The sequence below is a fragment of the Desulfopila aestuarii DSM 18488 genome, assembly GCF_900143695.1.
Classification (GTDB): domain Bacteria; phylum Desulfobacterota; class Desulfobulbia; order Desulfobulbales; family Desulfocapsaceae; genus Desulfopila; species Desulfopila aestuarii.
Window position 1 is genome coordinate 57,672 of record NZ_FRFE01000018.1, and the last position, 57,671, is coordinate 115,342.

Here is a 57,671-nt window from a genome sequence, read left to right on the forward strand (position 1 = left end):
GGCATTTTGCCTTGCGATTCTGGTCTGTCCGCCTTCATCATTTTCCGAAGCTCCCGCCACCTCTGAACAGGCAGCTGCAGTAGAGCAGCCCGCCGCCAAGGAACCAAACGGTCCGGCAGAAATCCTCGCTTCGCTTTTAGAACTGCGGAAGAATCTTAAGGAGCAGATGCAGCTGTCGAAAAAGAAGCTTGAAGCAAGTAAGTCGGACGCCGAAAAAGAGTCTCTTGAAAAGGAAATTTCGCAGCTCGATAAGCAACTCTCTGAGAACAGTAATGATTTCGAGCGGATTGCCACAGGTATTGAGCCGGCCCTCTTTGCTGAGAAGAAGCCCGAGGTGTTCAGCTGGAAAGAGGAAGTAGCAAGTCTTGTTGAACCGGCGATCAAAGAGCTCAAGCGTTTTACTATCCGGGCGAGGCAGAAGACCAATCTCAAAGATAAGATAGCGGAACTGGAACAGCTGTCCGCAGCAGCCAACCAGGGTGTCGCTCACCTTGAGGAGGTGAGCGTTCAGAGTAAGAACAAACAGGTAGTTAAAGAGGTTAAAGGTCTGGAGCCGGAATGGCAGAATATTCAGAAGCGGCTTGCTAACAAACTGGAGTTGGCTCAGCGGGAACTGGCTCAGCTGGAAGACCAGGAAGTTTCGCTGGTTGAAAGCTCCAGCCAGTCGGTCCGCAATTTTTTTCGTGACCGTGGCCGTTATCTGATTATGGCACTCCTCACTTTTGTTGCCATTCTCCTTGGTTTCCGACTGCTCTATCGCCTGATTGTCAGAATTTCAGTCCGGCTTACCGGCCAGCAGGAGGAGCGTTCGTTTAAAATACGGCTCCTCTATATCATCTTCCAGGTTCTGTCGGTCGTCCTGGCAGTGATTGGGCTCTTTTTTGTCCTCTATCTGGCGGAAGACTGGTTCCTGCTCAGTATGGCCATCGTTTTCTTTCTGGGTCTTGCCTGGACCATTCGTCAGGGTGTGCCACGTTTGTGGCAGGAGGGACGGCTCATGTTGAATGTCGGTGCTGTCCGGGAAAATGAGCGGATAATGATGTACGGATTGCCGTGGCAAGTGACTACCATCAATGTGTTCTGCAAACTGGTGAACCCTTCGCTGGACACTGAGCTGCGGGTGCCGATCGAAAACCTGATCGGTCTGACGTCACGGCCCTTTGATCCCGATGAGGCCTGGTTCCCATGCCGCAAAGGCGATTGGGTCGAAGTGAACGGCGGTTCCCGGGCCAAGGTGGTGAGCCTGTCCCACGAGCAGGTCGAGCTGGTCGAGCGGGGTGGCAGACGTATCTTCTATCCCACCGAGGCTTTTCTGCAGGCCTGTCCAGCCAACCTGTCACGCAATTTCCGGATGAAAGTTCCATTTGGCATAAGTTACGGTTTGCAGGATAAAGCGACTGATGAAATTCCGAGGATATTGAAAAGCTATCTGGAAAAGCGCATGGAAGAAGAAGGCTATTCGAAGAAGTGCCTCAACCTTCTGGTGGAGTTCATGCAGGCCAATTCCTCATCGCTCGATCTGCTGGTCATTGCCGATTTTGATGGTGATGTTGCCGATATCTGCAAACGGATTGAGCGGGCCATCCAGAAATGGTGTGTTGAGTGTTGCACGCAAAACGATTGGGAGATACCTTTCCCGCAGCTTACAGTCCATAAGGCAGAGGGGTAAAGCGCATCTTTTATGAGAAATGCGGGCCAAAGGGTGTTGCGGTCAACTGAACCTCGATCAACTCGTCCTGTTTATAGGAGGATCTGTCGGCAGCGATAACCATGTAGCAGGATGGCGGCTCGTGTTTACCCGCCATTCTCACCAGGCAGCGTCCGTCACTGTAGGAGAGGATCCCGCCGCGCAGTTGCATGATTCCTGGCCGGCGAATGGTGATGGGCTGGCTGAGACAGGCACTGATGATCATGGGATATAACGTTCCGACGCCCTGTATCTGCAGGAGTGCCGGGCCGACGACGGCGTTCATCAGGGCATGCACAGCGGTGGGTGGGCCGGGAAGCCCGAAAAAGAGTTTCTCACCGAGAAGGCCGCAGAGCGAGTTCTTGCCCGGAGTAAGATCGAGGTGGTTATAGATCACCTCACCGCCGGCTTCGAGAAACGCCTGTTCGATGAGATCATATTTGCCGGGCCCCATACCGCCGGTGCTGATAACAAGATCGCATTCTGTCGCCCGCAGTTCAGCAAATGTCTGGGCCAGGGCGGCGTGTGTATCGTGTATCGTCCCGAGAAACCTTGGCTCACCACCAAAGCGGCGGACAAGTCCGGCGAGGAGATGCTGGTTTGAGGAAATTTTCTGGCCGGGCAAAGGCACACTTCCGATTTCAACCAGTTCGCTGCCGGTGCAGAAAAAACCGACCCGGGGGCGGCGGAATACTTCTATTTCATTGAGACCCGTTGTGGCCAGCAGACCGATATGCTCTGGCTGCAGAACTGTCCCGGCCGCGACCACGAGATCTCCTACAGCCATTTCGCTGCCCTCTTCCTCAATATGCGTTCGCAGATTCCCAAGCGCATGTGCCGGAATGCGAACCATGTCATTGTCTTTACTACACTCTTCCTGCGGGATGACCCGGTTGCCAGCCTTTGGCACCATCGCCCCTGTCATGATGCGTATGGCCTGGCCCGGCAGTATGACAGTTTCAGTCACATTGCCTGCCTGAATTATGCCGGTTATCGGGAAAATCTGGTCTGAACCTGCCTCACCTATCCCTGATGCCACCAGATAACCATCACGGAGTGATTGCCGGAATGCGGGCTGGGGCAACAGTGCAGTGAGGTCGGTGGCGGTTACCCGTCCCAGAGCTGTGGTGAGCGGAACCACCTCCCGCTTCATCACCATTATCAGTTGGGAAATTTTCCGCATGCAGGCGGGGTGATCCATAATCATGTCGGTATTATCTGGTATGGCTTGTTGTTTTTTCAAGCTCGTTTCCTTACTCAAGTAGAGAGAATCTGTTCTTGCATGCAGCATACACCACAATCTGACCGTGAGGCAGAAGAATTTGCATACTTTTTTGGACAAGATAGCGAATGTGTGATAAATGTTCCTGTTAGGAAAAGGGTTGGTGCCGCACATGGCGTCGAGACAGATTCTTTCCCTGTTTCTGCTCTTCTGGGATGGAGAGCGGTTTTTATTATTTCAGCAGATTGTTCCACAATATCGGGGTCAACGTGATGATGTCTTTTGTGGACAACCTTCCCATGGCTTAACCTCCTATACCCTTGTCTGGTGATCTATGAAGAAATCGTTTCATACTGTTTCGTGTATCGTTTCATGTCTATTGATTCTCTGTAGCGGGGGATTGCCCTGTACAGTCCAGGCCGAGACTCAACTGCCAGTTGCCTTAAGTGCTGCGGATGTCTTGTCGGAGGAACTATTGAAAGGCAACAACTACACAATCGTTGATCCGGTGCGCAATGACGGCCTGATCAACACATACAGCCTTTCCACCAGCTATGGCCCGATCATGGTGGAAAGTACGGCGCAGCTCATGATGCGTCTTGGTGAATTGAAGGCCATGCAGGCCATGGAAGAGGTGGATCGCAAGGGGATTTTTGGCGATGCCGTGATCAAGGGTGTCAAAGCGCCAGTGCAGACGGTTGTGGAGCTGGTGCAGGAGCCGGTGGAAACTAGCAAGAACATCGTCAAGGGTGCCGGCCGATTCTTCAGCAATATCGGAGCGTCTATCGTGAGTGATGATCCCAGTCAGGATAACGCCCTGAAGGTTGCCCTTGGTTATGATGTGGCCAAACGGCAGTTTGCCTTCGAGTTTGGGATTGATCCGTATACCAGTTACGAACCGGTGGTCAAGGAGTTGGGTGAGATCGCCCGCGCCGCCACCGCGGGAGGACTCACCCCGAAAGCGGTATTGGTCATGGTGGATACTGACTTGGCCATGGGGTTGAGAATTTCAGGGACCGCCAAAGGGCTGAAAGAACTGGTCCGGGACAAATCTCCGGCGGAGCTCAGTAAAATTAATCAGCAGAAGCTCCAGAAGATGGGAGTTGCGGCAAATCAGATTGATGCTTTCATGAGCAATTACAATTTCAACCCACAGGAAAAAACCTTACTGGTCGGTGAGCTGGATACCATGAAAGGCGTGAATGATAGAGAAATTTTCCTGACCGTTGCCAGTTCGGCCACCGAGCGGACGGTAGCCGTCTACTACCGGATTGTGGCCCAAATGATGGCCGGTTATCACGCCAATATCGCTCCGGTTGAACGGATTGTTGCCATTGACGGTACCTTGCATATTCTGACCACAGGCGGCACCGTGGCCCTCATTGCGCCAGTTGATTATGTGTTTCGGACCGCCAAACTTGAAAAGAAAATCGATAAGCTCAACGAGGGAATTGCTGCTCTGGAAGTAAAAGGTGGCAAGGAAGTGTGGATTAGCGGCAAAATCGATGGTGAAGCACTGTCGATGCTGACGGAACGGGGCTGGATCGTGAAAGAAAATTGCAGCGAGGTGCTGATCAAATAAACGGGAACGGTAGATTATCCAATAAAGAGCAATAAAAGGAGTTGATAAGAGATGAATAGAAAACAGAGAGCATTGCTGGCAGGCGCGGGGGCGCTGCTGATGGCGCAGTTTGTTCCGGCTGTCCAGGCTGAGGCCAAACAGGTAACGGTTGATGCCAAAATGTTAGAGCAGTTGCAGCAACTGGTTATGGATCAGCAGAAGCAGCTGGACAAGCTGCAGCAACAGGTGGACCAGTTCCAGCAGACAGCGGTGGCGGCCCAGACCCAGGCCCAGGAGGCCAAAACGGTGGCGGAAGAGGTGAAAACCTCGAGCCAGGCCGCGAAGACGGTTGTTTCGGGATCGGAGCGGGTGAAACTTGCTGTTTCCGGACAGGTTAACAGGGCGGTGAATGTTGCGGATGACGGTGATCAAACGGATGCGTATTTTGTCGACAATGGGGCCTCCAACAGCCGTATCCGCTTTGTTGGCACTGGTGCCATGAGCGAGGATCTGACTCTTGGTACTAACCTGGAGATTGCACTTGCGCCAAATCTCTCTGGTGATGTGAGTCAGAGTAAACAGGAATCGGGTGATTTTTTCGAAGAACGTGTTGCCGAACTTTATCTGCAGAGTAAACAATATGGAAAAGTTTCTTTAGGTAAAGGGAGTACTCCCTCCGACGGTACCGCTGAGGTGGATCTTTCCGGCACAGATGTCATCCAGTATGCAAGCTATGCGGATATTGCTGGGGGATTACTTTTTCGTGAGTCATCAACAAATATGCTGACCGGTGTCAAGGTCTCCAATGCCTTCAACGATTTTGACGGCCTGAGCAGAAAGAGTCGGTTACGTTACGATTCCCCCTTGTTTTACGGTTTTGGTGTTGCCGGTTCAGTTATCAGCGACAGTCGGTGGGATACTGCACTACGTTGGAGTGGTTCCGGGTATGGCTTCAAGGCTGGTGCTGCGGCAGCGGTGGCCTATGTCAATGAAAGCAATGCCGATTATCAGTATGATGGGTCTCTATCGCTACTCCACGAGGAGACCGGGCTGAACTTGACGTTCTCAGCCGGTACCAAAGATGCTGACAACGGTGATGATCCGTATAGCATCTATACCAAACTCGGCTGGCAGACCCAGTTCTGCCCCCTTGGTAAGACTTCATTTGGGCTTGATTACGGTTACGGCGAAAATATCTCGGCGAGCGGTGACGAGGGTGACTCGTTTGGTTTTGCTATGGTACAGACGATTGCCGAGTACGGTACCGAGCTGTATTTCCAGTTCCGCCAGTATTCGCTTGATCGTGATAGTATGTATGCCGATGTCGATGACATCAACGTTGGAACCATCGGTGCGAGGGTGAAATTCTGATGAACGCTGCCAGGTTGTATAACTGCTGCGGACGTAGGATGTTTGCGGTCCTGGTCGTGTTGCTTTGTCTTGCTGCCAGCGGTTGCTCGGGTATCACTCCGGATGGAGAAATACGCAATAACCGTGAAGAAGGCCCGGAAAAGGGAATTTTCAGTGGATCGGCTGGCGAGTTTGTTCTGCTCGGACCGGCGAAAATAGAGCCACCTGCTGAAAAAGAAACGCAGGCGGAGGCGCCTCAATAACAGCAGCGCCGTGCCGGACCATCTTGATAGGATATGGTCCGGCGCGGTGCTGTTTTTCTTTTCTGTCCAGCTATATTCTTTTTTTCCTAAGAAGATACCGGAAATTTCATGTGATGCTATTATTGTAGAAAAAGAATTTCGTGGTGGCAGCCGAGGTACCGGCAATGCGTTTTCTGGTTTCGCCTGTAAAGGACTATTGTGTCAGCTATATCAACGAAAAAACAACAACAATCTAAATCGTTGTTCAAGCGCATCGCGCTATGGTTGGTTGTGGCTACGGCGGTGCTGTCGCTGTTGGTGGTTGTTGCCGGACTGTTGGCTGAAAAGTTTATCAACAATCCGGATGTAAAGAGAAAGATCCAGCAGAAAGCCGCTGCTGCTGGTGGTATTACTCTCGATTACCAGAATATCGGTATCGGCTATTATCCCCTGCCGGTTATCGAACTACACGGACTCACTTTCACATTACCTGAGAACGTTCATGGGCAGGCGGATTCGGTTCGTATCCTTCCAGATATTGCTGGGCTGTTTTCCGGCAGTTTGCCGGCGGGCAGGATTGAACTAGTGCGGCCTGATATCTCGGTAACCCTGCAAGACCCCAAGGCAATAACCCCGTCCACAGATAGGACTGCACAGGAAAAAAACACGTCGGGACCATTGGCCGGGTTAAGTATTGCAGGCTCCAAGTTGGTGATCAGTGATGGCCGATTTACTGTGCAGAAGGGGGACGGCAAGCTCGAAGGGGATGGCGTCGCGCTGACCTTGAAGTTGTCGTTGGGTCGTGAGCAAACCGCCACGGTTGACCTCGCAACCACGCTGACCCGACTAACAATTGAAAAGGGCAGCCAGCGCCAGAGCCTTGAAAAAATCGGTCTTACCGGTTCGGGTACAATCCAGGGTAGCATCATGGCCATCCGTTTGGAAGAGCTGACAATGGCCCGCCCTGCTCTTGGGCTGTCCGGCAGCGTTGACCAGACCGATAAGGGTGTTCGTCTGGATATTGTTGGTCAAAACATTGATGTGGATGCCACTCGGGCCGCGGCTCTGGGCATCGCCGGAAAGACTACACCCATCCCCGAGATATTTACCTACCTGACCGGCGGCACGGTTCTGCAGATCCACTATGTGGCTAATTCGGTGAACTTCGGCGGTCTGGGAGATTACGCCAGCTTCCACCTTGACGGGCAATTGCGCGGGGGCAAGGTCGCCGTGCCGGAAATCGGTCTTGAACTGAGCGAGGTGGAAGGTGAGGTACAACTTGTTGACGGCGTGCTGCGAGGTGACAAGCTGTCGGCCCGTCTTGGCAAGACTGCCGGTCATTCAGGTACATTGGCCATAGGCCTTGCGGAAAACGATGATCTCTTCCAGTTGGAGCTCATGCTGGATGCCGATCTGGCCGAGGGTAAGACTATTCTCAAGCGGGTGGTGGACAATCCCAATTATACCCGGGAACTTGACCGCATCACCATGTTGGAAGGCAATAGCATTGGTAAATTGACTCTGGGAGACAGCTTTTCGAACCTCAGCGTGGCAGTGGAGGATTCCGATCTCAACCTCAAATTTTCCCATGAGGGGTTACCCTATCCAGTTTCCATCAAAAGCGGCAGGGCGGGTATGGTAAAAGACAGGGTGACGTTGGACGAGCTGAATGGCACCCTCGGCGGTTCAGTCTTTTCAGGACTTTCCGGCATGCTTGACTGGCAGAAACTGTTGTCGCTTGATGTGCATGTCAAAGAGTCGCAACTGGTACTGGATGAACTGTTTTCCTGGTTGAAGAAAATGGAAGGGTTGAAATCCCAGTTGACGGCGGTGACGTCTGTAACTGGTAAGGTGGGCCTCAATGATGCGCATTTCAAAGGGGCGATCGACCAATCCAACACCTGGAAGTACGGAGCAACCGGGGATATTGCAGATGTTATTCTGGTTACGCCTGCTTTCCCTGACAAAATCACAATACCCCAGAGCATATTTACGCTTGATGACCAGAGCCTCACCTTGCAGAAGACAAACGTGTTGGCACTGGATGGCAAGCTGCAACTGCAGGGAACGCTTCGGGATTGGAGTGCAGTTAACCTGGGTCTGGACGGCACCCTGGGGCCTGAAAGCGTTGCCTGGCTCCAGTCGATGCTCTCTGTTCCGGAAAAGTATGCTGTTCGCACGCCGATTTCCCTTTCCGACGCGCGACTTGTTTGGACAAAGAATGACGCAAGCGGGTTTGTCGGCAATGTCTCCTTTGGCACCGGACCGTTGCTGACCATTGCCGTGAACGATGGAAAAAAAGGGTTGAACGTTGAACAATTAAAAATACAAGGTATCGGAACTGATCTGGCCGAGCTGAAGTTCGTCCGCAACCAGAATGGAATTGATGCCGGTTTCAAGGGGACGCTCGGTCAAAAGACTTTGGATGCAATATTTGTGCATCCGGTTGCCGGCAAGGGGCTTCTTGATGGTGATATCGGGGTGAAGATTCCTGCGGCAAAAAATAGCATGCCCACGGCTCAGGGGCGCCTGAAAGGCTCGGAGTTACTGTTGCCGCTAACCGGTGATGATGTACTTGGGATCGGCAAGATTACGCTTGAGGCTGAAGGTTCAAAATTACAGACGGAGATAGACGACCTGCTCTGGAAGGAGTATCTCTTCAAGCGGGTAACGGGAACCGTCGACGTTCAGCGGGACAAAATTAGCGCAAACGTTGAGCGGACAGAACTGTGCGGTATTCCAGTCACAGGAAGGGGCAGTTATGGAGATGACAATCTTGAACTTGTCGTAGAGGTGAATGGTAAAAATTTAAATGTTACAACAACCTACGCCTGTTTGACTCGGGGAAAGGTAAAGATGACTGGCACCATGGCCACCAAAGGACGAATAACGACCAGTGGAACAGTCAAAAAACTGATAAGAAACCTGAAAGGGCCGCTTGAGATTACCTTTGCCAACGGCGTTATCCAAGAGGGACGGATGGCTGCTGCTATTCTTGAGGTGCTGAACGTCACCGAAGTGGTTAGGGGACGGCTGCCCAAGCTTTCCACAAGCGGTTTATCCTGCCACACGATCAAAATAGTGGGGAAATTCGGGGAGGGAAAACTCCATCTCGACGAGATCCACATGGATGGCGAGACTCTTGATCTTGCAGGCAGCGGCTTTATTGACTTAGAACAGAGTACCCTGCATGTCGAGTTGCTCGCAGCACCATTTAAAACGGTGGACTCGGTGATTAAATATATCCCAGGAGTCAACTATTTAATGGGGGGAAGCCTTGTGGCGATTCCCTTGAGTATTACTGGCAGCCTAGAGAATCCCAAGGTCGTTGTCATGTCCGCATCCTCAGTCAGCAAGAGTCTTTTGAATCTTGGGGCGAGATCCCTTAATCTGCCTTTTAAATTGCTGGAGTCGATTCTTCCCGGTCGTAAATAGGTTGCTGGTAGAAGCAAACAAGTTGGGTGTTGATTGCTGCTAGCACTATCTCCCTATTGCCCGCTTTTTTTCGCGACGAGCGATCATAAAACGTAAAAGACTTTGAGAGATCCCGTAGACAATTCCAGCTGCAACGATGCCGACAATGGTACTGCCGATACATAGTGGGATGATGATTTCGCGCCCGAGGCTTAAAACCGATTCAAACTGGTCCAGTAAATCCCACATTTCCAGTTTAAGCAGATTGAGAGCGAGCTGCTCGAAGGTTGTGTACACTTCCTTGACTGGTGGTCCGGACCAGAAGAAGGTACCAACCAGATAGTTAAAGGCGTAGATGGGAGCCATCGTCGCGGCGTTGGTGATCCAGACCATGAGAACCGCCGCCGGTCGATTGAGATTTAAAAGGGTTGCCAGGAAGATAGCTATACCGATCTGCAGACCGATAGTGGGGGTGAAGGCGAGAAATGTCCCCAGGGCGAAACCACCGGAAATTGCCCGGGGAGACTTTCTCAAAAGTACCATCCATTTGAAAACAGAGCGGAAGGGAATGACCATTTCTTGTCCATGTGTAGAACGTTTAGAAGACAACTGCCTGAAACCTGGCTGCCAGGCCCGGTAAAAAAATAACGGCAATTGGGAACGTGGACGGTGCCCTGTTTGCCATCCGCACAGGATAATTCAGTTACGCATGAAAAGCCAGCAAGACCGGTTGGATTATACAGTGGGCAGGTAGTGATGGTTGTTTTGCTATGGACAAGATAAATCGTTATATCCGGAAACAATTTGTGATAAGAGGCAAGAAGGGCATTGACGAAATAACCAGGCAGGATATACACTTTTCATATCAATAATCCGTTTGGATACTCAATGCTGTTTTCCCTTTTGTCTGTGGCCGTCCGGCCTGTACTCTATGCCCAGAAACAACCTGATTGCTCTTTGCGCATTTGTCGTTTGCCTTACTGTTTTTTTGTTTCCTGCTTTCGGCGGTTCAATATTGGAAGCTGCTGAACCATCTGTAGTGATGCCTACCGTACAGGTCGGTGTTGAGGATTTTGACAAAATCCCTGAGCAACTGACACCTGCAGAAGAGGCAGAGATTGACCGCATGGTTCTCCCACTGCCGAAAAATTGGACAGGGGACTTTGATGGAATTCGGCAACGTAACTATTTGAGAATATTAGTTCCGTACAGCAAGACATTCTACCGGGTTGATCGTGGCATTCAGCAGGGTATCGACTACGATTATGGGAAAGCTCTCGAAACCTGGCTCAAAAAGAAATATCCGCCAAAGGTAAAGAGCCAACCTTTTTTTGTGGCATTTATTCCGGTGCAGCGTGACCAACTCCTTCCGGATCTTATCGCCGGCAAGGGTGATATAGCCATGGGGGGGCTCACTGTTACCGATCAGCGGCTGGCCCTAGTGGACTTCACCACACCTTTTGCCGATGGGGTGAGGGAGGCTTTGGTGACGGTGCCGGGTTTCCCTGAGGTAACGAATCTTGAGGGTCTAGCGGGAAAAGAGATTATGGTCAGGGGCTCAAGCAGTTATTACGAGCATCTGACCGCGATCAACGAGCATCTTGAGGCGCAGAGGTTGCCGTCAATCTCCATCATAAAAGCGGATGAGTGGCTGGAGTCGGAGGACTTGTTGGAGATGGTCAACGCTGGGCTCATCCGGGCCACGGTGGTCGACCGCTATCTTGTACAGATCTGGGCTCCACTTTTCACCGAGATGCAGGTTAACGATTCCGTGTATATCAACAAGGGTGGTGATCTCGCTTGGGCCATTCGCAAAAATAGCCCGCAATTGAAGAGCGTGCTGGCTGACTTCATGAAAGAGCACAGGGTCGGCACTACCTTTGGCAATATTATGGTTAAACGTCACGTCCGGGACAACAAGAGGATCCTTAACGCTACCTCTGAGGAGGAGCTGTTGAAATTTAGAAAGCTGGTAGATCTTTTCAGGCAGCATGGGATCAACTATAATTTCGATTACCTGATGCTGGTTGCCCAGGGCTATCAGGAATCTATGCTGAACCAGAAAGCCCGAAGTCACCGGGGGGCTGTGGGAATCATGCAGTTGCTGCCTGCCACTGCAGCTGACCCGGCGATAAATATCCGGGACATCGACAAGGATGCCGGGAAAAATATCGAGGCTGGTGCCAAGTACCTGCGTCTGCTCACCGATAAATATCTCAACGATGCACAACTGGATCCAGTCAACAAAACGTTGATGGCCTTTGCTGCCTATAACGCAGGACCGGGGAATCTGCGCAAGTTTCGTCGTCTTGCTGAAAAATCTGGTAACAACCCCAACATCTGGTTCCAAAATGTCGAGTATGCTGCAGCCCGTATCGTTGGCGAGGAGACTGTAAAATATGTGGCCAATATTTATAAGTACTATGTGGCCTACAAGCTTGCTTTACAGATGCGGGAATCCCGGAATGGTCAGGTGGAGCAGGGTCATTAGACGCAGGAGCCTTAGATACAAGCGACGAGAATGGCAGTTGACAATTTTCTCAAAGTCGAGCATTCTTCGATCAACCACAACAACATCTTAACGACAATATTATCGCATGACGATCTCAACCTCCCCCATTCTCCTGCCTGTCTGGCGCAACACCAACTGGCGTTGCTGGCGCAGCTGGCGTGGATATGGCGACGGAGGTCGAATGTAGCGGAGTTCCTTTTTTTTTAGGTGATTTAAGGCCCATACAGACCGACTTCAGGTCTGTATGGGCCTTTTTTTGTGTATTTGTTTCGGGCCCCGGATCTGGATAGAGAGGTCAAAACCCATGTTTCAGGAGAGCAAAAATGCAACAATTGCTGAGAGAACTCTATACCGGTTCCACCGCCTTTTCCATTATTCAGAAGCAGGACAGCGATGAAATTCTCATTCTTGTCGGTGAGAGCATGCGCTGCCGTCAAATTGAAGAAATCCCGAGAAGCAAAGCCCCTACGGATGGAGAATGCATCTACGATACCATCAGTGTGGTGCCATTCTGCCAGATACGAGAGCGGGGGTATACCGCACGGGATGATGGTGAAGAAATTTTAACCATCCGGGTTAACTATCAAGAGGAGGTGGATGCTAAAACCTTCATGCAAATGTTGCCTCAGGAGAAGATAAACCTCGCTGAGGAAATAGCCTACGATTCGACTGAAGAAGAATACGCCTCTATCATCCGCGATATCGTGGAAAAGGAGATCGGCAACGGTGAAGGCGCCAACTTCGTTGTGCCTCGAAACGCCTCGGGACAAATTGAGGATTTCTCAGTGGCGAAAGCAATGACGATCTTTCGTTCGCTCCTTGAAAACGACTACGGCACCTATTGGAAGTTTATCTTTTACGACACTTCACGTTTTTTCATCGGTTCGACCCCGGAACGTCATCTGCTGGTCCAGGGGGGGCGGGTGAAGATGAACCCTATCAGCGGCACTTTCCGGAAGGATCGCAACTGGGCTTCGCAAAAAGCGTTTAAGGCGGATCTGCTGAAATTTCTCATCGATCAAAAGGAGATAAATGAACTCTTCATGGTGGTGGATGAGGAGTTGAAGATGATGGCCAGGATGTGCGACCGGGGTGGGGCTATCGTCGGGCCGCTTTTAAAAGAGATGTCACGGCTTATCCACTCGGAGTACCTGCTGGCCGGTGAAAGCGACAAGGATATCTTCGAACTCTTTACCGATTCGATGTATGCGGCTACGGTGGTGGGCAGCCCGGTGGAGAACGCATGCAATATCATCGCCAAATATTCCAGCAGCTCACGACGATATTACGGCAGCGCCATGATGCTGATCGGCAGAGATGAAGGAGGTCATGATTTTCTCGATTCCCCTATCACCATCAGGACTGCCGAGATCGATACGACAGGGAAAATGTATGTTAGCGTTGGCGCCACTCTGGTGAAGGATTCGGTGCCGGAGGAAGAGGTGGCCGAGACCCGGGCCAAGGGGGCAGCTATTTTCGCCTCGATCCTCCAGCCAGAAAGACGAGATGTCACCCCGCCAATGTTGACACGGCTCTACAATGACGACGAAATCATCGAAACAATGGTGCAACGCAACCAGAATCTTTCGAATTTCTGGTTTTTCAAGCAGGAAAGCGGCGGTATCGTCCAGGGCGGCCAGCCGCTGAGTATCACCATCATCCATAACGAGGATGATTTTGTCTATATGCTCCGTCATATGTTCACATGCATGGGTATTGCCACCACGGTAGTCCGCTATGATGAATATGATCTTGAGCGGGACAGCGGTGATATAACCCTGCTTGGTCCGGGCCCCGGCAATCCCAATGAGGCAGATGTCCCCAAAATTGCCACCAACATGAAAATTGCAGATGAACTGTTGAGGCGTCAGAAAAAAGCACTCTTTATCTGCCTTGGCCATCAGATCCTTTGTAAAAATCTTGGCTTTGAGGTTCGGCGCAAGGCCCTGCCGCTGCAGGGTTCACAACTCAGAGTCAATCTCTTCGGGCGAGAGGAGTTGGTGGGCTTTTACAACACCTTTGCCCCTCAGGCGGCGGACATCCTGCCAGAATTGGAAAAGGCAATCCTGCCGGAACTTGGCGAACTGATCGGGGTACGGGGCAGCCATTTTGTCGGCTACCAGTTTCATCCCGAATCGCTGCTCACCAAGAACGGCTACACTATCCTGCAGGAGACGGTGCGGTATTTGCTCGCTGCTGAGACGTCAGGACAATAGTCTCAATGTGGCGGCCAGCGTAAACAAATATCGGCCGAGACAGGTTACTGGGCGCTTTTCAGCCACTCGGCAAAGCGCTCTTTGACCCCCCGTGAGAGGATGCGGTCGAACGTTATGGGATCGTAGAGATAGAGGCAGTGACGGATCATGGTGTAGGGGCTAAAGGATTTGTCGGGGTTGTCGGCCAGAAACTGATCCCGGTATTCCCGTACGCTTTTCAGGTTGTCGATTAAGCACTTGTGGAGGTCTGATTTCTGGAAATCATGATTGAGTTTTAAAATATCGTGAACAAAGCCGTCCACCTTGTAATCCTGAAAGTCGAAATCGCGGAAGAAATGATCAGCGATTCGAAGGAAATTAAAGGCGTTGATGGTCTTGGCACTCGCCACCAGCCAGCGTTTGTCCTGCTTGTCGAGTGCTTCGGCGAGCGAATCGCTGATGGGCAGTTCGGTCTCCATCTCGATCAGCTCGGTGGTGGCGTTCCTTATCTCCTTGAACTCCCGGTCGGCAAGTTCGAACAGTGCTGAAAGGATATTGATGCGTCGCTTGAGGTCGTTGGGGATCGACTTTTTGTATTTTATCTTGTGGTCCAGCATGCTCCAGGCATCCTGGATAACTGTCCTGATCTGCACTTCAAAGGTAAGGTCGGCATACGGCTGGTATTTTGCCAGGGAGGCCATATTTGCTCCCAGGGCCAGATCCATGTGCAACCCCTTATAGCCGAACGAGTCTTCGGTTGACTCCACAGAAGAAATCCGGTCGGTGATGTCAAGTATGTGAAAGTGCTGCTGCAGCATCTCGGAGAGCTGGGGAATCTGGTCCTCATAGAGGCAGACGATGCGGATGCCGATCAGATCGGAGATGAAATCCTTGATTTCATAAGGATGCTCCGCCGCCTCCAGCTGGTTCTGGTATTTACGGTGAAACTTCTTGATGCATTCTTCCCGATCTTTGACCCGCCCTTCGATCTTGGTCACTTCGCCGGGGTCAAAACGTTTGATCAGGTTGCTGATCAAACGTATATAGGCGCTTTTGGCGTCGACCAGATGTTTGAGACTGGCGTCGTAATATTGTCGGAAGGCGATCTTTTCCTGTTCGAAATCAAGAGATGCCATGATGGTCCTATTCTATTGGCTTGAGTGTGGGACTTGTTGCCGTGTTTCGGACCCACTATTGCAAAGGTTGCGAGGGGAGTCAAGGAAACATTTCACCACGCAGGTGGATGAGATATGCGTGAAAATAGTACCGACAGGTACTTTTCCCGTCGGATAGATCGCACTGCATCAGGGCGTTATGCTGGATGAGTTAGAGAGAACAACATGAGGTGAGAGGGGTGACTCTGGTGAAGTATTGCCGCAGAGTGACAACCATCGTGCAAGAACCACCCCGGGTCTTGATAAGTGTTACATTAACCCCACAGATTTCCAGAAAGATTCAATGTTCAACGCTTTTATCAGGTAGCTTTCCCATTGTTCATCTGAGGTGTTGGTACCATATTTCTTGTTGTACTCTTCCTTGATAATTTCTTTCATACGGTTGCTGGTAAGTCGCCATTCTATGGCCAGATCGTAACGTTGTTCAGGGGTCATCTCTCTCTCCAGGTGTTGGTTTCGTAAAAAACAACGAGAATCAACAGTTCAGCTAAGTAATGTATGTTTTTGACTGGTCCGTTCGGTACCTTGTCAGCATGAGCACATATCAATATCAGTATGTTATCCAGATATACTTTGCTGTTCTTACAAAAACCTTAAAGGAGCTGTTAAAACGGGAGGAATTTTTCAATACGCACTATTGTCGAGTGGTTACCAGAGCCTTTCGGGCAAGCGTTTGTCCTAGGAAAAAAGGTTGTGGTCAAACGCCATACGCACAACATGCGGGTGCATATTTTGCACAAGTGCTTGGGATGATGCGCAAAAAAAATTACTGGAGTGTTGCAAAGAGTGTGAAGGTGTGAGAGTATGTAAACGTCTGTTGCAAGGAGAACTGGTCGGTATATTATCAAAATAATATAGTATTTTCTGTTTTTGTTGTTGTCGTTTTAGGCCCTTCGTGGCAAGCGCCATGATTGTCGGGTTGTGCAGGATTGATTCATCTTGGGTGAATGGAATCCCGTAGTGGGATGGATCGGGCCTGTTGGAGTGAACGAATCATACATATGGATGGGAAATGAGCTCGAAACAGGCGCTTGCCAGCATACAGAACTTTGATATAGAAAATATTTTCAATTCAATCTCCGATTATGTGTCGGTTCATGACCGGGACTTTCGTATTGTCAGGGTCAACAGCGCCCTCTGCGCCTTTCTTGGTCGGAGAGAAGAGGAGCTGATCGGCAACCTCTGTTACTCGGTTTTCCACAATCGTGAAAGCAACTGGCCTAATTGTCCCCAGGTGCGTTTGTGCAAAGAGATCCGACCGGTGACGGAACTGGTGGACGATGAACATATCGGTATGCCTCTGCTCGTGACCTGTTCGCCTGTTCACGATGAAAATGGCGAGCTGCTCGGGGTGGTGCATATTGCCAGAAACGTCACCCAAGAACAGCAGCAGATGCATGAGGCTGATGAAACCATTGCAGAACTGAGAAGAACTCTTTCCTGGCTGAAAGGCCTCGACGGGATTCTCACTATCTGTTCATCCTGCAAGAACATTCGCAACCAGGACGGCGATTGGGAGCGGATAGAAAAGTTCATGACCGATAATGCGGGTGTACTTTTTAGCCATGGTATGTGCCCAGGTTGTTTCCGCAAACTCTTTCCCGGGGTTTCGTTGCGTAATTGACGTTTGGTTCTGGCCAGGGCTTCTGAGGATTGTATCGCCGATGTAAGCCGGCCATTCGCTTCTATAATTCCTGTTATCATTTTCCCTACATTCCCGGTATAGTAAGAGGACGATTTTCCAATTCTCCTAACTACTATACGGTCCGAGCCCATCATGGTCCTCAGAATTCCATCATTTCTGCAACCACGCACACTGCAGCAGCGAAACATGCTTTTTCTGATTTTGCCGACGCTGCTGGTGTTGCTGGTCATGGGCGTAAGCAGTCTGCTCCTGGTCCGCAAGGCCCTGCTTTCGCAGTGGGAGCAAACCGCCATCGCCAGGATGCAGACGGCAGCCCATGAGGTGGATATGCGGCTGCTTCGTCCCAAGCGGTTGCTGATGCTTTTTCAGGAGCAGGCAGGCGAAAAGTTCAATCGTAATCTCTCACAATTCCTTCTCGATCAATTGAATAACATAGAAGGGGTGGTGCAGGTGGACATGGTCTGGAATGATGAAACCGGTAGTCCCGGCTCTACTCTTGCCGCCAGTCCGTCGCAGATGGGCCATATGGGTGGTCGAATTTTTCGTAAGATGAAACCGCTTGAGGTGACACCACCGGTATATGATGCGGATTTCAACGGTCAGACTGTTTCCCTCGTGAGTGAATTCAAGGATGCGGACGATCGAAATATTGGGCATATCGAGGTGAAGATATCCTTTTTTGACCTGGTAGATACCATGGTTAAGGCCTCCTGGTGGCAGAGCAATCGGGCCTATCTGGTGGACCAGCGCGGCAATGTCCTCACCCGTACCGCTCCCACGGTCCAGGGAGTACCCCAGACAGTGGGTGAATCTTTCGGTGTTGATAATGAAATAGAGGAAAAAACGCTTGCGGCCCTGCAGGAAAAGGATTTCGGCACGGTGTTCGGCGTTGGCATGCCGCCTGTTGAAGTGAGCGGTTTTTACCGGTTGCATGAAGCGCCATGGACCATGGTGGTGATCGCACCGGGCAAGGTCGCATTTCAGCAGTTATTACAATTTAGAAACTACTATTTCACCACTATAGGACTCGGCATTATCATCGCCCTCCTGCTTATCCGAACGGCATCGAGCGGCACGGCCCGGGCTATTAGGGGGGTATCGGCGGCAGCCCGTGAGTTGGCCTGTGGCAATTTCGGTAAGCCATTGGTCGAAGACCGTCTCGATGAAGTAGGTGAATTGACCCGAAACTTCAATATCATGACTCAGCATCTGCAGGAGCGGCTACAGCTCCAGCAGGCGATGAGCGTTGCTCGGGAAGTGCAGCAGAACCTGCTGCCGCAGTCGAGCTACCGTGTAGACGGCCTTGATGTCAGCGGCTGTAGTATCTATTCGGAGGAAACAGGTGGGGATTATTTCGATCTCCTGCCAGATCGGCGTGATTCTCACCGGCTCAGTGTGGTGATTGGCGATGTGGTGGGGCACGGCATAGGAGCGGCGTTGCTCATGGCATCGATCAGGGCTATTGTGCGCTGTCGGACCTCCCTTCCCGGTAATCCGGTTGAGGTGATCGGTGACGTGAATGAAATCCTTTGTCGGGATACCGAACAATCGGGTGCTTTTGTTTCCTTGTTCTATCTGGTTATCGACACTGTCAGTGGTGAGCTGCACTGGGTGCGGTGTGGCCATGATCCGGCGATAGTGTATGATATGGATACGCACCAGTTTTCGGAACTTCATGGCGAGGGGTTGGTGTTGGGTTTTGACAACGACTGGCGGTTTAAAGAAAACAGCATGGATATCGATGGTCGCCGGCTGGCTATTTTGTTGGGTAGTGACGGGGTGTGGGAGACTGAGAATAGCGAGGGAGAAAGTTTTGGAAAAGAGCGGGTTCGCAACCTCCTTGCTGAAAACAGCCATCGGAGTGCCGAAGATATTATACGTTCCATAACTGAGGCGGTGGATGCATTCCGTGGTGGTCTGAATCAAGTGGATGATGTGACCCTTGTAGTGGTCAAAACTGATGATGGTCGTATTCCACAATGACAGGGATGTCCAGACAGGATGACAAAGTGAAGACGCAAAAGGCGAGTGCTGTTACCGATAAGTCCTTGTTCTACTGGGTTATCAACGGCAATGTGGGGCTGCAGTTGTTGATGCTCGTGCTGATTGTAGTGGTGGTCGCTGCCCGGGTTGTGCCGCTTGAGATGCAGAAGCGGATCATCAACGAATCGATTGCCCTTCGACAGTTTGACAATCTCATCAATTATAGCCTGATCTACATTTCCTCGGTGGCCTTGTCCAGCGGCCTGAAATTGGCCATCAACTATCTGCAGACCATCGTCGGTGAGCGGGCCATGCTGGCGATGCGTCGGGAGCTGTATCGTCACATTCTCACCCTGCCGCTCTCCTTTTTTCGCAAGACCCAGCCGGGTATGGTGGTGTCGTCCCTGGTTACTGAACTGAGTACTGCTGGAACTTTTGCCGGCATGGCCATTACCGCCCCGTTGACCAACGTTCTGACTCTGCTGTCCTTTGCCGGATATCTGCTCTGGTTAAACCCGATGCTGGCTCTGGCCACGCTCACCATCTATCCGGTGATCGTTTTTTTGCTGCCCTGGTTACAAAAGAAAACCAACAGAGCCAACTCTTCCAGGGTTGATCTGTCACGCGAGCTTTCCAGTCAGATCGCTGAATCGATTACCGGTATCCAGGAGGTGCAGGTACATGGTGCCTATCCCCGGGAAAACAGTAAATTCGGTCGGATAGCCGATGTGTTACAGACAGTTCGGGTACGCTGGAGTTTTCTCAAATTCAGCATGAAGACTGCCAACAACTTTTTTGTCAGTCTTGGTCCCTTTGTGGTGTTTCTGTTCGGCGGCTATCTGATCATGCAGGGCGAGCTCGAACTGGGTGCTATGGTGGCCTTTTTGTCCGCCCAGGAAAAACTCTACGACCCGTGGAAGGAACTGATCGACTATTACCAGGTCTATCAAGACGCGAGGGTCCGCTACTATCGGACCATGGATCAGTTCTCGGTTGAGCCCGATTTTGATCCAGAAGAGGTAACTGATCAGAACGACAAGTTAAACGGTAGAATTGAAGTGAAGGATTTGCTCTTTGAAACGAGTGAAGGAGTCCGACTATTGCAAGGGGTGAACTTTCTTCTGGAGCCGGGAATGCACCTGGCGGTGGTGGGCTTTTCCGGCAGCGGCAAGTCAACCCTGGTCCAGTGTATTGCCCGGATGCACCGCTACACCGGCGGCTCTATCACTATCGACGACCAGGAGCTGGAGACGTTGACCAAAAAGGAGATCGTCGCCAACATCGGTTATATCTCCCAGAATCCCTTTGTCTTTACCGGTACGATTAGGGAAAACCTCATCTATGCTGAGCAGGCCATGCATGAGATTGGCAGGCCGGTCGGGAAGGATCAGCTCTATCTCGAACCGAAGCTTGATCGACTGATTTTCGCCCTGCAGCAGGCGGGGCTTTTCGTCGATGTGATGCGCTTTGGCCTGGAGAGCAGCCTCAAGCAGGACGATAGCGAGATGATCGCGAAAATTATCCGTATCCGCGAAAAATTTCGGGAGAATTTTGGCAGGCGGTTGGCCAGCTATGTGGAATTCTATCAGCAGGATCACTTTCTCTACTACTCGACCATTGCCGACAATATTCTCTTTGGCTCTTCCGTTGATCGCCAGCTCAGCATCGACAACCTGACGGAGCACCGCGACTTTTTTTCATTTCTTGAATATGCCGGGCTCTTGAAGACGCTACTGGAGCTGGGGGTGGAGCAGGCCCGCCAGACCATCGATATCCTCGCCGGATTCGATGATGTCGACATGTTCTATTCCTTCAGTCCTGTTCCAGCCGGTGGCCTTGAAGAGTGTAAGAACCTGCTTGAGCGACTGAAGCGTACCGGAAACCGGCTTGAAGGTCTTTTGGGCCCCGACCAGGTTTATCTGCTGAAGCTGGCATTGGGATTTATTCCGGGTGTGCACAAGACCGCAAGCCTCACATCCGAGCTTGAAGCCGGAATACTGGCGGGACGGGCCGCCTGGGTTCGCTGGTGCGACGAGCATTATCCGGGACGTTTCAATCATTATCAGGAGAGCGAATACATCTATGGTCAAACGATCCTGAACAATATCTTTTTCGGAAGAATTCGCACCAGCCTGGGCCACGCTCAGGAAAAAATCAACCAGGCGATCATTCAGCTGCTGATTGAAGAGGATATTCTGGAGGAGATCGCCGGTATCGGCATGGAGTTTCAGGTGGGCTCAATGGGAGACAGGCTTTCCGGCGGGCAACGGCAGAAACTGGCTATTGCCCGGGTGCTGTTAAAGCAGCCGCGCATCGTCATCATGGATGAGGCGACGTCCGCTTTAGATAATAAATCACAGGCTCGTATCCAGCGGCTGGTAGAGACGCGCTGGAAGGGAAAACGCACGGTTATTTCCGTGGTGCATCGCCTGGATGCCATCCGGAACTACGATCGAGTGGCGGTTATGAAGGCCGGCAAAATTATTGAATTCGGCGGCTATGGCCAACTGATGGAGAAAAAGGGGGTGCTTTATGAGCTGGTCTCAGGAAAACGGTAACAGACCCGTGCCAGAGCTGCAGCAAAATCTGGAGATCTTAAAAGAGGTGCCTTTTTTTGAGGGATTTCCTCCTGAAGTGATGAAACTACTTGCCTATCTTTCGGTCCGTGGCGACTATGAAGAAGGAGACATACTGTTTGAAACAGGCGATGATCCGGGAATTGCCTTTGCCGTGGTCACAGGTGAGCTTGCGGTTTACCGGGAAGGCAACAAGGGCGAGGAGCGGTTGAGGAGCTATAATCAGGGAGAGTTTCTCGGGACTTTCTCTCTGATTGGGCCCATGCCGTCGCTTTTTACCATGAAGGCGACGACCACCACCCGGCTGCTCATCGTCAACCGAGAACAGTTCAGTAAGGTAATGGACCAGCATAAAGAGTTGGGGCCGTTGCTACGAAAGGCCATCCTCAAGCAGCTCAGGCGCTGGGAGCAGGCCAATATCGAGGAGCTTGAGAGCTGTTGTCTGCAAAAAGTTGGCGTAACACTCTTGTGATACAATGAAGGTCAAGTTACAGATACAGGCGACAATCGACCAGCTGGGTTCACTCTGCAAAACTGTGGAAAGCCTGCAGCAGTCAATTATGTGCACTGATCGGCAGATGTGTGAGATTATCCTGGTGCTGGAAGAACTGGTGGCCAATGCGATACTGCACGGTGGCGGCAGGGTGATCGAGGTTGAGCTGGACAAGGAGTGGGACGAGTTGGCGATCACCATCTGTGATGACGGACGTCCCTTCGATCCGACCCTGGCGTCGGAGGTAGATACCTGTCGGCCGCTTGAAGACCGGTGTGCGGGTGGGCTGGGTATACATCTGGTGAAACACTATACCGACACTCTGGCCTACAGGCGTGAAAAAGATGTAAATATTGTGACTCTGACGAAAAAAATTTAAAAAGAGCAGCCCGGCCAGTTGGTTGTGGCAAATAATTGCTTATGTTACGAAAAATAAGCTTTATCAGTAAACTGAAGAATCGAGGTTGATGCATGGAGTATACAGTCTCGCAGGAAAAAAATATTAACATTGTCAGACCAATTGGGCGTCTGGATTCCACGACTTCCCCGGATTTTGAACAGTGTCTGGCAGAATATTTGAAATCTCCCGGGAGGCATCTGCTTCTCGACTTTGATGAACTCGATTATATTTCCAGTGCCGGGTTGCGGGTGGTGCTCAATGCCGCCAAGGTCTTTCGGGAGGTGGAGTGGAAGTTTGCGGCTTGTTGCATGCAGGATCATGTGCGGGAGGTTTTCGAGATTTCAGGCTTTGATAGCTTTATCAGCATCTATGATACTGTGGCCGGGTTTGTCGATCGGGTTGATGAGTGAAGGTATGGAAGCGGCGCCGACAATACTGCCAGGGGCGTATCCGTATTTCATGCAGTATGAGGTACGGGCGAACCGTAAACTTCCCGGATTGACAACGGGTTCCGGGGCATTGGCCACGGTTATTGTGTTTGCTGAAGACGGTTCGCTGGCCGGAGCGCGGGCTAGCAGGCATATAGCCCGCAACAATTGGGAGATCACCGCGGTGAAACGGACCATGCCGGTTCGACCTCACCATATCGAACGAATGGATGGTGTTCTGAAATCATTGTACCAGAAGGCTGAGCAGGCAGGTATTGCCGCAGTTTTTGATAGCTGGAAGAAGATGCATGGCTGATAGCAGGAGAGGAGAATATGACAAAAGCAGTAGAAGTAGATGAGATCGGCGAGCGACTGGTCAAGGCGTTGAAAGAGCCGCATACTTCAGAGAGTCATGAGAGTTTCATCAAGGCGATGGAATTGACCAAGTCTTATGCCGGTTCCGGTTCTGTGACGCATTACAGCGCCGTGGGCAGAATGTTTTATGAACTGTTTGAGATGTTTGAGACGGGCCGGGATCCCCGGCAGAAATAACCTCAATAGCTATGTCCATACGATGAGGGTATGGTCGGGGATTCCGACTTGCCTGCATTTTTTTGGTTTTAGCAATGCTGGGCAATGCAGGTCAGATTTTTGGCTGATGCCGCCTGAGATAGAGCTTCAGGTCTCCCTCTCCGTTGTCGTGCCAGCGAAGGACATCCTCAAGATATTTGATGTTTTTCTCGATAAAATCCATATAGAGATCCCGGTCGAGCTGCCATCGTTCCCTGAAATGCGTGCGCATGAACCTGCAGGTTTTTTTGAAATCATGAAACAGTCTTCTCTCGATGACTTCATGGTAGAAGGCTGTGGTCTGGCGCATCAGGGCCAATGATGAACGGTGCTGCTGGATACCGGCATCCTGTTGCTCCATATAGAGCAGGGGCAAACTTTCGAGATAGTATCTGTCGGCCATTTGGGCCAGAATATCGGCGGTGCCGAGCACATTGCCGGCGATTTCGATCTCTTCCGATTCAAATATCAGGTTTCCAGGTGCGGTGGTGAGATTGGTGCAGTTGATGATCGAGGCGCAGTTGTCGATGTACGCGGAGGGATAACCGTGGTCATGCAGATACTGGCGGATGAAGGAAATAGACCGCTCTTCGTGATTTTTCAGATAGGCGGCTCCTGAAGGGGCTGAATCCCGGACGGTGAGCAGCATGCCGGTGTCGTGGAAATAGGCGCAGATTATGCCGAGCAGGATGACATCAGGAGGCAAGTTGATACCATCGCAGTGCAGACCATGAAAAAGGCGCAGTGAAGCCAGGGCCACATTTCTTGTGTGACGGAGATCGTGGTATTTGACCTGGCTCTCGCGGAATCCACGGAGTTGCCCGGCAAAAATCCCGTTCATATCCTGGTGTATTCTTACCAAAAAGTTTTCAGGACAATCCGGGATGATGGCCGCAAGAATCACCTGCATTTCTTCGAGAGGATTGGCATCGTTGCCGCCTTCGAAAATCTGCCTGATCTCCCGATTTGAGACGTGCCTGGCAAGCGAATGCGGCTTCTTGTCTTTCTGTTCCGGGTGTATGATTTCAGACTGTTGGTCCATAATATATATCCTAGCCACTGCGAAAGGACAAAGCAAATGAAAGATGAACTACCACGCTGTTCTAAGGCTGTATCAGGAGGTCAAAGAGGAGAAAAACGTATCATTACGTGAATTTTCCAGAGATTTGGTGGTAATTTTACAGTAAAATGTGCTGTAATATATGTAAGGTACCTTCGATAATTCAGGAATTCGTTTAAGCTCATGGCGTGCATAAATATTTTTCACTATTATGTGTTTGATATTACGTTGATATTTTTTCAAGTAACGCGATGAACGAGTGAAGAAACAATTATTCAAGGTGACTGAAGAGTAGCGGGTCGAGTTGCCTCCTGAACGTGAAATGGAGGGTGGCACAGGCATACCAAATGTCAGCATGTCAACAAAACAGTTGGAAAAATGGAAGATCTGAAGAGTTCTGCGACAATACTGGTCGTTGATGACGATGAGATGGTGCGGGTGACACTCAAGGTGCTGGTCTCGTCATTGGGCTATAGAGCCCTGGTGGCAAAAGACGGCCTGGAGGCACTGCAGATTCTTGCCTCGACCCGGGTCGACCTGGTGCTTTCCGACGTCGTCATGCCGGAGATGGATGGCCTGGAGTTGCTGGAGCATGTCAAGAATGATCATCCTGGTGTTGATGTGATTATTGCCACCGGCTTCTCTAATCGGGCGAGCTATGCCGATGTTATCGCGGCAGGAGCGATGGACTTTATCAAAAAGCCCATTGATCAGGCTGAACTCGAGGCTAAACTGGCCCGGGCGTTTCGGGAACGTGATCTCGTGCAGCGGCTGGAACAGCTGTCGCTGAGCGATGGGCTGACCAACCTCTTTAATCGGCGTGCGTTTGATCAGAAGTTTTCGCTTGAGGTGGAGAGGGCTAATCGACAAGGCTATCAGCTATTCCTGGCGATTGTTGATATCGACAATTTCAAGGATTTCAACGACACCTTCGGACACCAGGAAGGGGATCAGGTTTTAAATGCCCTGGCCCGTATTCTTGAGGAGTGTACCCGAAACAATGTTGATCTCTGTTTCCGGCTTGGGGGTGATGAGTTTGCTGTTCTCCTGCCGCAGACCACAGCGAGCCAGTCGACGGAAATTGTTCAGCGTATCCTGCTCCGCTACATTGAATGCGGCTTTGGCAAGACCACACTCTCCATCGGTGTTGTTTCGTGTCGCCGCAATATGGATGTGCCCATGCAAGAAGATGAAGAGCAGATGAAGCAACGGGCAGATCAGGCGATGTACGATGCGAAAAATAGTGGCAAGAACTGCGTGGTCTGCCGAATCTAAAACCGGACCAGAGACAAGGTTGAATGAAAAAGAGGGTTTCCGGAATGTCCGGAAACCCTCTTTTTTTGACTTTGGCCTGAAACAGATCGTTATCGGTTGAAGCTACTTTTAATCGAGTGCTTCCTTGGTGAACGATTTGTCGGGCTCGATCGGATAGATGCCGTTAAAGCAAGCCAGGCAGAAATTTTCCCATGGCATTCCTGTCGCTTCCACCAGCCCTTCGAGGCTCAGATAATGGAGGGAATCGAGGCCAAGGTAGGTGGCAATATCCTCGACAGATTTATTGCAGGCAATGAGCTGTGACTCAGAAGGGAAGTCGATGCCGTAGTAGCAGCCGTGTCGAGTTGGCGGGCAGCTGACCACCATGTGGACCTCTTTGGCGCCGGCTTCTCGCAGAGCACGGACCCGGCTTTTGCCGGTGGTGCCGCGAATGATGGAATCCTCAACAATGATGACCCGCTTGCCTTTCAGGAAATTGCGAACCGGGTTGAGTTTTACTTTCACATTGAAGTCACGCATCGACTGGGTGGGCTGAATAAAAGTACGGCCAACATAGTGATTCCTGATGACCCCCATCTCCATCGGGATGCCTGATTCCTGTGAATAGCCGAGCGCCGCATAGTTGCCTGAGTCGGGGAATGGCATAACAAAATCGGCGTCGATTTTTGCTTCACGGGCCAGAATCTTGCCCATCCGCTTTCTCGCCAGATAAACTGAGGTGCCGAAAATGTCCGAGTCGGGGCGGGCGAAATAGACCTGCTCGAAAATGCAGAAATGAGGCGACTGTTTGGGCCACGGAAAAATCGAGCGCATTTCCCCATTCTGGAGGATCAGAACCTCGCCCGGTTCGATATCGCGGATATATTCAGCATCCACCAGATCCAGTGCGCAGGTCTCGGAGGCAACGATATAGCCGCCGTTGCCATTGCTCAACTTACCGAGACAGAGTGGCCGAAAGCCGTCCGGGTCGCGTACGGCGATGAGGGTGTCAGCGGTCATGAGCAGCATGGAATAGGCACCCTGCATAGCGGTGAAGGTCTCTTTCAGCGCCTCATCCAGTCCTTTCTGAGTGGCCCGGGCCATCAGGTGCAGTACCACTTCACTGTCCATGGTGGTCTGGAAAATCGAACCCCGGTCTTCGAGATCGCGGCGTAATGACATGCTGTTGGTCAGATTACCGTTGTGGGCTACGGCAAGGGTGGTGCCTTTGTGGCTCACCATCAACGGCTGGGTGTTGATGATATTTGAGGCCCCGGTGGTGGAGTAGCGTACGTGACCAATCGAGATGTGGCCTTTGAGCCTTTGCAAGATCTCTTCGGAGAAAACTTCCGGCACCAGACCCATATTTTTGTATGTGGTGACTTTTTTGCCGTCAGAGGTGACGATACCCGCGCTTTCCTGGCCGCGGTGCTGGAGGGCGTAGAGACCGAAATAGGTCAGTTTCGAGGAATCCTCGTGACCATAGATACCGCATACGCCGCATTCATGGGTCGGACGATGGGGATGGCTGAAACCGTTGTTCTGTGACATAGCTCTATCCATTGGGTTGCTTCTGGGGCAGTGGCAGGGGCCTGCAGGGAAGATCGGAATATGTTGGTACTGTGGCTGCTTGCATGACAGTCAACGTTGACTGGCGACGTTTTTCAAACAACCGGAAAATGTTGAAAGGCACAAAGAAACGTTATCTTTGTGCCTTTCAATCGACAACCAGAACAGAATTTTTATAGCATGTGGTAGGATAATTCAACAAGAAAGAATCGCTCCGGACCGTTTTCAACACAACCTCGCTGGCTTGATGGTGCTTGCAGAAGTTGTATCCTGTATTTCAATGCGTCAACTGGACGGCGACAGTTGAGATCAGCTCGGTTACGCTGACCAGGTCGTTCAAATCAAGTTGCTCGTCGGTGGTGTGCACCTTATCCATACCGGTAGCGATGATGGCCGTCGGCAGTCCGAAACCGTTAAAAATGTTGGCATCACTACCTCCGCCAGCTACCACGAAATTGATGTTTTTACCAATCGATTCGCCGGCCGAACGGACGCGCCGAATTACCGGGGAATCCATGGAGAGGAGCATGGCCGGATATTCAGACAGTGCCTCGATCTGGACTTTTGGTCGCAGGGTGTTTTCGGGAGATGTCTGCCAGTCGGCCACTGTCGCCTCAAAGACTCTTTTTATCTCGGCAGTGTAATGGGCAAGTTTTTCGGATGAATGGCTGCGCACTTCACCTTCGATGGTCACTTGTTCCGGCACGATATTGGTGGCGACGCCGCCGCCGATGATGCCAAAATTTGCGGTGGACTCCTCATCAAGCCGGCCGAGTTGGACCTTGGTGATGGCTTCTGCCGCGACCTGGATGGCGCTGATGCCCTGCTCGGGATTGAGACCCGCATGGGCGGCTGCACCCGTGACGATGATCTTGAATTTATTGGCCGAAGGGGCGCCGATAATCACCTTATCGATGCCGCTGGAATCAAGCGCATAGCCATATTTGGCTTTGAGTAGTCGGTGTTCGAGGTGCTTTGCACCCAGCAGTCCTATTTCCTCGCAGGTGGTGATGACGATCTCGATCAGGCCATGGTCGATATTGTTCTCGGTGAGTAGTGTCATCATCTCAATAATGGCGGCAATACCCGACTTATCGTCACCCCCCAGGATGGTCTCGCCCCGGCTGGTGAAGATATCGCCTTTGCGGTCGACCTCGACCCCATCTCCAGGCTGCACTGTGTCCATATGGCAGGAGAAGAACACCCCTTCAACGTCGGGTCGATTACCGTCGAAACGGAAAATCAGGTTGCCTGACTCTGAGCCGGTGGCAGTAGCGGAGTTGTCTTCGATAATGGCGTTTGCACCGAGATCGGTAAAGACCTGCTTGAGGTGGTCGGCGATCTCTTTTTCCCGGCGGGAGGGGCTGCTGATCTCGCAGAGTTGGGTAAAGGTCTCAGCCAGTCGTTCCCGCTGTATCAATGTCATCATATTTTTCCTTGGTGGGGTTCATTTAACGAGAAGGACGACGGCATGACAGCTGATACCTTCACCTCGGCCAGTGTAGCCCATCTTCTCGGTGGTTGTCGCTTTAAGATTGACAGCGCTGGAGTCTGTTCGGCAGCTCTTGGCGAGAATTTCCTTCATGTCGAGAAGGAAAGAAGCAAGTTTCGGTTTCTGACAGATGATGGTGATGTCGATGTTGCCAATGCGAAAACCGCGCTCGGAAACCAGTTCCATCACCTTGTCCAGCAGCAGGATGGAGTAGATGTTTGCAAAAGAAGCATCGTTGTCCGGAAAGTGGCGGCCAATATCTCCGGCGCCAAGCGCGCCCAGCAACGCGTCACAGAGCGCGTGCGTGAGCACGTCGGCGTCCGAGTGGCCAGCTAGCCCACGTTCATAGGGGATGGTGACGCCGCCCAGTACCAGTTTTCTGCCTTCCACCAGTCGGTGGGCATCAAACCCATGGCCAATGCGAAATTCCGGTGCTGTTTTTTGCTGCATGATACTCTCTGCCAGTGGCAGATCCTCCGGGCGGGTAATTTTCAGATTGGTCTCTTCACCTTCAACCAGCATGACCGGTATCCCCGCATGTTCGAGCAACATCGCCTCGTCGGTGACATCCATTTCGCCAGCTGTCTCAAAGGCGGAAAAGAGAAGCGATAGTTTTGCTCCCTGCGGAGTCTGGGCCTGCCAGAGATTATTTCTATCGATGGTAGCGGTGATCCGACACGTTTTGTCTCCCCGCTTCAAGGTATCTTTGACCGGGACGGCGGCAATGGCGGCACCATGTTTGTGGACTGCCTTAGCAGAGCGCGTAATCAGATCTGCACTGACGAGTGGCCGGGCACCATCATGGACCAGCACGACCTCGGTATCGTGGTCCAATACCCTCAGCCCTGCCATGACGGAATCCTGGCGGCGCTGCCCACCGGCAACAACGGTGAGTGTGTCACCGCTCAGGCCATGTTCTGCCAGCATCTCCCTTGTTTTTTCCAGCCACTCAGCTGGAACGACCACCACGGTTCTGCCGATGGCGGGGTGATGGTAAAAGGCGCGGATGGTATGGATAAGGATCGGCGTTCCCGCCAGTTGGTGATACTGCTTGGGATGGTCCAGCTTCATCCTGCTGCCGCTGCCGGCGGCGGGGATGATGGCGGCGACAGTTGGTGTCATGGCTGTACGCGTCTTCAGGTGAAAAAAATGGAGTGGGCTATAAGCCGAATTCTGTACCCCGTGAGGGGCCATGATCATTTAACTAGGATGTTGATCGCTCAACACCTCGTGCAACCTACCCGGAGATCTCGGACGGGCCGCCCTCAAACATCTCCCTATTTGGTCTTGCTCTGGATGGGGTTTGCCGTGCCCTCGCTGTCACCAGAGAGGCGGTGAGCTCTTACCTCACCGTTTCACCCTTACCTGAACGTGTTCAGGCGGTTTGTTTTCTGTGGCACTTTCCCCCGGTCACCCGGCGTTCGTGTTACGAACCATCCTGCCCTGTAGAGTTCGGACTTTCCTCCCCGGCTTTTGAAACCGGAGCGATCATGCACCCACTCCAAATGGTCTGCAGGCCGCGAACTGCTTTTCGATCACGGCATGCTCAGTTTTTCCCGGTAGTCGGAAAACGCCTCCTGGGGCGGTCCGACTGGGATTTTACTTTTACTGGCGTAAGTCTATTCCATGTCCGCAGGCGGCTGGTGATACACCATACGCTGGCAGCATGGGCAGTCAAGCATTGCGTCGCCTTTTAAAAGCATATTGTATTTCTGCGGTGGAAGGGACATGAAGCAGCCCTGGCAAACGCCTTGCAGGACATTGGCCACGGCGAGACCGTTCCGGCGGGAACGCAGCATGTCATATTTCTTCAACAGTCTCGGCTCAACGACCTGGGCCTGGTTCTGGCGCTCGGTGTCCTTGGCCTTTTTGCCCTTGTTGATGGTCTCGATGGCAGAGCGGACTTTCTCTTTTTCCTCTTCAACCAGCGACTTCTCGCCTTTCAGAAGATTTTTCTCTTCCTCGACTTTGGCGATAAGGTTCTCGGACTCTTCCATGAGTGCGACAATCTTTTCCTCGTTTTCCTTGACGCTCTTCTTGCCGTCCTCGATCTCTTTTAGCAGCGCGGTCTGCTCGCGTCCGGTCTGGACCTGCATCATCTTGGACTGGCGATCCTTGACATGGCTCAGTCTGTCACTTGCTTCGCCTTCAAGATCGCGTTTCTGCTTGTCGAGCGACGCAATTTTTTCAACCAGAGTTGCGATATTCTGCTCGCGCACAGCCAGGGCGGTGATACGGGCGTCGAGCGCATTCTGCTCGGCTTTGATGTTGCTGTCAATGGCATCGATCTCCAGGTCTATTGCCTGGAGGATGACGAGTTGTTCCATATGTTCGTTCAAGGTACTTCTCCTGTCTGGGGTTACTCTTGGGTGAGGCTGTTTTGGTGCAGCCAGACGAAAGGGGACTTCTCATCGACTGTCTGCAGAATTTCTATTTTCCAGCTGCTCTGGGCAGCAATTGTACTCAATTTTTCGGCCAGTAGCCGGATTGCGGGCTGTTCGGTCCCATAGTGGCTGCCGTCGATAATGCAGAAATCCCGCTCTTCGGCCCAGCGTGCGATGTTGTGTTTTACTTCGGCGGTGAGGTAGATGTCGGCACCGCTGGCGTAAGCAGTTTCTGCCAGATCTGAGCCGCTGCCGCCACAGACGGCAACTTTTCCCACCATCTCAGGTAGGGGGCCGGCAACCTGCAGCACCGGTAGACCCAACACATTCAGGGCCCTGTCGACGAATTCGCGAATGGCAATCGGTTCGGCATAGCAGCCCACTCGGCCAATGCCGGTTCCTGCTTCGTTGCCGGGGGTGGTCGGAATCAGCGGTGCAATTTCGGTAAGTCCCAACTCGGACGCCAGAATATCACTTACGCCGTTTTTACTGCTGTCGAGATTGGTATGGCAGGCGATGATGGCGATTTGGTGGGTGAGAGCTTTTTGGAGAAGAGAGCCTTCCGGGGTGCTGGTATCGATTCTGGGAAGTGGTTTGAAGATAACGGGATGGTGGGTGATGATGGTGTCTGCGCCCCTGGCGATGGCCTCATCGACCAGGGTGGTGGTGGGATCGAGCCCGAGAAGTATCTTTCTTACCTCGTGCTCGGGGCTACCCACCAGGAGACCGACATTGTCCCAGTTCTCTGCAAGATCAAAGGGGGATTCCCGATCTATCCCGGCAATGATGTCCCGTATTCTAACCGTCATAAGAACATTACACATCTATTGTGAAGTCGTAAAAGGGCCAAAACATTTTCAAGACCCTTTCTCGTAGCCAACAACCTGGCGATAGAAGAATAAAAAAAGGTACAACCCCTGTAGGCTGTACCTTTATCTTTACTCCGCTCGAAACGGTTCATCATGCCCGAAGCGAGACTGGTAAAAAAGGGTGGCTGTTGTGCCTCCCCAGTATGTTTGAGAAAAATCTGTGAGTCTCAATGAACCGTGTGTTGTTGGTCTGTTTCGTGGTTGTGGTGGGCGCTGTAGGACTCGAACCTACGACCGACCGGTTATGAGCCGGTGGCTCTAGCCAACTGAGCTAAGCGCCCTCTGACAATGAAACATACCATATAAAATGTATTTTGAGAAAAAGTCAACCAAAAAAGAAAAAACGGGCCTTGGTCACTTTTGCTTATGGTGGTTGGGTGAATGTCGTAATGATGTCAGGAATTTTTATATAAAAATAAAAGTAATAGCCATCTATGTATGCCCCCCAGAAGAAAGAACGGTCAGGAACGCGAGACGGGAAGATACGTTGGCGAGTCGCCAGGATCTGAAAGTTTTTTTTCACCCAATGCTTCAAACAACAATATAATGGTAACTGGATGAAATGTGCTTTATCTTCAAGTTGTTTTCAAGCCGGTCGAATCCGGTTGAGTTGTTTGTCCTGAGCATCGATCATCAGCCAATTGGTGAGGTATACTGTTGATATATAATAATCTGCTGCTTTTTCTGGTGGCCATTTTTCTCTTTGCCATCGACACCGTACCAGAAACCCCGATGGTGTCTCCCTGGTACGGGGTAATGCTATTTTTACTGACCATTGTCGGCTATGACCGATTGGCCAGGTATCTGCATAACCGGCCGGCCGCGCTCACCTCGTCCGGCTATTTTGCAACGGAAAAGCGGTTATCTATTCTGGCGGTACTGTTCTATGGTGTCGGTGCCCTCTATTTAGCCGACGCGAAATATTACCTGTCGGCTGTTTCGTTTGGCAATCATCTACCGGCGCTGGTCAACGTGGCGGGTCTCGCGCTGTTCCTCGTCTATCTCACCATTATGTGGCGGGCGGCACGACCCAACTATCAACGAGTGTTTGGCCGGCGCTATACCTCGTATGGCTTTATCCTGTCGAACATAAAGGCCAACCTGCCTATTGTTTTGCCATGGGTGATATTGTCGCTTTGTAACGATTTGCTGGCGTTACTGCCATTTGCTGGAGTAAAGGCGGTATTGGCGTCCCAGTGGGGAGATCTGGTCTTTTTTGGGATGTTCCTCATTTTTGTAGTGCTCTTTTTCCCGCCTATGGTGCGAAGTTTGTGGGGCTGCCGGCCACTGCCGGATGGTGAGCTGAAACGATCACTTACGGAATTCTGCCGGCAGCAGAACTTCAAGGCCAACCTCTATCTCTGGCCGCTTTTTGAGGGCAAGGTGTTGACTGCGGCGGTGATGGGCATTTTACCGGGTCTCAGGTATGTGTTACTCACCCCGGCGATTATTTCGACCATGACCATGGAGGAGCTGGAATCGGTGATGGCCCATGAGATTGGCCATGTAAAACGGAACCATTTGCTGCTCTATGTCCTGTTGATCGTAGGGTTTAGCCTTTTTGCAGGATTTCTGGCCGAGCCGTTTATCTTTTTTGTTCTGTCCCGCGAGTATTTTGTGGAGATGATCACTTCCAACGGGGTAAAGCCCGAGACGGTGATGACCATTCTTGGCGGTTTGCCGCTCTTTATTTTTCTGATTGTCTATTTCCGCTTTGTTTTTGGCTATTTTATCCGCAATTTTGAGCGACAGGCGGACCTGCACGTCTTACGCGCGGTGGGCAGCGGTCGAGCCCTTGTTTCCGCCTTTGAAAAGATATCCTATATGAGCGGCAATATCCGTGAGGAAAAAAACTGGCATCATTTCGGCATCGGCGAACGGATCGACTGCCTTGAACAGGCTGAACGGGATCCGGCGACCATCGGCCGCCATGACCGTAAGGTACGTTACAGCCTGATCGGCTATGTGGTGGTGCTGGTGCTGGCCGTTTTTGTGGTCAAGCAAATTCCTACCGAAGAGTTTATCCAGCTGTATGAGGAGCAGTATGCCGAGTCGGTACTGTTGAAGAAGGCCACACAGGAGCCGGAAAAGGCCCTGTGGCAACGGCTGATTGGCGATCTGATGCTGACCAGAAAAATGGAATCGAAGGCGCTCAGTGCCTATGAAAAGGCTTTCAGCCTTGAGCCGGCCAATCCTGAGATCATGAACAATCTTTCCTGGTTGCTGTTGACCAGCCAGGATCTTACCATCCGTGATCCGCTGAAGGCTTTGACGCTGGCCCGTGCGGCAGCGACCCTCCAGCCCAAGGGATATATCCTCGATACCCTGGCAACTGCCTACTGGGCCAATGGCCTGGTGGAGGAGGCGGTCAATACGGAGCGGCAGGCGGCTTTTGCCGACCCGGAGCGCCACCGTTTCTATCAGGCCCGCGCACTGTACTTTCAGCAGGAAACCTATGAGGAATCGGTGGCCCGCGAGTCGCAGCAGGCTGAACCCAAAAAGGAGTAAGGTAATGCCGTTATTTGGAGCCCATGAATCGGTTGCAGGTGGTCTGCATCTGGCCTTTGACCGTATTGACAGTGTTGGCGGTGAGTCGCTGCAGATCTTTACCCGCAACCAGCGGCAATGGAAGCCCAAACCGTTGAGCGACGATGAGGTGCGTGATTTTCACGACGCTCGCGAAAGGTTCCAGTCTATGCCGGTTGCCTCGCATGCCTCGTATTTGGTCAATCTGGCGACTGCTAAAGACGAGCTGCTGGAGAAATCTATCGCGGCGCTGACCCTGGAATTTGAACGGTGCCGGTTGCTTGGTGTCCCGTATGTGGTGATGCATCCCGGCTCTCATGGGGGTGACGGGGTGGAAGCCGGACTCACGCGCTTTATCGCGGGAATGGACCGCGTCCTGGAGCAGACAAGTGACGAGGTGATGCTGCTGGTTGAGACTACCGCTGGCCAGGGCACGGGACTTGGCAGCAGTTTTACCGAAATCGGCACGATCAGGAGCGAGAGCAGGTTTCCTGAAAAAATCGGGGTCTGTGTCGATACCTGCCATATCTTTGCGGCGGGTTACGATCTGCGTACAACCGAAGCCTATCAGGCAACCATGGTTGAACTGGACCGGGAGGTGGGGCTCGCGCAGGTGAAGTTTTTTCATCTGAATGACTCGAAAAAAGGGTGTGGCTCAAGAGTTGACCGCCATGAGCATATCGGCAAGGGTATGATCGGCCTCGAAGGATTTCGCCATTTGGTCAACGATCAGCGTTTTGCGACGATGCCAATGACCATCGAGACCGATAAAGGTGATGACCTGGCTGAAGATCGGGAAAATATCGCTGTGTTGCGTAGTCTGCTGGTGACCTGAAGTGGCCATTGTTCCTGTAGCGGACTATCATTTTGGGAGTTTTCCCTGAAATTTTACGAAGACTCTTGCCAAAGCACGGGCAACAGGGAAGTATAGCTGGTTGATTCGTAACGAAATGTTTTTTTCTTCAAGATGGCACATGATATGAAATTGCTAAACAGCGATGCGCTTCTCGATATTTTGGTCCGGCACGGCAAGCTAACCGCGGAGCAGCGTCAATTTATCACTTTAGAGAAGGGCAAGCAGCGACAGAAGCTGTTGCGACAGGCCCAGAGGGATAAGACGGCGGACAAGGTTGATCCCGATCTGGTTGATATCATCGTTTCCCTGCAGATGTTGACCGGCGGCAAGGGTGAAGTGCTGGACGAAGAGACGATCATGCGAACGGTCAGCGCTGAGCTGGGTATTCCGTTCAAAAAGCTCGAGCCGCTTGATCTCGACATGGACATCGTTACCAAGACCATCCCCCGCAACTTTGCCATCCGCCAGTTGATTCTGCCGGTGGGCATGCAGGATGGCGTCCTTGAGGTGGCGGTCTACCACCCCGACTGCGATCAGGTCATGCAGGATATCGAACAGGCGAACCAGGTGCAGGTAAAGCCCTGTATTTCGACGAAATCGGACATCCAGCGGATAATCACCGAGTTTTTTGGCTTTCAGAAATCAATTTCCGCTGCTGAAGACCAGTTTGGTATTGTCAGTGGCCAGAGCGTTTCGGTGGATATCGGCAACCTTGAGCGCTATGTAAAAATCTCTTCGGCAAAAGAGATCACCTCATCCGACCAGCACATCAAGACCGCTGTCAATCACATCTTCAATTACGCGCTCGACCAGCGGGCAAGCGATATCCATATTGAGCCTAAACGCTCCACAACCCAGGTGCGCTTTCGTATTGACGGTGCTTTGCACACTATCTACAAACTGCCGAAGGCGGTCCACTCCGCCATCACTTCGAGGATCAAGTTTCTTGCCCGGATGGATATAGCCGAAAAACGCCGCCCCCAGGATGGTCGAATCAAGATCGGGGTAAAGGGCGAAAAAGATGTGGAGATTCGTGTGTCGACGGTGCCGGTCTCGTTTGGTGAGAAGATAGTTATGCGTATCCTTGATCCGGATGTGATCTTTCAGGATATCAACGAACTCGGTTTTTCGCGGCGCGACCTGTCGGTTTATGATTCGTTCATGAATGCTCCGCACGGTATTGTTCTGGTTACCGGTCCCACCGGCAGCGGTAAATCGACCACTCTCTATTCAACGCTAAAAAAGATTGCCACTCCCGAAAAGAATCTGGTGACAGTGGAAGACCCGGTGGAGATGGTTTATGAGGAGTTTAATCAAATCTCGGTGCAACCGCTGATTGATGTGACCTTTTCCACGATTTTGAGAAATATCCTGCGGCAGGATCCAGACATCATCATGATCGGTGAGATTCGCGACCATGATACCGCGGCGCATGCGGTTCAGGCGGCCATGACCGGCCACCTGGTGTTTTCGACCCTTCATACCAACGACGCTGTCTCATCGATTATTCGCTTGATGGATCTCGGCCTGCAGCCCTTTATGATCGCGTCGACGCTGCTTGGCTGCATGGCCCAGCGCCTGGTGCGGAAGATCTGCCCAGATTGCCGCACTACTTTTCAGATCGAAGCCAAAGAACTTCTGCGTATGGGCTTTGCCTCGGGCGGCACCGGGCCGGTGACGCTTTCGAAAGGAGAAGGATGCCGGAACTGTCGCGGCACGGGATATCGCGGTCGCTGCGGAATTTTTGAAATTTTCCCACTTTCTGCAGAAATCAAAAAAATGATTGCCGCCGGCCAATCGAGCGAAGAGATGCGGCGGGTTGCAATCCGTGAGGGAATGACTACCTTACGCGAGGACGCCTGGAATAAGGTCCGCACAGGGATCACTACGCTTGAAGAAGCAATCCGGGTAACATCCGAATAAAATTCAGTAAACGAAAATTGAGGGTCCACTTGTTTTCGCACTATAAGAAGAGCAACGCACCGGTATAGGTATGAAAATAGTTTGTCAGAATAAAAAGGCGTATCACGATTACCATATCGATGCAAAGTTCGAGGCGGGTATGGTGCTGAGCGGGCCGGAGGTGAAGTCACTCCGTGCTGGCAAGGCCAATCTCAAGGACGGCTACGTGCAGATCGATGAGCGTGGAGAGTTGAGGATGTACAATGTACATATCTCCCAGTATACCTACGCCACCCACAATCCCAACGAACCGATGCGGGCCCGAAAGCTTCTCATGCACAAGCGGGAAATTAATAAACTGATTGGCAAGCTCAAAGAAAAAGGCCTTGCCCTCATCCCCTTGAAGATATACTTTGTAGAGAACGGAAAAGCTAAAGTAGAACTCGGGCTTGCCCGGGGTAAAAAGCAATACGACAAGCGGGCCTCGATCAAAGAACGAGAGAGCGACCGCGACCTGCAGCGCGTCATGCGCCGAAACAGCCAGGACTGATCTTTTAGAATAATGGGGACGAAACGGATTCGACGGGGATGTGTAAGCTCGTCGTTGCATGCCGAGCTTCTATTTGCTCGTAAAACTGATAGAAAAACAATTATAATCGCCGACGATTATAACTACGCAGTAGCAGCTTAATAACCTGCTCATTGCCGTTCCCCCAGTCTTCGCCCGTAAGACTGGACCGGAGCGCCGACCTAACGGGCTGGCTTCGTTGATGGTGTCTGTACTTCAACTGGCGAGAACTTCATAGACTAGCATTGGATCGCCACGTTTCCGCGGCAAGTCCAACGCGAAACTTAAGCCGGAAACTAAGCATGTAGATACGAGAGGGGAGCATTTGCGGACGCGGGTTCGACTCCCGCCGTCTCCACCATTTATCACGTCAGATACAGGACGTGATTCCATTAAAAAGCCACGCAATCGATACTTTAGGTAAAGATTGCGTGGCTTTTTTTTTCACATACCATCATGAACCTTCACAAAAGATACTGCCATTTTCGACGGTATCTGTGGCGGTAGTCGGATATTTGAAAAATGTCATACCGTCACTTCTCCTTCAAGTAGCTAAAAATGTTCATTAATAAGTCTCGCTAATTCATGTCATGTAAAACTCTACAGGCCATCGACATGAGATAGTAGACGTGAAATCTGTGAGTTCGAAACGATTCTTGAACGAGCAGGTTCTGAACGGATTTATCTTATCCTTAAAAGGAGGAAATATGGGACGGCTGACCGTGCAGGAAGTGAACAATGTGAAACCTTCTACTATTCCGCGGAAACTGACAGATGGCGGTGGCTTGTATCTCTATGTAAATGGGACAGGCAAATACTGGCGGTTTGACTACCGTTACTTAAACAAGCGCAAAACGCTATCCTTGGGAGTTTATCCAGAGATTACACTCAAGATGGCACGTGAGAGGCACTGGGAAGCACGGAAAAGGTTGGCGGAGGGCGTTGATCCTGGCTACGAAAGAAAAATTGAAAAGATAGGTAGATTGAGAGCCCAGGAAAACAGTTTTTCAAAGCTTGCTTGGGAGTGGTTTGGTAGGCAACACTGGACTGAAGGGCATGCACGAACTGTAAGGAGCCGATTGGAAAATAACGTTATTCCATGGCTTGGTGATCGACCTGTTAATGAGATCACCCCTCGAGAAATCTTGCTGGTATGTAGAAGGATAGAGAATCGTGGCGCTTATGAAACTGCTCATAGGATGAAATCCATATGTTCTCAGGTGTTTAGGTATTGTGTTGCGTTGGGTTTATGTGAAAGCGATCCCTGTAGAGATTTGCAAAATGCTCTCATTCCTTCAGTGTCAAAAAACATGGCTACCATAACAGATCCTAAACAGGTCGGGGGGCTCATGAGAGCGATAGACGGGTATCAGGGGAACAACGTAACCAAGTTTGGATTGCAACTTGCGCCCCTAGTTTTCGTCCGTCCTGGTGAATTGCGCCATGCCGAATGGTCTGAAATTGATTACACACAATCAATGTGGAAGATTCCAGCCGAAAAAATGAAGATGAGACAAACCCATTTGGTTCCTTTATCTCAGCAAGTGATTCAGATTATACGGGATCTTGAGCCATTGACAGGACGAGGAAAGTACCTTTTTCCATCCATTAGAAGCATCTCCCGCCCAATGAGTGATAACACTCTGTTATCGGCATTGAGGCGTCTGGGATATTTAAATAACGAGATGACGGTACATGGATTTAGGGGCATGGCGTCTACACTGTTACATGAGGCTGGGTGGGATTCAAAAGTTATAGAGCGGCAACTGGCTCACACCGATCGGAATTCAGTCCGAGCAGCTTACAACCATGCTGAATATTTACCAGAAAGAAGAAGGATGATGCAGGATTGGGCTAATTATTTAGATCAGCTGAAAGGTGATTGGTAAGGATTAGGGACGAAAAAGGGAAATGAATTTTTATGTAATTCTTTGCATAGGAGTCAAAAACGATGGTAGAAAAGAGGGCAGAGACTGATTTTGAGAAGTTTTTAGAGGATCTGGAGCGAGCACTTCCTCCAATCTTTGCAAGGCATCGCTTGACTGAACTGTCTGGAGGGTTGATCAATTCCAGAACTATCGCCAACCGAATGAGCTTGGGTAATGGACCTCCAGGGATAATGGTTGGACGAAAGATTGGTCTGTCACGTGAAAGTTTTATTAATTGGTTAAGAGATAATTCTCTTTAGGAACTTTAAAATATTGAGCATAACCTTATTGTAAGGTTATGCTCAATATGAGTCATGAGTAATAAAGAAATGAGTGAAAAAAATTCAAGGATAGAGGATAGGGTTGACGTCTTTTCTTTTCAGAAAGAATTTGAGGCTATCTTTCCAGGTGTTGGCCCTGAATATGTATTTAAAAATATAATCAAATTTTATTACATCTTAGCTGTTTCTGAGCTAAAATTGTTTGACGAAATATTTAAAATCGATAATACGAGATTATTAGCAGATGGGAAAATATGGATATGTTCTGGTTATCAAGTTTATCCAAGCCCAGAAAATCTGCATTTTGGGAGCGGGCTTAAGCCGTCAAGCGACAATTTGGGAGAAGGCACCAAATGGGTGAATTCTGAACTTGGAATTGCTGGAAGATGTTTTGTATCATTGGTAAAGAATGTAAAGAAACTGGACACGAAGAATGCGATACTTTTAATAGCAAAAATAATAGGCATAGATTTTTCTCAAGGTAATGTTTCGCAGATATCTGAAGTTCCAGGGTATGGTTTTATGCCAGGTTCACATAAAAGTAATGTTGAGCAAGGTTGGCGTCTACTTTTTAAATTTATTTTGGATAGAAGTACTGAGTATGTCTATAGGGGTAATCGATCAAGATCATCAATTAATTTGTTGGTATATAGGGCAGACGGTTTCAGATGTGTTTTGTTTTCTACAGTTCAAAGAAATAGTCATACGGGAGAAATGTGTTATGCTCTTGTTGCACCTCCAGCCAAATATTTAATGTTTAAAAGAGAGTATTTGTTGAGTAGATATTGCGAGAGGGTATTTATATTTGATGAAGAGATTTTTTTGGAGAATATGAACTCAAATTTAAAGCAAATGACTTGGGCTGGGAACCTAGATATTTGTAAGAACATAGATTGGGAAATACTGAAAGGCAAAGAAATATGTTATTACTTTAGGGGGTCACGACAAGAATCACTATTAATTGGAAAATATCTATTCGATCGTTTTGCGAAAGTAGGGATTAAATTGAATTTGTACAAATATAGTGCTGGTGGACGTGCAAGTGGACGTTCCAGCTGGTTTGGTGGTTTTCTAGGACTTGAGGATGTGACAATTCTTGAATTGGATAAAATGGTAAGTAATTGCCTGGGATCAAATATTAACTATATCAGTAAACTGAAAAGTAATAAAAATATACCTTTTGTTAGTGGGTTGAAAAGATATGACGAAAATCGCTATGTCCTAGATGATATAATTAGAGATGGCGAAATCATTATAATAGTGGGTAAAGGACGGATTGGGAAATCATTATTTTCCGCAGATGTTGCGATAAGTGTTGCATCAGGTCGGGGTGTAAAAACAAAAAGTGCACAGAATGATTCATCTAGCGTTTTGTTAATTGCAACAGACTTTCCAGAAGGTCGGTTGGTTGAAAGATTAAAAAAGATGGTACCTGATGATCAGGCGCGTTCGGTCGGTTGTAAATTAAGTTACTTGAATATGTATGATTTACAAAATGATTTTGATATTTCATCTTCTGAACATAGAGTTGGTGTGATTGAGCAAATTAGGAACTGTTCAGCATCGGTAATAATATTCGACTCACCGTTATCTTTGGTTAATATAAAAGAATGTAAAAACAGAAGTATCATTGATTGTCTTCAGATGTTTTTCGAAGAAATCGTTAAAGCTGCTCAAGGTAAAACGCTAATAATTATATGTGATGAAGAAAAAAATCGAATCACAAACGCAACCATTGGAATTGAAAATAATATAGATTGCACATTATTGTTGGAAAGACCTGATAATTATCCTTCAACTAAAACTGGATTAGAAGTAATTGTGAGGAACCCAAGATATTTGTCTGGCGATCAATGTGCTCCCTTTTTTGTAAGTTATCGCGAATATAAAAGTAAGATAATAAGATTAGCTCGACCAGCCGATTCTCAACTTTATTCACTTCCGATTACACAAAGACAAATTATTGAAAATGCCCGGAAGGCTGATTTTATTAATGTAAAAACTCTCAAGGACGCTGGACTGATTAATGAGTTGTCCAGTAGTTGTGTCACAGAAAATCTGAAAATACTATGTGAGAATGGATGGTTGATCAAGGAAGGGGACAGGAAAAGTACAAAATATTTCGCTACTTAATTAATAGACGAATTTTAATTCGTCAAAACATATCTTCTGAAGAGAAAGAAAAAGGATGCATCATTAAAATCTCTTCCGTGCAGGAACAGGTCGCCCGGGATATTCACCAGAATCGGTTTAAAGGTGTCGAAGTGATAATAATGTCTGCACATGTTGGAAGACTCCTCCTTGGCGTAGCTGGGGACATTTGGGTAAATCCCTTTCTAAAGGTCAATTCATGCGCGGTTGTTCAGCTATTAATCCGGCGGATATTGAAGTAACCATTGCCTCCAGATAATGAACGTAAGTCCGACCAGATACGGTTTATCATTTGAATCTAAAAATCCGTCGATTTAATATTGATATATAGTAGTTGTCTTTAACGGCCATACCGTTGCCCCATAATCCTTAACTTTCCTCTTTTACAGTTGGCCAGCATATGTGTAGGAGTCGGTGGCCTGGCCAAAGCCTATAGCCGTGCTTTCTGCAATGCTCCTTCAAGCATTCAATTATGATCAGAGGCTCTTCATTCCGGTTCAGTAGCATCAGTACATGATAATTCAACTCACCCATTTCGCGACACTACACAACGCACTACAGTCGCAATGGATTCTTCTGAATGATAATTAAGATCGAAGCAATAAACCTATTGTTAACCACTATAACATGTTATTAAGGGCTATATTCGTTTTGAATGATGATAAGTACATGAAAATAGTGACATAGATGTGTTGTAAAATGTTTTTAATAGGCATTTTGGTTAATTATTTACCATATAAAAGCCACAAAAGGTAGAAACAAAGTCCATTTAAAACATATTTTTACAAGGTAAACATAAATATATTATAAACAGCCAAAAAAAAGTTTTAAAATGGTTTAAAAGCCTTAATTAGTCATCTATGAAGGCTTTAAAACTAAGATAAGAATCTGCAGATGTGACGTTACCTTCTGTAATTGCATGTTATATTGCTTTATAGTTTTCAGTAACCCATGATTTCTAACTGATGTTAGCCAGCCAGTTTCCGAAATTGATTGATTTGACTGCCAAAGGTCGTGGCTAGAATCAAGGCAAGAACATGTCCATATCTGGTGAGTGCCTAACCTGTATGTTCAGTTTTACATGGTTGGGGCATTTGAAAAGCCTTGTGGTGCAAAGTTAGAGTATCACTGCTCACCTTCATGCAATGATCCTTTCGTATGAAGAATTTCATTTTATTCGAGGTCGAATCGTAGGGATACCCAGATCAATGGTGTCAACGTAAGCGACATCAATGATGTAATTTACCACATCTCCTACAGATCATATGTGAAGAGAAGCACTATAATGTTCGATCAGGTGAAATTCATATTCTGGAGCCTCGTCGTGTTGCAATTATTGACTCATACTAGGTATTAGTTAGTATACTACGTATATAGAGATATATTTTTCTGACGGTTAGACCTATTATTGTTAGATAATAATATATACTGATATATTGCACCAATCATAATATACACCATGATACACGCTATAGAATATAGTGATAAAATCATAACAGTTAATATAGACTATAAATGGTCGTGTTTGGTGAGGCTTAGGTGTAGTGGATATGATGATGAGTATTCTCAGTTCAGATCGAAAATGTGAACGTTCTTCTTTTCTCATGGGTGGAGTTAAAGATAAGATTTATAAATTAAGGAGATGAACAATGAGAAATGAAGTGCATGGTGAAAAGTATAGGAAGTATCCGTTAAGGCAGTGTGAGATTAAAGAAAAAAACATAGGATTTTATAGAGAGCCATTGTGTCGCATTAACGATTTATTCTGTTACTGCAGAGAGAATTACAGCAAAACGTTATATATTTGGTTCGAGTTGAAATTTCCTACAGACTCTCGGTTTGCTAAACGCAATGACAACGAAGTCCTTTGCCGATTCATAGAGGCCCTACGAAAGTATTACAAGGAAAAGTATCCGATGCAAGAGTTTCATCAGGATGGAAGAAGGAGGATTCCGCTGCCGTTATATCTTTGGGCTCGAGAGTTATCGATTACTGGTCAATACCACTACCATGTCACTATCGTTCTCAACGGCCAAGTAATACAAAAACCTCATTTCGTTTTGGCTCACGTAAAAAAACTGTGGGCAGGTTGTATTAATCGGGCTGCTCTTCAAGAAGACGAAGGAAAAAGGAAGGATCTAGCTGAAAATGAAATATCAGTTGACTCAAACAGGAATTCTATCGATATTGAAACAGAGTTTTTTTCTCCTGAAATAATTCCTGTTGAATATGGATACAATAAATATCGAAATTTAGAGAATTACAAGGAAAGTCCATTTGATTATGGAGCCTATCGAATTGATCATTATCAGGAACGTAAAGATGTGCTTGCTAGATATGATGCGCTGTATGAGTTCTTTAGCTATTATGCGAAAATATACAGCAAATCATGTTGTGAAGAATTTTCTCAACCACGTCCTAAAGATCCGAGCAGGAAACCCAAGAACTTCAGTTGCTCCCAGATACCTCGCTATAGAGAAACGGTGCGGGAGATAGACGAGAGGATGAGACTCAAAAGGCGAGAGTAATGCTTATTGTCCAATTCTCTGGTTAAGATCACCTTGCTCAAAATTACCAGAGTAGTATCGGAGGAAAACTAGCCTAATCCTATCTTTGAGGGCCGTTACCTATAGTCCATAACAACGACCATTTTTCAGGAAATTGTTCTGGTTATTTCATCCAAGTGTCGAACGAGCATTGGGTTGCCGGGAGACATTTAAAGAGATTCCTTGCCCAGGGTCTTCTTCATGAGAATTGCCAGCCCATATCGCTAAGTGGTTTTGTCACAAAATACCTATTTTGAGACGATGACCTTTCGTCGATAATTTTTCACCAACCACCAGCTTGATCGAAAAGTAGCCGACAAACACCGCTTAAAATTAGCACGTTCAGATGGCTATAAAGGTGAGCTGATGGGATGCCTTGCTATGGTGTTTTCGTGAGCAATTCGAGAGGGCGCTGGAGGCCTAGGTGCTGCTTAGCTCAGAGTTGCGGATCTCAATAATTAATTCCGACTATTCACGGACGACTTCAGTCGTTGAAGGAAATACTTATTCGCCACCCAGGCAATAGACCTGCTGCCCATTAATACACTGTGGCAGTATTGGATTTAGGCGCACTTTTCAAGCCAGAGGTTTGGGGCTGTTCGCGGACATTGCCTTATGTAATTCAAAATACCTACCCGGAATCAGATAGTTGCCGTCTGCTTTATAATCGATTGAGTTGAGTAAAGACGGTAAAATTCCAGCTTATAGGAGACGATGATGTTTACTAAGAAGATAGTCAAAACAGTAAAGCTGCAAGGACGTAATGCAGATGGGTGTGTAGCAAACAATCGCCAGTCCAAAGAAGTAGTAGAGTTCGTGACCCCAGATAGAAGATTTTCGTTCAGATATATTCGAACAGAACCCAGTCGATACCGCCGGGATGGGTCTATCAAGTCATATTCAACTGCGCCTCGTATGCCACAACTTCTAGCGATAACCGGACCAGGTATGCTTGAGGTTCGTCTGAAAAGGAGCGCAAAGCACGACTTTTATGAAGGCTTTATCGGGAGACAGGAGGTTAATGTGGTATTAAATCGTATCTCCGGAGAATTGCGGTTTATAACCTATGTTCCGCTACCAACGCATGTTGTTGATAGTGTAATAGCGAAAGGGTATTACGGTAATAGATGCTCTTGATTGCGAGAAGGCTGCTACAGAATTCTAAAGTGCGATTGGGGTAAAAGTTGTCGAGGATGTACGTTTTAAAAAGCACCAATCATAGCAAAGGTATCATCGCCTAAAGAGCTGTATTTCTTTGGTCATTTTATAGCGGAAAGTGCGCCTGTTCATGCGGCAAAAGTAAAGCGAAGAGGCCTTGTGATGACCAAGGCCTCTTCGCTTGAAGAAGTTGTACAGAGTGCAATAACTTGTCAGGGGGACGTTGAATCAGAAAGTGAATCAAGTCTACAGAGGATCCCGATCAGTTGTTCAACGTATTGTGAAGGTCAACGTGTCGCTGTACAGATTGGATCATCGCTTCTTCGATCCGGGCGATGGTCCTTGGGGCCGAGCCTTCGAAATGGTTGTTCACCAAGAGATAGAGCTTCACGTTTCGAATCTTGAGATCTTCAATCATCTGAACCAGGTCTTTTATGTCCTGATCCTTTGGCGCCACGATTTGGCTCCAGTCGTCGCCCACCTGCTTCTCAATTTCCTCCCTGCTTGGACCATGAAGCCTAATCACTGACAGTTTGTCGATCCGTTCTCTATGTTCGCGATAGACATCGAAAATGGAGGGCATGTAGTAGCCTTGGAGGAATATGTGGTGGAGGTTTGTGGACCGCAGGAAATTGAGGTAGGCAGTAGTCAGGTAGTTGGGATTACGGGACTCGATGCAGTAAGTGAAACACGTAGGTAATTTCTCGGCAAACGGACCAAATTTGTCGATGAACTCAGCAACGCCTGACATTTTCTGTTTGTTCAGGTACTCGAACTGGAACATCAACGGTCCTAGAGCATGATGAAGTGGCTGAAGGGAATCGAAAAATCTCTGTATCAATTCTATCGACAGAAAATGTGGGTTTGGCACCAGCGGGTCGGACTTGTTTTTCTTGTAGTGGTGGGTAAGGGTAATGCTGTTTGGCACCTTTACGCAAAAGGTGAAATTCTCCGGTACTGAGGCCGCATATTCACTGACTACCTCGAGCTTTGGCAGCACGAGTTTATCGCTGGCAAATAGGCTCCAGAACCATTGGTCAACCTCGACCGTGTTGTAGTGGTGGCTGTATTCTTGCAGGTAGTTGGCCGGTTTCCTTTCTGAATAGACCAGGCCTTCCCATGATGGATACTTCCAGCTGCAAGTGCCGATATGAAGACTTTCTGCTTTCATGATTGAAAGGTAAGACGGCCAGCCCCCAGGCGGGGAACGCAATTATGATAAACGGTGATACAGTTAGTGGTGTCTAGCTGGAAATTATCTGGTCAATGCCCGACAGATATGTTCACAATGTGCTTGGATGTGCTGTAGTTATCTCTCGCTGAAGTTCTATTGCACTCATAAGAGGTGCTCTTTGGTAATCTCTTCCTTACAGTTGCTCCATTTTGGCGCAATTATAGGTTGTTGTCCCGATCCCAACATATCAGGATAAGGTCAATTTGAAGAGCGATACAGTCAATTGATATTGCCAAATTAAATATTTCGTTATCCGCTCAAGGATAATTGCGCTCCCCCATTTTCCTTTTTAAGATAATCCAATTTAGAATCGACAGTGGCGTGCCGGATAGCATGGCACGCCTCATCAATTTACTCTTTTCGTATGCAACCTGCAGGACAAGAGGCAACGGCTTCATCGACACACTCCTCATCCGAGTTAGCCCCGTCGATAACATACGCCTTGCCTTCTTCTTCATCAAAACCGAACACTTTCGGGCAAATTTCCACACACGCTTCACAGCCAATGCATTCATCCTGGTCGATTTTTACCTTTTCTTCAGACATGACATTCTCCTTAATAAAGATCTCAAATTGACAGGCAACCCTCACTGTTGCATTGTTGCATCAGATAGGTGGAGCTATTGTAACCAGTATTCTCATTTTAGTTGTTGCCCTTACACCATGAGGCTCACGAATTTGGGAGATGAGAATATCTCCTTTATTTGCAGGAATCTCCGCTTCATTTTCTCCAAGAAAATATCCCTCTCCTTCAAGAACCTGAATGGAGAGTTCTCCGTCCAGGTCATGGCTGTGTACAGGGAAGGTTACACCTGCATCCAGATTAAAATTGATGATCTTGAAATTTTCCGAGTCCTCGACAAGAAAGAACCGCTTCATCGCTCCTTGAGTAAATTCATTTGTATCAGCTAGTTTCAAAGTTTTCATAACTACTCCTAGTTTTTCCGTCCGAGAGATAATGTACCAATGCCCTCTGGCAAGGGATCGAAGCATCAAACTGGAATGTCTCTTTGCTAAAGAGACTCTTTCCTTCATCAACTACATAGCAGTAACCGTGCCACTTATTTATATGCGCGACTTCGGTTACATACAAAGATCGTTGTTGATGAGACAACACGCATCTGTTGCGATATGAATAACAATGTTGTAATATTTACAACTATGAAGAAACTCGACACCCTGACGGCCATCGCCGGTGATCTTACGGCAATACTAAGCGCCGAAGACCGTTATCAGCGGCTACTGGACGCCCTGCACCGCGCCATTCCCTATGATGCTGCAACCCTCTTGCGTGTGCAGGAGGACACACTTATCCCCCTGGCGGCAAAAGGGCTAACGCCTGACGCCATGGGACGCCATTACCTGCGCGGTGAACATCCGCGATTGGATATCATCTGCGGCTCCAGCGAACCAATCCTTTTCCCGGAGGAAAGCTCTCTGCCGGACCCCTTTGACGGCATGCTCATCTCAGACCCTGAGGCGCTGCAGCACATCCACGCCTGCCTGGGCTGCCCACTTTATATCAATGGAAAGCTCGTCGGAGTACTCACGGCTGATTCACTTGATGCCCACGCTTTTGATCACCTGCCTAAACAATATATTCAGACTGTCGCCTCAATGGTCTGTGCTCAGATGCAGATGGCGGACCTCCTGAAAGCAGTGGAGGAAAAGGCGGAACGCCAGGGTCAAATCGCCTCGGATCTCATGCAGGATGTAGCAAACCAACGAGGCTGGGAAATATTGGGGAAAAGTCACGTTATTCTTGAAATGAAGAAGGAAATTGAGCTCGTTGCTCAATCTGATTTCACCATTCTGATTCTTGGGGAGACCGGAGTTGGCAAAGAGCTGGTGGCAAGGGCTATCCATCGTCATTCCAACCGGCGGGACAAGGCAATGCTCTATCTCAATTGCGCAGCCTTGCCAGAATCATTAGCCGAGAGTGAATTGTTCGGTCATGTTAAAGGTTCTTTTACCGGAGCCACCAGTGACAGGGCCGGAAAATTTGAACTCGCTGATGGCGGCACACTGTTTTTAGATGAAATCGGTGAATTATCTCTCGAAATTCAGGCGAAAATCCTACGGGCCATTCAAGAGGGAGAGATACAAAGGATTGGTTCTGACAAGATGATTCATGCCGATGTTCGGCTCCTGGCAGCGACTAACAGAGATCTCGAAGCAGAAGTCCAGGCTGGCAAATTCAGGGCTGACCTCTATCATCGCCTGAACGTTTATCCGATACACGTTCCGCCCTTGCGAGAGCGTAAGGAGGATATCGGCATTCTCGCCGGCTTTTTCGGTGAACGAACAAGGAAACGACTTGGCCTGAACGGAATCCGCATAACTGATGGCGCACTGCAGCTACTGGCACGTTACAGTTGGCCGGGTAATGTTCGTGAACTGGAAAACATTCTCTCCAGAGCAGTGCTGAAGGCCTCTCGGAAGACAGCCAGAGGAGAATTAGTACGAATATTACCAGAACATCTAGCGGGAGATCTCGGCTCTGCCCTGTATGTCAATCCTGCACCTACTATTGAACAGCCTGCCGATTCTGAACCGCGCCGGTCGTTTCGTGAAGAGGTGCAAGCCTTTCAGATCAAGCTCATTCAATCAGCACTGGACAGAAGCAACGGCAACTGGGCTGCGGCAGCCCGAGATCTCGACATGCATCGCAGCAATCTGCATCATCTGGCGACCCGCCTTGGCATACGATAGCCGAAATCACTGGAACATTTCACTCGGTAAGGTCATTTATTTCTTCACCCATGGAGATATTTATCCCTCAGCATTCTGGCTAGATCATTGACCATTGAAAAAGCGTTTTCTACTGTTTTCCCTTTATCAGGATTAACCAAGCAGCAGGTTGCAGGTGACAACATGCTCTGACTGATAAGCTGTTCAATATCCACCCCTTTTTTTCCTAAGTGCTGCCAGATTCCTTCCAGCTTCATCATCAGAAAGCCGAGGCTCTCTTTGGCAAACAATTCATAACCTGTCGGTACGATACCCCAGACCAGCACCCCACCACGATCGAGAAATTTTTTTATCGACCCAGCACAGGACGAGAAGATCTCAGCGTTGGTGTAGATATCTAACGAGAGGATATCCATATCGAGACCCAGCAGGAAATCCCAGTCCGGATTCCCGCAGAGATGAATTCCTCGTGGACAATCAACCATGGAAAAAAAATTATCCAGATCGGTCTTGGCCTTCTGCTCACCGTATCCTGACATTGCTGAAAAAATGAATTGCAGGCCCGGTTCGTCGATAAACATAAAGGCATTGGCATTCCGCTTTTTTAATTGAGCGAGCTGGGTATTTATTCTTTGAGCCATAAACTCCATCATAAAGGGCCTGATGGTGTCATCAAAAAGAATGGGGCGATCGTCTTGGTCGAGAACATTGAAGCCAAAACTGATCGGCCCTTCGAGCTGCCCGCGAATTGCAGGTTTATCGGCAAGGTCCCGTGATAAGAAATCGTGGTATACTACTGAATATGTCTCACTAATATCAAAGTATGCCGGATCTTCAAACCGGCTCAAAGTCTCTTCGAACTCAACTATGAATTTTTCCATCGAAAAACGGAGCGTTCGTTTGTCCAGATCGAGCAGGATTCCGGGGAAATGTTCAGCCGCCTGAACATACATGTCTTCGTAATAACTATAGTTCGGAAGCTGTGGCCAGAAGGGAACATCTAAGGATAATGCCAGGCTGAGGGCTTCCTGGACATTTGTCTGAGGCATAACAGCCATGGCTGTCGTCAAAAGATTTCCAGGAAGCGGCATACGTCTAGTCTCCGTTTATCATAAATATCTGCCAGAAATAGCGTCTATATTGTAGCAATACAGTAACCACTGCAGGCGAGAGCCGCATACTTCTAGCGAGAAGCAGGAAGTAATCAGAACCAGAATTCCGGATAACTCCGCTTCTTTGGAATGTTGTTGATCAAGAGGGCAACAAGCAGCATGATCAATGCTCCGGCGCCTACCGGCATCAGGGCATAGAGGTAACCGAGATGGTGTACTTTGGTGGTTCCGATAACGGCGATGAGCGCTGTCGCTCCACCTGGCGGGTGGAGGGTTTTAGTGGCGTGCATGACCGCAATAGCAACGGAAACAGCAAGAGAGGAGGCCAACCACAATTGATCGGGGAAGAGTTTATAGCAGGTCACCCCGATAACAGCCGAGACCAGGTGACCGCCCAGAAAATTACGCGGTTGGGCCAGAGGACTTTTGATCGCACCATAGATAAGGACAGCAGATGCACCAAACGAGCCGATCAGCATGACGGCGTCGGAAGGTTCGAGCAGGTTGAAATGGCAGTAGGCCACGGCGCTTATACCAACAAATGCCCCGAGCCAGGACCAGAAAATCTCGGCAAGACTGACTCGCGGCGGGCTCTTGGTAACGCCTTTCATCTTTTGGAAAAATTTCACGCTATTCCTCCCCAACCTGCAAGCTGGCCTGGAGGAGATTGGTCCTGGTAACGATGCCTACCAAAAGACCGTCAGTGTCAACCACCGGCAATCGATTGATCTTTCGCAGTGAGAACAGTTGCAGCGCCGCATGTGCCGATTCCGTTGCTCCTATCGTTACCGCTGGTGTCGACATGATGTCACCCGCAGTCACAGTCATGAGCGAGCGCATCAGACATCTATTGCAGTTCAGGCAATTACCAAGAATTTTCCAAAACGAAGCGTTTTGATCACCTTCGAGCCGGGAAAAAATGTCCTTTTCAGAGACAACTCCGACAACCTTTTCCCTGGCGTCAATAACCGGCAAACCTGAAATGGACCTGGAAGCCATTGCCTGGATTACGCCTTCAAACGTTGTGCCTGCCGCTACATGAACCACATCCCTGGTCATAATGTCCTTGATCAGCGTTGATGTCAGCAACCGCTGTCTGGCATGACGGATGGCATGGCTGTAGAGTTCCCGAAAGTCGCGCATGGAGATATCCAGGTATCCCTCGATATCTTTCATCGCCGCATACACATCCTCATCACTCAGTTCCGGCTGGTTCGCCAGGCCAGTGATACCCGTTCCGGTGGACACAACGTCGTGTTGTTCAATATCCGACATATTCCTGCTCGATAATCAATGCGGCCCTGATAAGCCAGGTCACTATTGTGATGCCCAATGCGAAGATGCCAAGGGTGACCGAAAGTTCCACCCAGGTTGGCAGATAATCAACGACCTCCCCAAGCGGGCTTGGGATTAGACCCGGCACAATCAGGCCGATTCCCTTTTCCATCCAGATCGCCACGAACAAAAAGAGACAAGCGGGCAGCAGGACTTTCGGGTTGCTTTTACCGGGGTTAAAGGCAAGCACCAGGGTTGCCAGGACATTGACGCCAACCGAGGTCCATATCCAGGGAACCAGCGAGTTGTGGCCGTCCATGCCGAAGAAGAGGTACATGGCGGAACTCGAATGATGGGTGGGAAAGTAAAACTCCTTGAAAACCTCGGAAAAGAGCATGATCAGGTTGATAATCGCTGAGATGACGATAATCAGCCGGAGTTTGCTGAACACACTTCTGTCAATCGAATAGGTTGTCGCGCTATGAATGATGGCAAGAATAAGGGTGATGAGGGCGGGACCCGCCGCAAATGCTGAAGCAAGAAAGCGTGGCCCCATCAACGGGTTGTTCCAGAATGGCCGGGCAGGTAATCCCTGATAGAGAAAAGCCGTGACCATATGAATGGAAAAAGCCCAGAAAATAGAAAGAAAGACAAACGGCCGGTATTTTCGCTCATCGGCCGGACGGCCCCGGTAATGGCTGTACAGGATATAGGCAGGAACCAGGGCGTTGAGCAGCAGGTAGCCGTTAAGGACAACAACATCCCAGGCCAGGATGGAAGAAGGAAAGTTGAAGATACCGATAACCGGGATTAAATGCCAGGCCTGCAGTGGCCCGCCCAGATCGACCAGGATGAACGACAGACACATCACCAGCGCACCCACGGCTACCCCTTCACCAATAATCACGACCCGGTGGAAATCAGGATCATGAAAGACATAAGCTGGCAAAATCAGCATGACTGCCGCTGCGGCCACCCCGACCAGGAAAGTGAAGTTGGAGATATAGAACCCCCAGCTGACAATATCATTCATCCCGGTCACGGAAAGACCGTAACGTGCCTGGAAGGAGTAGGCATACACTCCCATGCCCATACAGCCAAGGAGGACCAGGCGAAAGAGCTGGAAGCCGATACTGCCCCGAAGATTCCAGCAGATAACATCGGCCAGGAAAGTTCTCAGATTTTTCTCATGAAGTGCTCGCATATGCCACCTGTCAGTCAATGAAGTACCAAAACTTAGGATCCGTACCAAGTTCTTCCTTCCACCTGAAGACCTTTTTATTCTTCAGAACCCAGCGGATCTCACTCTCAGGATCAAGCAGGTTGCCGAAGACCCGCGCACCGGTCGGGCAGGCCTCAACACAGGCAGGCAATCTGCCTTTCCGGGTCCTCTGGATGCAGAAGGTGCACTTCTCCATTTTTCCTTTGGGCCGAAGGCGGTTGCCGAGATAGTGCTGTCGAGTCGTCACTTCTTCCGGCGGTACCTCTGCCTGTCCCCAGTTAAAACGTCTGCCATAATACGGGCATGCGGCCTGGCAGTAACGGCAACCGATACACCAGTCGTAGTCGACCACCACAATGCCGTCCGGCTCCCTCCAGGTTGCCCTGGTCGGGCAGGCTTTGGTGCATGGGGCATTTTCACAGTGAAAACACTGTGTCCCCATATAGAACTTATTTTCTACCGGAACCTCATGGAAGTACTGGCCATCGCCGGTACCCGGATCAAGCTGACCGGGCTCCATTTCAAATATTCGGATATACTGGGTGTGAGTCTTGCGATCGAGGTTGTTTTCCTTCACGCAGGCGGCCACACACTCCATGAAGCCCTCGCAGCGGGTGATATTGAAGGCATAGCCGTAGAGTACATTTTCCAGAGGCGGCTCGCTGCTCACCTGCACATCGAGATTGTTGTGCAGTTTGGCCAACCTTTCAAGCCGGGCGACCGTTGCATCTTTTTCTTCCTGGGTCATCAGGCGGTAATTTTTCTTAAAAAATTCCTGCCAGCGAAGTTGCAGTTCTTCGCTCCCCATCGCCGCAGCCGGTGGTATGCAGCCGGTGGTCAAGGCGGCGCTCCCCGCAGCAGCGGCGATCGATAATCCTTTCAGAAATGCTCGTCTGCTGCTTTTTTCGTCGAGAAACGAAGCACAGCCCTTTTTCTTGGAATCGCTCTTTTCAGAACTCATATCTTCTCCCTATCAGTCCAGTGGTACCGAATAGGTAGCCGGAAATCGCTTAGCAAATCGTGGAGAATGTGGATTATGGCAGGATGTGCAGTTGTAAACCACCCGTTCGCCGGCCCAGTTGGAAACCCTTTTACCATGTGCCCCGCCTAGCCAGTCCCGCTTCTGCCGAAAATGACATTGTCCGCAGAGTTGATAGCTGTGATCGAAGTCAATTTTCCTGCCCTTCTTATCTTCCAGATAATCCCTTTCCTGGGCGTGATGACAATCAATACAAGTCAGCCCCGGCCCCTCGGTACCATGTGCCAGAGCAATATTGCCGTGAGTCAGCTCAAGGCCTTGGGCTGCCGTGACCGGTTTGCCCGTGTGACACCGGCTGCATCTGTAGCGCTCGATCGACTTCTTGCGGGCCAGGACCCGAAACGATCCCCCCTGATACTCTTCCATGGCCAATACCGATTCCTCGGTTACTTGCCTCGCCAGGGGAACTGCCCTGGTATCAAAACGCTCGTTAGTATTCTTTATTTCATCCACAAAAGAACTCTCACTGGCGGCCGCATCGGTAAGAAAACCGAAAGCCATGATGAGCAGGAGAAAGCAGATAGTGTATAGTTTTGTCATAGTCAGTCCGGCTGGTTGAATTGGTGTTGCCACCCGACAGGATCATTTCCGCTCAAATACCTTGAGAGGAGCCGTCTGTACCACGGTCGCATGACATTGACGACAATCGCCCCGGCCTGCATGTTCGATCCGGATCTCCGCAACAGCCGCTGGTCCGGTGTGGCAGGCAATACAGTTTTCCCTCATCTGTAGATTATGGGGTATAGGGGGTGGCGAAGTACTCAGAAACGACAGCCCGAGTTTCGGCGGGTTTATCGACTGCCAGTTCGTTTCCACAAACAGATCAGTGGTCGTCACCTGGGCATGACATTGATAACACAGTACATTTTCAGGGTGCGGGGTGACTGGCGCAAATTTGCCAAACTCGGGGCTGTACCCGCCTTTCGCATGGCACGAAAGGCAATCTGTCTCATTGCCGCTGAACGTCAGGTCAACCTCGTGTGGAATTCGCGGCGGTGAGCCGGGATATTGCCGCAATGCATAAAACGTGGCGAGATTTCTATTGACCGAATTCGCCGTGAGGTTGGTTTCCGGTGTGGCTCGCTGGGCTGCAAAGATTTTGTAGCCCTGATTATCATAGTTTGCAGGAGACGGGGATTCTGCAAATGCTCCTGGTGCTGAAGAGATCGATAGACCGACGAAACCAAGGATGGCAACGCAGGTCGCTAATTTGCCTTTCCGGTCTGTGCGTTTCATTATGCTTTCTCCAGTCGAACAGCACATTTCTTGTAATCTGGCTGTTTGGAAATAGGGCAGAATGCATCCAGGGTTACCTCGTTGATCAGGTAGCTCTCATCGAAGAACGGAACAAACACCATCCCCGGAACGGGCACACCCCTGCCGTTTATCTGCGCCGGCATGGTAACTTCTCCTCGCCGAGAGATAATTTTCACCATTTCGCCACTGACCACGCCCAACGCAGCCGCATCTTCCGGGTGGAGCTCCACATAGGATGAAGGAACCGCGTTATGTAGCACAGGCACCCTTCTGGTCATGGAGCCGGTGTGCCAGTGTTCAATCACCCGACCGGTATTCAACCAGAAATTGTATTCGTTATCCGGTGACTCGGCCGCCGGTTCATAGGGGCGGGCCCAGATCCAGGCGCGATTGTCCTTCTTGCCGTAGAAATCGAAATCCTTACCATTGCTGCAGGCCGGATCATGTTTTGGATTAAAGCGCCAACGGGTTTCCTTGCCGTTCACAAAAGGCCACTGGACGCCTGATCTCTCACGAAGCACAGTATACGACGCCATTTCATGCTTTGGTCCGGCATGGAACCTGCGGTACTCTTCCCAAATTTTGCCGATATACTCGTCCTGGTTCCACGGGAACTGTTTCTCAAAGCCCAATCTCCTCGCGACTTCGATAATCTGCCAGGTATCGGACATGGCTTCACCGGGAGGATCGACAATCTGGTCAAAATGCTGGGTGCGCCGCTCCGAATTACCATACATCCCCTCCTGTTCGATCCACATGGCTGCAGGAAGAATAACATCGGCAACATCCGTCGTCGGAGTCGGGTACACATCGGAAACAACCACGAACCGGTCTTCTTTCAATGCCCCTTCACGATACCTCTTGAGGTTGGGCATGGTGACCATGGGGTTGGTAACCTGGATCCAGATAAACCGGATATCCCCCCGATCGAGTGCTCGGAACATCTCTACCGTGTGGTACGTCGGCTTCGGGTCGATATTGGCTACCGGAACGTCCCAGATCTCAGCGGCCATCTCCCTGGCATGCTCGTCCATAACCACCCCATGCGGTAAGGCGTGGGTCAGAGTACCGACTTCCCGTACGGTACCGCAGGCACTCGGTTGGCCGGTAAGGGAAAACGGACTGTTGCCGGGAGTCGAAATTTTGCCAACCAGGAGGTGAATATTATAGACCAGGTTGTTAATCCAGGTGCCCCGGGTGTGCTGGTTCATACCCATGCACCAGAATGAGGTTACCTTCAAGCTCGGATCACCGTACAGTGCGGCCAGGTACTTAATATCCTTTGCGGAAACACCGGATATTTTTTCGACCTTCTCCGGGGTATAGTCTTCGAGGAAAGTTGTGTATTCTTCAAAGCTCATGGGTTCAGCCTGATCGGTAAAGGCAAAGTGGTCTTCAGTGCCGTAACCGATATTGGTTTTCCCCTTATGGAATGAAACGTGCTCGTTCACAAAATTCCAGTTCACCCAATCGTTTTTAATGATTTCGTAGCAGATTGCGTTGGCCACAGCCAGATCGGTCTGCGGCCTGAACATGATCGAGGTGTCCGCAGCTTGGCTGGTACGGGTATGACGAGTAGCGAAGTCAATGATCTTGACGTCTGTTCTTTGCTTCCTGTTGGCAAGCATCCTGGAAAAGAGTACCGGGTGCATCTCCGCCATATTGTTACCCCAGGTGATGAAGACATTGGCATTGTCGATATCCTCATAACAGCCCATCGGCTCATCAATCCCGAAAGTGGTCATGAACCCGGTTACAGCGCTTGCCATGCAGAGGCGGGCGTTGGCTTCGACGTTATTGGTTCCAAGACACCCCTTGAACAGTTTGGAGGCAACATAGCCGTC

Annotated in this window: 46 protein-coding genes, 1 tRNA gene and 2 other RNA genes (2 of these 49 cut by a window edge); 26 read left to right on the forward strand and 23 right to left on the reverse strand. The window is 49.7% G+C overall.

Features of this window, described 5'->3' with window-relative positions; translation table 11 throughout:
* Positions 1-1,669, forward strand: the 3' portion of a protein-coding gene (locus BUF15_RS16730; protein WP_073614858.1) for a mechanosensitive ion channel family protein. 23 nt of this gene lie to the left of the window's left edge; 1,669 of the gene's 1,692 nt are visible here — the last part of the coding sequence; the start codon falls outside the window, past its left edge; its stop codon occupies positions 1,667-1,669.
* 10 nt (positions 1,670-1,679) lie between these two features.
* Here BUF15_RS16730 and BUF15_RS16735 read toward each other — a convergent pair whose 3' ends face one another.
* Positions 1,680-2,930, reverse strand: coding sequence for a molybdopterin molybdotransferase MoeA (locus BUF15_RS16735; RefSeq protein ID WP_073614859.1), 1,251 nt, complete (start codon positions 2,928-2,930; stop codon positions 1,680-1,682).
* A gap of 313 nt (positions 2,931-3,243) precedes the next feature.
* On the opposite strand from BUF15_RS16735, the gene BUF15_RS16740 reads away from it, so the two are divergent.
* From BUF15_RS16740 to BUF15_RS16755, 4 genes are all read left to right on the forward strand, one after another.
* Positions 3,244-4,491, forward strand: coding sequence for a hypothetical protein (locus BUF15_RS16740; protein ID WP_143170749.1), 1,248 nt, complete (start codon positions 3,244-3,246; stop codon positions 4,489-4,491).
* Positions 4,492-4,542: 51 nt separating this feature from the next.
* Positions 4,543-5,841, forward strand: a complete 1,299-nt coding sequence (locus tag BUF15_RS16745) for a porin family protein (RefSeq protein ID WP_073614861.1) — start codon at positions 4,543-4,545, stop codon at positions 5,839-5,841.
* Positions 5,841-6,083: a hypothetical protein gene (locus BUF15_RS16750; RefSeq protein WP_073614862.1), complete on the forward strand. Its 243-nt coding sequence runs from the start codon at positions 5,841-5,843 to the stop codon at positions 6,081-6,083. The genes BUF15_RS16745 and BUF15_RS16750 overlap by 1 nt, the downstream gene beginning before the upstream one ends.
* A 198-nt stretch (positions 6,084-6,281) precedes the next feature.
* Positions 6,282-9,497: an AsmA-like C-terminal domain-containing protein gene (locus BUF15_RS16755; RefSeq protein ID WP_143170750.1), complete on the forward strand. Its 3,216-nt coding sequence runs from the start codon at positions 6,282-6,284 to the stop codon at positions 9,495-9,497.
* Between the two features lie 45 nt (positions 9,498-9,542).
* Here BUF15_RS16755 and BUF15_RS16760 read toward each other — a convergent pair whose 3' ends face one another.
* Complete coding sequence (locus tag BUF15_RS16760; RefSeq protein WP_073614864.1) at positions 9,543-10,052, reverse strand: DUF2062 domain-containing protein; 510 nt, start codon at positions 10,050-10,052, stop codon at positions 9,543-9,545.
* 466 nt (positions 10,053-10,518) lie between these two features.
* Between BUF15_RS16760 and BUF15_RS16765 the strand changes: the two genes are divergently transcribed.
* Positions 10,519-11,967: an MltF family protein gene (locus BUF15_RS16765; RefSeq protein ID WP_084554120.1), complete on the forward strand. Its 1,449-nt coding sequence runs from the start codon at positions 10,519-10,521 to the stop codon at positions 11,965-11,967.
* Between the two features lie 344 nt (positions 11,968-12,311).
* Entirely contained in the window at positions 12,312-14,204 is a 1,893-nt protein-coding gene (locus BUF15_RS16775) for an anthranilate synthase family protein (protein ID WP_073614866.1), read from the forward strand.
* Between the two features lie 44 nt (positions 14,205-14,248).
* Here the strand turns inward: BUF15_RS16775 and BUF15_RS16780 are convergent, their stop codons facing one another.
* A complete protein-coding gene (locus BUF15_RS16780; protein ID WP_073614867.1) occupies positions 14,249-15,319 on the reverse strand; it encodes a GTP pyrophosphokinase in 1,071 nt (356 codons plus the stop codon).
* Between the two features lie 288 nt (positions 15,320-15,607).
* Positions 15,608-15,793, reverse strand: a complete 186-nt coding sequence (locus BUF15_RS16785) for a hypothetical protein (protein WP_073614868.1) — start codon at positions 15,791-15,793, stop codon at positions 15,608-15,610.
* 577 nt (positions 15,794-16,370) lie between these two features.
* Here BUF15_RS16785 and BUF15_RS16795 point away from each other — a divergent pair.
* The 8 genes from BUF15_RS16795 (at position 16,371) to BUF15_RS16830 (ending at position 23,435) form a co-directional block, all read left to right on the forward strand.
* Positions 16,371-16,982: a PAS domain-containing protein gene (locus BUF15_RS16795; protein WP_073614870.1), complete on the forward strand. Its 612-nt coding sequence runs from the start codon at positions 16,371-16,373 to the stop codon at positions 16,980-16,982.
* Between the two features lie 207 nt (positions 16,983-17,189).
* Positions 17,190-18,986 carry a SpoIIE family protein phosphatase gene (locus tag BUF15_RS16800; RefSeq protein WP_073614871.1) on the forward strand — a complete coding sequence of 599 codons (1,797 nt, stop codon included), beginning with the start codon at positions 17,190-17,192 and terminating at the stop codon, positions 18,984-18,986.
* Between the two features lie 26 nt (positions 18,987-19,012).
* Entirely contained in the window at positions 19,013-21,544 is a 2,532-nt protein-coding gene (locus tag BUF15_RS16805) for an ABC transporter transmembrane domain-containing protein (protein ID WP_234981203.1), read from the forward strand.
* Positions 21,519-22,034 (forward strand): Crp/Fnr family transcriptional regulator, encoded by a 516-nt coding sequence (locus BUF15_RS16810; protein WP_073614873.1) that lies wholly within the window; start codon positions 21,519-21,521, stop codon positions 22,032-22,034. Before BUF15_RS16805 ends, BUF15_RS16810 begins: the two co-directional genes overlap by 26 nt.
* A 4-nt stretch (positions 22,035-22,038) precedes the next feature.
* A complete protein-coding gene (locus BUF15_RS16815) occupies positions 22,039-22,434 on the forward strand; it encodes an ATP-binding protein (protein ID WP_073614874.1) in 396 nt (131 codons plus the stop codon).
* Positions 22,435-22,526: 92 nt separating this feature from the next.
* Entirely contained in the window at positions 22,527-22,865 is a 339-nt protein-coding gene (locus BUF15_RS16820) for an STAS domain-containing protein (RefSeq protein ID WP_073614875.1), read from the forward strand.
* The gene (locus tag BUF15_RS16825; protein ID WP_143170751.1) at positions 22,825-23,199 is read left to right on the forward strand and encodes a hypothetical protein; all 375 of its coding nucleotides are present in this window, start codon (positions 22,825-22,827) and stop codon (positions 23,197-23,199) included. The genes BUF15_RS16820 and BUF15_RS16825 overlap by 41 nt, the downstream gene beginning before the upstream one ends.
* Positions 23,200-23,216: 17 nt before the next feature.
* Positions 23,217-23,435 (forward strand): hypothetical protein, encoded by a 219-nt coding sequence (locus BUF15_RS16830; RefSeq protein WP_073614877.1) that lies wholly within the window; start codon positions 23,217-23,219, stop codon positions 23,433-23,435.
* A gap of 91 nt (positions 23,436-23,526) precedes the next feature.
* Here BUF15_RS16830 and BUF15_RS16835 read toward each other — a convergent pair whose 3' ends face one another.
* Positions 23,527-24,495, reverse strand: a complete 969-nt coding sequence (locus tag BUF15_RS16835) for a hypothetical protein (RefSeq protein WP_073614878.1) — start codon at positions 24,493-24,495, stop codon at positions 23,527-23,529.
* Between the two features lie 396 nt (positions 24,496-24,891).
* Between BUF15_RS16835 and BUF15_RS16840 the strand changes: the two genes are divergently transcribed.
* Positions 24,892-25,788, forward strand: coding sequence for a GGDEF domain-containing response regulator (locus BUF15_RS16840; RefSeq protein ID WP_073614879.1), 897 nt, complete (start codon positions 24,892-24,894; stop codon positions 25,786-25,788).
* Between the two features lie 108 nt (positions 25,789-25,896).
* Here BUF15_RS16840 and purF read toward each other — a convergent pair whose 3' ends face one another.
* From purF to BUF15_RS16875, 7 genes are all read right to left on the reverse strand, one after another.
* Positions 25,897-27,318: an amidophosphoribosyltransferase gene (gene purF, locus BUF15_RS16845; protein ID WP_073614880.1), complete on the reverse strand. Its 1,422-nt coding sequence runs from the start codon at positions 27,316-27,318 to the stop codon at positions 25,897-25,899.
* A 295-nt stretch (positions 27,319-27,613) separates the two neighbouring features.
* Positions 27,614-28,765, reverse strand: a complete 1,152-nt coding sequence (locus BUF15_RS16850; RefSeq protein WP_073614881.1) for a M20/M25/M40 family metallo-hydrolase — start codon at positions 28,763-28,765, stop codon at positions 27,614-27,616.
* 18 nt (positions 28,766-28,783) lie between these two features.
* Positions 28,784-29,950 (reverse strand): 2-C-methyl-D-erythritol 4-phosphate cytidylyltransferase, encoded by a 1,167-nt coding sequence (ispD, locus tag BUF15_RS16855; protein WP_073614906.1) that lies wholly within the window; start codon positions 29,948-29,950, stop codon positions 28,784-28,786.
* Positions 29,951-29,974: 24 nt separating this feature from the next.
* Positions 29,975-30,332: RNase P RNA component class A (gene rnpB / locus BUF15_RS16860), an RNA gene on the reverse strand.
* A 115-nt stretch (positions 30,333-30,447) separates the two neighbouring features.
* Entirely contained in the window at positions 30,448-31,167 is a 720-nt protein-coding gene (locus tag BUF15_RS16865) for a zinc ribbon domain-containing protein (protein WP_073614882.1), read from the reverse strand.
* 20 nt (positions 31,168-31,187) lie between these two features.
* The gene (locus tag BUF15_RS16870; protein ID WP_159441320.1) at positions 31,188-32,021 is read right to left on the reverse strand and encodes a Nif3-like dinuclear metal center hexameric protein; all 834 of its coding nucleotides are present in this window, start codon (positions 32,019-32,021) and stop codon (positions 31,188-31,190) included.
* A gap of 264 nt (positions 32,022-32,285) precedes the next feature.
* Positions 32,286-32,362, reverse strand: a tRNA-Ile gene (locus tag BUF15_RS16875).
* 376 nt (positions 32,363-32,738) lie between these two features.
* Here BUF15_RS16875 and BUF15_RS16880 point away from each other — a divergent pair.
* The 9 genes from BUF15_RS16880 (at position 32,739) to BUF15_RS16920 (ending at position 44,821) form a co-directional block, all read left to right on the forward strand.
* On the forward strand, positions 32,739-34,589 hold the full coding sequence (locus tag BUF15_RS16880; RefSeq protein ID WP_073614884.1) for a M48 family metallopeptidase: 1,851 nt from the start codon (positions 32,739-32,741) through the stop codon (positions 34,587-34,589).
* 4 nt (positions 34,590-34,593) lie between these two features.
* On the forward strand, positions 34,594-35,442 hold the full coding sequence (locus BUF15_RS16885; RefSeq protein WP_073614885.1) for a deoxyribonuclease IV: 849 nt from the start codon (positions 34,594-34,596) through the stop codon (positions 35,440-35,442).
* A gap of 144 nt (positions 35,443-35,586) precedes the next feature.
* Entirely contained in the window at positions 35,587-37,386 is a 1,800-nt protein-coding gene (locus BUF15_RS16890; RefSeq protein WP_073614907.1) for a GspE/PulE family protein, read from the forward strand.
* A 64-nt stretch (positions 37,387-37,450) separates the two neighbouring features.
* Complete coding sequence (smpB, locus tag BUF15_RS16895; protein ID WP_073614886.1) at positions 37,451-37,915, forward strand: SsrA-binding protein SmpB; 465 nt, start codon at positions 37,451-37,453, stop codon at positions 37,913-37,915.
* 14 nt (positions 37,916-37,929) lie between these two features.
* Positions 37,930-38,294: a transfer-messenger RNA gene (ssrA, locus tag BUF15_RS16900) on the forward strand.
* Positions 38,295-38,640: 346 nt separating this feature from the next.
* Positions 38,641-39,822 (forward strand): tyrosine-type recombinase/integrase, encoded by a 1,182-nt coding sequence (locus tag BUF15_RS16905; RefSeq protein ID WP_073614887.1) that lies wholly within the window; start codon positions 38,641-38,643, stop codon positions 39,820-39,822.
* Between the two features lie 62 nt (positions 39,823-39,884).
* Positions 39,885-40,121 (forward strand): hypothetical protein, encoded by a 237-nt coding sequence (locus BUF15_RS16910; RefSeq protein ID WP_073614888.1) that lies wholly within the window; start codon positions 39,885-39,887, stop codon positions 40,119-40,121.
* A gap of 54 nt (positions 40,122-40,175) precedes the next feature.
* Entirely contained in the window at positions 40,176-42,275 is a 2,100-nt protein-coding gene (locus BUF15_RS16915) for an AAA family ATPase (RefSeq protein ID WP_084554114.1), read from the forward strand.
* A gap of 1,667 nt (positions 42,276-43,942) precedes the next feature.
* Positions 43,943-44,821, forward strand: coding sequence for a YagK/YfjJ domain-containing protein (locus BUF15_RS16920; RefSeq protein WP_073614890.1), 879 nt, complete (start codon positions 43,943-43,945; stop codon positions 44,819-44,821).
* A gap of 1,438 nt (positions 44,822-46,259) precedes the next feature.
* Here the strand turns inward: BUF15_RS16920 and BUF15_RS16930 are convergent.
* The 3 genes from BUF15_RS16930 to BUF15_RS16940 form a co-directional block, all read right to left on the reverse strand.
* Positions 46,260-47,168: a DUF72 domain-containing protein gene (locus BUF15_RS16930; protein WP_073614892.1), complete on the reverse strand. Its 909-nt coding sequence runs from the start codon at positions 47,166-47,168 to the stop codon at positions 46,260-46,262.
* Between the two features lie 414 nt (positions 47,169-47,582).
* Positions 47,583-47,777 (reverse strand): ferredoxin, encoded by a 195-nt coding sequence (locus tag BUF15_RS16935; protein ID WP_073614908.1) that lies wholly within the window; start codon positions 47,775-47,777, stop codon positions 47,583-47,585.
* Positions 47,778-47,837: 60 nt separating this feature from the next.
* Positions 47,838-48,158: a cupin domain-containing protein gene (locus tag BUF15_RS16940; protein ID WP_073614893.1), complete on the reverse strand. Its 321-nt coding sequence runs from the start codon at positions 48,156-48,158 to the stop codon at positions 47,838-47,840.
* A 204-nt stretch (positions 48,159-48,362) separates the two neighbouring features.
* On the opposite strand from BUF15_RS16940, the gene norR reads away from it, so the two are divergent.
* Positions 48,363-49,943, forward strand: a complete 1,581-nt coding sequence (gene norR, locus BUF15_RS16945; protein WP_234981204.1) for a nitric oxide reductase transcriptional regulator NorR — start codon at positions 48,363-48,365, stop codon at positions 49,941-49,943.
* Between the two features lie 44 nt (positions 49,944-49,987).
* On the opposite strand, the gene BUF15_RS16950 is transcribed toward norR, so the two are convergent.
* The 8 genes from BUF15_RS16950 to BUF15_RS16985 all read right to left on the reverse strand — a co-directional run.
* Positions 49,988-51,013 carry a uroporphyrinogen decarboxylase/cobalamine-independent methonine synthase family protein gene (locus tag BUF15_RS16950; RefSeq protein WP_073614894.1) on the reverse strand — a complete coding sequence of 342 codons (1,026 nt, stop codon included), beginning with the start codon at positions 51,011-51,013 and terminating at the stop codon, positions 49,988-49,990.
* Positions 51,014-51,126: 113 nt separating this feature from the next.
* Positions 51,127-51,663 (reverse strand): HPP family protein, encoded by a 537-nt coding sequence (locus BUF15_RS16955; RefSeq protein WP_073614895.1) that lies wholly within the window; start codon positions 51,661-51,663, stop codon positions 51,127-51,129.
* A 1-nt stretch (position 51,664) separates the two neighbouring features.
* A complete protein-coding gene (locus BUF15_RS16960; RefSeq protein ID WP_084554116.1) occupies positions 51,665-52,309 on the reverse strand; it encodes a CBS domain-containing protein in 645 nt (214 codons plus the stop codon).
* Entirely contained in the window at positions 52,296-53,513 is a 1,218-nt protein-coding gene (gene dsrP / locus BUF15_RS16965) for a sulfate reduction electron transfer complex DsrMKJOP subunit DsrP (protein WP_073614896.1), read from the reverse strand. The genes BUF15_RS16960 and dsrP overlap by 14 nt, the downstream gene beginning before the upstream one ends.
* A gap of 10 nt (positions 53,514-53,523) precedes the next feature.
* Positions 53,524-54,492: a 4Fe-4S dicluster domain-containing protein gene (locus BUF15_RS16970; protein WP_073614897.1), complete on the reverse strand. Its 969-nt coding sequence runs from the start codon at positions 54,490-54,492 to the stop codon at positions 53,524-53,526.
* Positions 54,493-54,504: 12 nt separating this feature from the next.
* On the reverse strand, positions 54,505-55,110 hold the full coding sequence (locus BUF15_RS16975; RefSeq protein ID WP_073614898.1) for a cytochrome c3 family protein: 606 nt from the start codon (positions 55,108-55,110) through the stop codon (positions 54,505-54,507).
* A gap of 42 nt (positions 55,111-55,152) precedes the next feature.
* Positions 55,153-55,806 (reverse strand): nitrate reductase cytochrome c-type subunit, encoded by a 654-nt coding sequence (locus BUF15_RS16980; protein WP_073614899.1) that lies wholly within the window; start codon positions 55,804-55,806, stop codon positions 55,153-55,155.
* Positions 55,806-57,671 carry the 3' portion of a periplasmic nitrate reductase subunit alpha gene (locus BUF15_RS16985; RefSeq protein ID WP_073614911.1) on the reverse strand. It continues 453 nt past the right edge of the window, so 1,866 of the gene's 2,319 nt are visible here — the last part of the coding sequence; its start codon lies off the right edge, out of view; it ends in the stop codon at positions 55,806-55,808. Before BUF15_RS16985 ends, BUF15_RS16980 begins: the two co-directional genes overlap by 1 nt.

Coding starts and splice junctions, on each gene's coding strand:
- BUF15_RS16915 (WP_084554114.1), top strand. CDS start 40,176: ATGAGTAATAAAGAAATGAGTGAAAAAAATTCAAGGATAGAGGATAGG.
- BUF15_RS16970 (WP_073614897.1), bottom strand. CDS start 54,492: ATGAGTTCTGAAAAGAGCGATTCCAAGAAAAAGGGCTGTGCTTCGTTT.
- BUF15_RS16960 (WP_084554116.1), bottom strand. CDS start 52,309: ATGTCGGATATTGAACAACACGACGTTGTGTCCACCGGAACGGGTATC.
- BUF15_RS16825 (WP_143170751.1), top strand. CDS start 22,825: ATGATACTGTGGCCGGGTTTGTCGATCGGGTTGATGAGTGAAGGTATG.
- purF (WP_073614880.1), bottom strand. CDS start 27,318: ATGTCACAGAACAACGGTTTCAGCCATCCCCATCGTCCGACCCATGAA.
- BUF15_RS16810 (WP_073614873.1), top strand. CDS start 21,519: ATGAGCTGGTCTCAGGAAAACGGTAACAGACCCGTGCCAGAGCTGCAG.
- BUF15_RS16885 (WP_073614885.1), top strand. CDS start 34,594: ATGCCGTTATTTGGAGCCCATGAATCGGTTGCAGGTGGTCTGCATCTG.
- BUF15_RS16935 (WP_073614908.1), bottom strand. CDS start 47,777: ATGTCTGAAGAAAAGGTAAAAATCGACCAGGATGAATGCATTGGCTGT.
- BUF15_RS16920 (WP_073614890.1), top strand. CDS start 43,943: ATGAGAAATGAAGTGCATGGTGAAAAGTATAGGAAGTATCCGTTAAGG.
- BUF15_RS16815 (WP_073614874.1), top strand. CDS start 22,039: ATGAAGGTCAAGTTACAGATACAGGCGACAATCGACCAGCTGGGTTCA.
- BUF15_RS16785 (WP_073614868.1), bottom strand. CDS start 15,793: ATGACCCCTGAACAACGTTACGATCTGGCCATAGAATGGCGACTTACC.
- norR (WP_234981204.1), top strand. CDS start 48,363: ATGAATAACAATGTTGTAATATTTACAACTATGAAGAAACTCGACACC.
- BUF15_RS16780 (WP_073614867.1), bottom strand. CDS start 15,319: ATGGCATCTCTTGATTTCGAACAGGAAAAGATCGCCTTCCGACAATAT.
- BUF15_RS16975 (WP_073614898.1), bottom strand. CDS start 55,110: ATGACAAAACTATACACTATCTGCTTTCTCCTGCTCATCATGGCTTTC.
- BUF15_RS16940 (WP_073614893.1), bottom strand. CDS start 48,158: ATGAAAACTTTGAAACTAGCTGATACAAATGAATTTACTCAAGGAGCG.
- BUF15_RS16850 (WP_073614881.1), bottom strand. CDS start 28,765: ATGATGACATTGATACAGCGGGAACGACTGGCTGAGACCTTTACCCAA.
- BUF15_RS16775 (WP_073614866.1), top strand. CDS start 12,312: ATGCAACAATTGCTGAGAGAACTCTATACCGGTTCCACCGCCTTTTCC.
- BUF15_RS16760 (WP_073614864.1), bottom strand. CDS start 10,052: ATGGTCATTCCCTTCCGCTCTGTTTTCAAATGGATGGTACTTTTGAGA.
- BUF15_RS16950 (WP_073614894.1), bottom strand. CDS start 51,013: ATGCCGCTTCCTGGAAATCTTTTGACGACAGCCATGGCTGTTATGCCT.
- BUF15_RS16800 (WP_073614871.1), top strand. CDS start 17,190: ATGCTTTTTCTGATTTTGCCGACGCTGCTGGTGTTGCTGGTCATGGGC.
- BUF15_RS16745 (WP_073614861.1), top strand. CDS start 4,543: ATGAATAGAAAACAGAGAGCATTGCTGGCAGGCGCGGGGGCGCTGCTG.
- BUF15_RS16740 (WP_143170749.1), top strand. CDS start 3,244: ATGAAGAAATCGTTTCATACTGTTTCGTGTATCGTTTCATGTCTATTG.
- BUF15_RS16890 (WP_073614907.1), top strand. CDS start 35,587: ATGAAATTGCTAAACAGCGATGCGCTTCTCGATATTTTGGTCCGGCAC.
- BUF15_RS16930 (WP_073614892.1), bottom strand. CDS start 47,168: ATGAAAGCAGAAAGTCTTCATATCGGCACTTGCAGCTGGAAGTATCCA.
- BUF15_RS16905 (WP_073614887.1), top strand. CDS start 38,641: ATGGGACGGCTGACCGTGCAGGAAGTGAACAATGTGAAACCTTCTACT.
- BUF15_RS16820 (WP_073614875.1), top strand. CDS start 22,527: ATGGAGTATACAGTCTCGCAGGAAAAAAATATTAACATTGTCAGACCA.
- BUF15_RS16830 (WP_073614877.1), top strand. CDS start 23,217: ATGACAAAAGCAGTAGAAGTAGATGAGATCGGCGAGCGACTGGTCAAG.
- BUF15_RS16765 (WP_084554120.1), top strand. CDS start 10,519: ATGCCTACCGTACAGGTCGGTGTTGAGGATTTTGACAAAATCCCTGAG.
- BUF15_RS16870 (WP_159441320.1), bottom strand. CDS start 32,021: ATGACGGTTAGAATACGGGACATCATTGCCGGGATAGATCGGGAATCC.
- BUF15_RS16840 (WP_073614879.1), top strand. CDS start 24,892: ATGGAAGATCTGAAGAGTTCTGCGACAATACTGGTCGTTGATGACGAT.
- ispD (WP_073614906.1), bottom strand. CDS start 29,950: ATGACACCAACTGTCGCCGCCATCATCCCCGCCGCCGGCAGCGGCAGC.
- BUF15_RS16795 (WP_073614870.1), top strand. CDS start 16,371: ATGAGCTCGAAACAGGCGCTTGCCAGCATACAGAACTTTGATATAGAA.
- dsrP (WP_073614896.1), bottom strand. CDS start 53,513: ATGCGAGCACTTCATGAGAAAAATCTGAGAACTTTCCTGGCCGATGTT.
- BUF15_RS16750 (WP_073614862.1), top strand. CDS start 5,841: ATGAACGCTGCCAGGTTGTATAACTGCTGCGGACGTAGGATGTTTGCG.
- BUF15_RS16980 (WP_073614899.1), bottom strand. CDS start 55,806: ATGAAACGCACAGACCGGAAAGGCAAATTAGCGACCTGCGTTGCCATC.
- BUF15_RS16910 (WP_073614888.1), top strand. CDS start 39,885: ATGGTAGAAAAGAGGGCAGAGACTGATTTTGAGAAGTTTTTAGAGGAT.
- BUF15_RS16835 (WP_073614878.1), bottom strand. CDS start 24,495: ATGGACCAACAGTCTGAAATCATACACCCGGAACAGAAAGACAAGAAG.